The organism is Streptomyces sp. McG3, assembly GCF_018619185.1.
Classification (GTDB): domain Bacteria; phylum Actinomycetota; class Actinomycetes; order Streptomycetales; family Streptomycetaceae; genus Streptomyces.
In genome coordinates this window covers 1-48,318 of record NZ_JAAXYC010000023.1, presented here as the reverse complement: position 1 = coordinate 48,318, position 48,318 = coordinate 1, and the positions used below count along the sequence as shown (strand labels likewise).

General features: G+C 72.2%; 35 protein-coding genes and 2 pseudogenes. 10 read left to right on the top strand and 27 right to left on the bottom strand.

Annotated features, from left to right (window positions below; genetic code table 11):
- Positions 1-35: 35 nt before the first annotated feature.
- Complete coding sequence (locus HET64_RS06420) at positions 36-833, bottom strand: SDR family NAD(P)-dependent oxidoreductase (RefSeq protein WP_215103065.1); 798 nt, start codon at positions 831-833, stop codon at positions 36-38.
- A gap of 59 nt (positions 834-892) precedes the next feature.
- On the opposite strand from HET64_RS06420, the gene HET64_RS06415 reads away from it, so the two are divergent.
- Entirely contained in the window at positions 893-1,267 is a 375-nt protein-coding gene (locus HET64_RS06415) for a MerR family transcriptional regulator (RefSeq protein WP_215103070.1), read from the top strand.
- 13 nt (positions 1,268-1,280) lie between these two features.
- Here the strand turns inward: HET64_RS06415 and HET64_RS06410 are convergent, their stop codons facing one another.
- Positions 1,281-2,651, bottom strand: coding sequence for an MFS transporter (locus tag HET64_RS06410; protein WP_215103064.1), 1,371 nt, complete (start codon positions 2,649-2,651; stop codon positions 1,281-1,283).
- 31 nt (positions 2,652-2,682) lie between these two features.
- Positions 2,683-4,023, bottom strand: a complete 1,341-nt coding sequence (locus tag HET64_RS06405) for an FAD-binding oxidoreductase (RefSeq protein ID WP_308369849.1) — start codon at positions 4,021-4,023, stop codon at positions 2,683-2,685.
- Positions 4,024-4,190: 167 nt separating this feature from the next.
- On the opposite strand from HET64_RS06405, the gene HET64_RS06400 reads away from it, so the two are divergent.
- On the top strand, positions 4,191-5,336 hold the full coding sequence (locus HET64_RS06400; RefSeq protein WP_215103062.1) for a helix-turn-helix transcriptional regulator: 1,146 nt from the start codon (positions 4,191-4,193) through the stop codon (positions 5,334-5,336).
- A gap of 251 nt (positions 5,337-5,587) precedes the next feature.
- Here HET64_RS06400 and HET64_RS38795 read toward each other — a convergent pair whose 3' ends face one another.
- A complete protein-coding gene (locus tag HET64_RS38795; RefSeq protein WP_251144874.1) occupies positions 5,588-5,986 on the bottom strand; it encodes a hypothetical protein in 399 nt (132 codons plus the stop codon).
- 74 nt (positions 5,987-6,060) lie between these two features.
- On the opposite strand from HET64_RS38795, the gene HET64_RS06390 reads away from it, so the two are divergent.
- Positions 6,061-6,624, top strand: a complete 564-nt coding sequence (locus tag HET64_RS06390; RefSeq protein ID WP_215103061.1) for a TetR/AcrR family transcriptional regulator — start codon at positions 6,061-6,063, stop codon at positions 6,622-6,624.
- Positions 6,625-6,643: 19 nt separating this feature from the next.
- Here HET64_RS06390 and HET64_RS06385 read toward each other — a convergent pair whose 3' ends face one another.
- Together HET64_RS06385 and HET64_RS06380 are read right to left on the bottom strand one after the other, a co-directional pair.
- Positions 6,644-7,279, bottom strand: coding sequence for a maleylpyruvate isomerase N-terminal domain-containing protein (locus tag HET64_RS06385; RefSeq protein WP_215103060.1), 636 nt, complete (start codon positions 7,277-7,279; stop codon positions 6,644-6,646).
- Positions 7,276-8,160: an NAD(P)-dependent oxidoreductase gene (locus tag HET64_RS06380; RefSeq protein ID WP_215103059.1), complete on the bottom strand. Its 885-nt coding sequence runs from the start codon at positions 8,158-8,160 to the stop codon at positions 7,276-7,278. Before HET64_RS06380 ends, HET64_RS06385 begins: the two co-directional genes overlap by 4 nt.
- 136 nt (positions 8,161-8,296) lie before the next feature.
- Between HET64_RS06380 and HET64_RS06375 the strand changes: the two genes are divergently transcribed.
- Positions 8,297-9,286: a GlxA family transcriptional regulator gene (locus HET64_RS06375; RefSeq protein WP_215103058.1), complete on the top strand. Its 990-nt coding sequence runs from the start codon at positions 8,297-8,299 to the stop codon at positions 9,284-9,286.
- Between the two features lie 51 nt (positions 9,287-9,337).
- Here HET64_RS06375 and HET64_RS06370 read toward each other — a convergent pair whose 3' ends face one another.
- The 5 genes from HET64_RS06370 to HET64_RS06350 form a co-directional block, all read right to left on the bottom strand.
- Positions 9,338-10,222: an NPP1 family protein gene (locus HET64_RS06370; protein WP_215103057.1), complete on the bottom strand. Its 885-nt coding sequence runs from the start codon at positions 10,220-10,222 to the stop codon at positions 9,338-9,340.
- Between the two features lie 139 nt (positions 10,223-10,361).
- Positions 10,362-11,024, bottom strand: coding sequence for a class I SAM-dependent methyltransferase (locus HET64_RS06365; RefSeq protein ID WP_251144873.1), 663 nt, complete (start codon positions 11,022-11,024; stop codon positions 10,362-10,364).
- A gap of 83 nt (positions 11,025-11,107) precedes the next feature.
- On the bottom strand, positions 11,108-15,559 hold the full coding sequence (locus HET64_RS06360; protein WP_308369845.1) for a trypsin-like peptidase domain-containing protein: 4,452 nt from the start codon (positions 15,557-15,559) through the stop codon (positions 11,108-11,110).
- A gap of 1 nt (position 15,560) precedes the next feature.
- A complete protein-coding gene (locus HET64_RS06355) occupies positions 15,561-15,935 on the bottom strand; it encodes a CU044_2847 family protein (RefSeq protein ID WP_215103055.1) in 375 nt (124 codons plus the stop codon).
- Between the two features lie 102 nt (positions 15,936-16,037).
- Positions 16,038-18,620 (bottom strand): bifunctional FO biosynthesis protein CofGH, encoded by a 2,583-nt coding sequence (locus HET64_RS06350; protein ID WP_215103054.1) that lies wholly within the window; start codon positions 18,618-18,620, stop codon positions 16,038-16,040.
- 160 nt (positions 18,621-18,780) lie between these two features.
- Here HET64_RS06350 and HET64_RS06345 point away from each other — a divergent pair, with 160 nt between their 5' ends.
- Positions 18,781-19,482 (top strand): HAD family hydrolase, encoded by a 702-nt coding sequence (locus HET64_RS06345; protein ID WP_215103053.1) that lies wholly within the window; start codon positions 18,781-18,783, stop codon positions 19,480-19,482.
- Positions 19,483-19,596: 114 nt separating this feature from the next.
- Here HET64_RS06345 and HET64_RS06340 read toward each other — a convergent pair whose 3' ends face one another.
- From HET64_RS06340 to HET64_RS06330, 3 genes are all read right to left on the bottom strand, one after another.
- Positions 19,597-23,085, bottom strand: coding sequence for a hypothetical protein (locus HET64_RS06340; RefSeq protein WP_215103052.1), 3,489 nt, complete (start codon positions 23,083-23,085; stop codon positions 19,597-19,599).
- Positions 23,086-23,297: 212 nt separating this feature from the next.
- Complete coding sequence (locus tag HET64_RS06335; RefSeq protein ID WP_215103051.1) at positions 23,298-24,782, bottom strand: penicillin-binding protein 2; 1,485 nt, start codon at positions 24,780-24,782, stop codon at positions 23,298-23,300.
- 157 nt (positions 24,783-24,939) lie between these two features.
- The gene (locus tag HET64_RS06330) at positions 24,940-25,785 is read right to left on the bottom strand and encodes an LLM class F420-dependent oxidoreductase (protein WP_215103050.1); all 846 of its coding nucleotides are present in this window, start codon (positions 25,783-25,785) and stop codon (positions 24,940-24,942) included.
- A 120-nt stretch (positions 25,786-25,905) separates the two neighbouring features.
- On the opposite strand from HET64_RS06330, the gene HET64_RS06325 reads away from it, so the two are divergent.
- Positions 25,906-26,382: a sel1 repeat family protein gene (locus HET64_RS06325; RefSeq protein ID WP_215103049.1), complete on the top strand. Its 477-nt coding sequence runs from the start codon at positions 25,906-25,908 to the stop codon at positions 26,380-26,382.
- Positions 26,383-26,459: 77 nt separating this feature from the next.
- Here HET64_RS06325 and HET64_RS06320 read toward each other — a convergent pair whose 3' ends face one another.
- Entirely contained in the window at positions 26,460-29,543 is a 3,084-nt protein-coding gene (locus tag HET64_RS06320) for a GNAT family N-acetyltransferase (RefSeq protein ID WP_215103067.1), read from the bottom strand.
- 126 nt (positions 29,544-29,669) lie between these two features.
- Here HET64_RS06320 and HET64_RS06315 point away from each other — a divergent pair, with 126 nt between their 5' ends.
- Complete coding sequence (locus tag HET64_RS06315) at positions 29,670-30,398, top strand: siderophore-interacting protein (protein ID WP_215103048.1); 729 nt, start codon at positions 29,670-29,672, stop codon at positions 30,396-30,398.
- On the opposite strand, the gene HET64_RS06310 is transcribed toward HET64_RS06315, so the two are convergent.
- The 7 genes from HET64_RS06310 to HET64_RS06280 form a co-directional block, all read right to left on the bottom strand.
- The gene (locus HET64_RS06310; protein ID WP_251144871.1) at positions 30,383-30,832 is read right to left on the bottom strand and encodes a DUF6463 family protein; all 450 of its coding nucleotides are present in this window, start codon (positions 30,830-30,832) and stop codon (positions 30,383-30,385) included. The two genes, HET64_RS06315 and HET64_RS06310, sit on opposite strands and share 16 nt — an antisense overlap.
- A gap of 36 nt (positions 30,833-30,868) precedes the next feature.
- Positions 30,869-32,455 (bottom strand): APC family permease, encoded by a 1,587-nt coding sequence (locus tag HET64_RS06305; protein ID WP_215103047.1) that lies wholly within the window; start codon positions 32,453-32,455, stop codon positions 30,869-30,871.
- 227 nt (positions 32,456-32,682) lie between these two features.
- Entirely contained in the window at positions 32,683-34,146 is a 1,464-nt protein-coding gene (locus tag HET64_RS06300) for an aldehyde dehydrogenase family protein (RefSeq protein ID WP_215103046.1), read from the bottom strand.
- Positions 34,143-35,882 (bottom strand): amidohydrolase family protein, encoded by a 1,740-nt coding sequence (locus HET64_RS06295; RefSeq protein WP_215103045.1) that lies wholly within the window; start codon positions 35,880-35,882, stop codon positions 34,143-34,145. Before HET64_RS06295 ends, HET64_RS06300 begins: the two co-directional genes overlap by 4 nt.
- A 301-nt stretch (positions 35,883-36,183) precedes the next feature.
- A complete protein-coding gene (locus HET64_RS06290; RefSeq protein WP_050358781.1) occupies positions 36,184-37,305 on the bottom strand; it encodes an LLM class flavin-dependent oxidoreductase in 1,122 nt (373 codons plus the stop codon).
- A 98-nt stretch (positions 37,306-37,403) separates the two neighbouring features.
- On the bottom strand, positions 37,404-38,189 hold the full coding sequence (locus HET64_RS06285; protein ID WP_215103044.1) for an SDR family NAD(P)-dependent oxidoreductase: 786 nt from the start codon (positions 38,187-38,189) through the stop codon (positions 37,404-37,406).
- Between the two features lie 11 nt (positions 38,190-38,200).
- Positions 38,201-39,145, bottom strand: a complete 945-nt coding sequence (locus HET64_RS06280) for a TIGR03619 family F420-dependent LLM class oxidoreductase (RefSeq protein WP_215103043.1) — start codon at positions 39,143-39,145, stop codon at positions 38,201-38,203.
- Between the two features lie 258 nt (positions 39,146-39,403).
- Here HET64_RS06280 and HET64_RS06275 point away from each other — a divergent pair, with 258 nt between their 5' ends.
- Positions 39,404-39,808 carry a VOC family protein gene (locus HET64_RS06275; protein ID WP_215103042.1) on the top strand — a complete coding sequence of 135 codons (405 nt, stop codon included), beginning with the start codon at positions 39,404-39,406 and terminating at the stop codon, positions 39,806-39,808.
- A 79-nt stretch (positions 39,809-39,887) separates the two neighbouring features.
- Positions 39,888-40,730 carry an aldo/keto reductase gene (locus tag HET64_RS06270; protein WP_215103066.1) on the top strand — a complete coding sequence of 281 codons (843 nt, stop codon included), beginning with the start codon at positions 39,888-39,890 and terminating at the stop codon, positions 40,728-40,730.
- A 167-nt stretch (positions 40,731-40,897) separates the two neighbouring features.
- Here the strand turns inward: HET64_RS06270 and HET64_RS40000 are convergent.
- Together HET64_RS40000 and HET64_RS39995 are read right to left on the bottom strand one after the other, a co-directional pair.
- Positions 40,898-40,951 (bottom strand): annotated as a pseudogene (locus HET64_RS40000) (hypothetical protein); the annotation flags it as partial.
- Positions 40,952-41,072: 121 nt separating this feature from the next.
- Positions 41,073-41,168 (bottom strand): annotated as a pseudogene (locus HET64_RS39995) (hypothetical protein); the annotation flags it as partial.
- A 319-nt stretch (positions 41,169-41,487) separates the two neighbouring features.
- Here HET64_RS39995 and HET64_RS06260 point away from each other — a divergent pair.
- Complete coding sequence (locus HET64_RS06260; RefSeq protein WP_215103040.1) at positions 41,488-45,369, top strand: DNRLRE domain-containing protein; 3,882 nt, start codon at positions 41,488-41,490, stop codon at positions 45,367-45,369.
- Between the two features lie 69 nt (positions 45,370-45,438).
- Here HET64_RS06260 and HET64_RS06255 read toward each other — a convergent pair whose 3' ends face one another.
- The 3 genes from HET64_RS06255 to HET64_RS06245 all read right to left on the bottom strand — a co-directional run bounded on the left by HET64_RS06255 (position 45,439) and on the right by HET64_RS06245 (position 48,138).
- Complete coding sequence (locus HET64_RS06255; protein WP_215103039.1) at positions 45,439-46,044, bottom strand: hypothetical protein; 606 nt, start codon at positions 46,042-46,044, stop codon at positions 45,439-45,441.
- A gap of 224 nt (positions 46,045-46,268) precedes the next feature.
- Positions 46,269-47,165 carry an MOSC domain-containing protein gene (locus HET64_RS06250; protein WP_215103038.1) on the bottom strand — a complete coding sequence of 299 codons (897 nt, stop codon included), beginning with the start codon at positions 47,163-47,165 and terminating at the stop codon, positions 46,269-46,271.
- Positions 47,166-47,307: 142 nt separating this feature from the next.
- On the bottom strand, positions 47,308-48,138 hold the full coding sequence (locus tag HET64_RS06245; protein WP_215103037.1) for a M23 family metallopeptidase: 831 nt from the start codon (positions 48,136-48,138) through the stop codon (positions 47,308-47,310).
- Between the last annotated feature and the right edge of the window lie 180 nt (positions 48,139-48,318).

The window sequence follows — 48,318 nt, the reverse complement described above, 5'->3', positions numbered from 1 at the left end:
TGACGGACCCGGCCCCGCCTGCCGGCCCGGGTCCGTCAGGCGCCGAGGCCCTGGCCGAACCCGCCGTCCACGGTCAGTTCCACCCCGGTGGTGAAGGTGGCCTCGACCGCCAGGTACAGCGCGGCGGCGGCGACCTCTTCCACGGTGCCTCCCCGGCCCATCGGCGTGGAGGCGTTGCCCTGTTCGACGAACTCGGCGCGCTGCTCCTCGGTCAGTTCGGCCACGCCCATGGTGGGGGTGAGGATGAATCCGGGGGCGATCGCGTTGACGCGGATCCCCCGGGGAAGCAGCTCGGCGGCGAGCACCTTCGAGAAGGCGGCGACGGCTTCCTTCGCCGCGGAGTAGGCGCTGAGACCGGGGAATATCTGGTCGTTGGAGACGGTGGTGAACACGATCGAACCGCCCTCGGCCATCAGCGGCGCCAGCCGCTGGACGGTGAAGAAGGCCCCCTTGGCGTTCACGTCGAAGATGCGGTCCCACGACTCCTCCGTGACCTCTTCGAGCGTCTGGAACTCGGCGATGCCCTGATTCACGAACAGGTAGTCGATGGAGCCGAGGCGGTCGGCGACCTGGTCCCGGAGGGCGTCGATCGCGCCGGCGTCGGTGACGTCGGAGCGCACCGGGTGGGCCAGCGGGGTGCCGAGCGCCGCCTGGGCCTCGGCCAGCCGCCGGTCGTCGCGCCCGGTGTACATCACTTCCGCGCCGCGGTCGGTCAGCGCCCGGACGATGGCCCGGCCCATGCCGATGGTGCCGCCGGTGACGACCGCCTTCCGGCCGGCCAGGGCCTTCGGGTCGGTGGTGGGACGGTGCAGGGTCTTGCGGTTCGTTGCCATGCCGGTGAAGCTAGACCTTGACATTGATGTCAGAGTCAAACTTCTGTGCCGGGAGTCACATGTTCATCGGCGAGCTGTCGAAGCGCACCGGCGTCAGTACCAGGAGCCTGCGGTACTACGAGCAGCAGGGGTTGCTGCGACCGCTGCGACGGGCCAGCGGCTACCGCGAGTTCAGCGAGCCCGACGTCGCCGCCGTACGCCGGATCCGGATCCTGCTCGCGGCCGGGCTGAACACCGAGCTGATCCGGGAAGTGCTGCCCTGCATGGCCGAGGAGGGCGCCATCCTGGCGCCGACCTGCGAGGAGATGGCCCAGGACCTCAAGCACGAGCGCGAGCGCATGGGCCGCTCCATCGAACAGCTCCAGGCCGCCCACGCCATGCTCGGCTCGATCATCCACGCGGGCGAGGCGGTCACCGCCGGCCGACGCGCCTGAGTCACCGCCTGACTCACCCGTGCCCGGACGACCGGGACCCCGTACGCCCGGCCGGGGCGACCGCCACCAACGCGGCGATTAGCGGGAAGAGCGCCACCACGCCGAGGGCCGTGGAGAGCGGCATCGACTTCGCCAGCGCGCCCGCGGTGGCGCTGCCGATGCCGCCGCCGACGAAGAACGTGAGGTTGAGCAGCCCCATCGCACCTCCGCGCCGGGCCGGTTCGATGTGCCCCGACATCAGCGCGGTGGTGAAGACCTGCGTGACGGAGAACGCGGAGAAGCCGAGCGAGGCGCCGAGGATCAGCAGCACGCCGGAGCCGGTCAGCGCGCCGGCGAGGGCCGCGGCGAAGGCGATCGAGACTCCGGCGAGGAGCCGGTTGCCGTGGTCGCCCGCGGTGAGCCGGCCGGCCATCCTGGAGAGCACCGCGCCGACGACCGCGCCGGGCAGCAGCCGGACGCCGACGGACAGGACGCTCCAGCCGTGGTCGCGGACGAGGAGCTGCGGTACGGCGTACATCGCGGCGAACAGGCCCCCGTACACGCCGATGCCGATGACGGCGGCTTTCAGGAACACGCGGTCGGTGACGAGCGCGCGCGGCACGAAGGAGGTGTCGCTGCCGCGGATGCGCCGGGTGAGTCCGGCGGCCGACAGGACCAGGACGGCGGCGGTGGCGATCACCAGGGGGGAGCCCAGCGCGAGCGCGGAGGACTGGATCAGCACGAGGAACGACATGGCGGTGAGCGTCAGCAGAGCGGCGCCCGGCAGGTCCATCGGGCGGCCGGAGTTCTTGCGCGCCGGCGCCCCGGCCAGGCACAGCGGAACGATGAGCAGGGAGAGCGCGGGCAGGACCAGAGCGATGCGCCAGGTCACCCACTCGGTGAGGACACCGCCCGCCAGGGTGGCGCCGGCCGAGAAGATCGCCATCGTCGCCCCGAATCCGGCGAAGACCTGCGGCCGCCGGTCCGGCGGCACCGAGGCGGTGAGCGCCATGGCACAGGCAGCCATGGCGCCGGAACCGGCGGCCTGGACGAAGCGCCCGGCCACCAGGACGCCGAGGTCGGTCGCGACGAGGCAGACGACGGCGCCGACCGCGAGGGCCAGCGAGCCGAGCAGCAGGGCGGCGCGCACGCCGCGGGTATCGGCGAGGCGGCCGAACAGCGCGGTGCCGACGCCGAGGGCGAGCGCGTGGGCCGTGAGGACCCAGGCCGTGGCGGTGGACGAGGCGTCGAGCGAGGACGCCACGTCGGGCAAAGCGACGCCGGCGGCGGTGACGCCGAAGACGACGGGGCCGAACAACGCCCCGTAACGCAGCCCGTCCGAGCGTGCTCCCGGGGAGGAGGCGGTGCCGGTCGACGCGGTCGACGCGGCCTCGTGCGTGGTCACGATGGACTCCAGAGGATGACGGCCGACTCGTTCACGGGCGCGGCGCGATGTTGTGGTTGAGCCGGAAGAGGTTGTCGGGGTCGACCGCGGCCTTGATCCGGGCCAGCCGGCCAAAGGTCTCCGCGTCGTAGCACTCCGCCGCCGAGTCGGCCGTGTCCGCCCCCGCGAGGAAGTTCAGATAGCGGCGGCCCGTGCTCCAGGGCTCCATCGCCCCGAGGACCACGTCCGGCGATCCGGGCGGAGAGAGGGTGGACAGCGTGTACGCGCCCTCGCGGACGCCGACCGCGTTGGGCACCTCGGCGGGCCGGGAGAGCGCGCCGCCGAGGTGACGCACCTCGACCATCAGGTCGCCGCACGACGAGCCGGCCCCGGCCGCCCGCAGCAGCGCCTCCATGGCGTCGCGGCCCAACTCCCGCAGCACGATGTTGCGTTCGTGGTACGGGAGCGGATGCGTCGGGTCCTGGTGGATGTCGGCCACCGAGGTGTACGGCATCTCGGCGACCGAGTCCACCAGCGGTGTACCGCACTCGCGCAGCGGACGGACGAGCCGCTCCCCCTCATCGGCCCGGCCGGTGAACGCGATCCGCACATGCGCCGCGAACGTCCCGCGGAGGAACTCCGGCACGTCCGGCACGTCCGGCAGCCGCAGCAACGACACGGAGGAGGTCATCCCCTCGGGCACGGTCGCGGTCCACTGCCGCCAGGTGTGCAGGACCCGCGCCGCCTGCCCGCCGGGGAAGTGGATCCCACCGCCGTAGAGCCGGCGCACCGGCATCAGGCCGAACCGGAGCCCGGTGACGATGCCGAAGTTCCCCTTGCCGCCGCGCAGCGCCCAGAAGAGGTCCGGGTGCCGGTCACGGGTGACCTGTCGGACGCTGCCGTCGGCGGTGACGACCTCGATACGGGTCACGTGGTCGGCGGCGAACCCGAACTGCCGTCCCAGCGGCCCGAGTCCACCGCCCAGCGTGTAACCCACGACGCCGACCAGCGGGGACGACCCGTTGAGCGGCGCCAGGCCGTGCGGCCCGCAGGCGGCTATCACCTGGTGCCACTGGGCTCCGGCCTCCACGTACGCCGTACGGGTGAGGGGGTCGACGGCGACCGCGTTCATCCGGCGGGTGGACACGAGGACACCTCCGCGCGCGGACGCCGCGATGCCGTGACCGGTCGCCTGAACGGCGATCGGGAGCGCCTCCCCGGCGGCGAAGGACACCGCGGCGGACACGTCCCCGGCCGACTGGGCGGCGACGATCAGGCCGGGCCGGTGCTGCCCGATCCGGTTGAAGCCCGCGAGTTCCCGTGCGTACCCCGCGTCCTCGGGGGTGAAGACCTCGCCCTTGAGCCGGGCGACGAGCCCGTCCAGGGAGCTCACGGCGATTCCCGGATGTTCGGGTCGTTCGGGTAGTCCGGCCACGATCACGTCCTTCCTCTCGTGCCGAGCGGCGGCGGTAGGAGGAGGAGTCTTCTCGCCCGGGAGGGCCTCTCCCATCCCCTTCTTGAGGGGTTGGAAGGTTCCGGCGGAACTGGCACATTCATGGGATGCCCGGTTCGACGATCTCCCGCACCCCGGCCTCCCGTACGTCGGTCGGCCGGGCGGAACTGCTCTTCCGGACCGCGAGGGCCGCCGACGCCCTCGGCCTGTTCGCCGAGGCCTCGGCCCACCTGCGACGGCTCATGCCGTACGACGCGGCGGTATGGCGCGTCACCGACCCGGTGACCGGCATGATGACGGCGCCCATCCGCGCGGAGAACCTGGACGAGGACGGCTGCGCCGTCTACTGGGAGTCCGAACTGTTCACCGAGAACGTCAACCTCTTCCGCGACCTGGCACGGGCCCCCGTGCCGGTCGCCGGACTCCGGCAGACCACCGGTGACCTGCCCGCGCGCAGCACGCTCTACGAGGCCTTCATGCGCCCGCGGGGATTCCACGACGAATTGCGAGCGGTCCTGCGCGTGGGGGGCCGTCCCCAGGGTCACATCAGCCTGTTCCGGGCCGAGGGGCGCCCGGCCTTCGACGACGCCGAGACCCGGCTGATCGCCTCCGTCGTCACTCCGCTCGCCAAGCAGTTGCGCTCGTTCGCCGAGCCCGCCCCGCAGCCGCAGCCGGGCGGCCCGCACGGCCCCGGACTCCTCCTCTTCGACGCGAACGGCACACTGCTGTCGTTCAACGACGACGCCCTGGCCTACCTCGACACCCTCCCCGAAGGCCCTGCCGTGCCCTCGCCCCAGGGCATCCGGGTGCCGGCCTGGGTCCAGGCGACCGCGATGAAGGCCCGCGCCGTCGCACAGGAGCGGGACCGCGGCCAGGCCCGTGCCCGGGTACGGAACCGGGCCGGCCGCTGGCTGGTCTGTCACGCCTCCTGCCTGCGGGAGGCGGGCGGCGGACCGGGTGCCTCCGCCGTCGTGATCGAGCCCGCGAAGACTTCGGAGATCGTGCCCCTGATCGTGGACGCGTACGAGCTCACCGACCGGGAGACCGAGGTCACCCAGTACATCGCCCGCGGTCTCCCGACCGGCGAGATCGCCGCACAGCTGCGCCTCTCCCCGCACACCGTCCGGGACCACATCAAGGCGGTCTTCGAAAAGGCCGGGGTCTCCAGCCGTGGCGAACTGGTGGGCAAGCTGTTCACCGAGCACTACGCGCCCCTGGCCGAGAAGAACATGACCCGGGTCGGTGCGGACTGACGACGGACGGCCCCGCGCCGGTCATCGGTCACCGGCGTCCGGCGGCCGCTGCCCCCGGCTGTGCGCGACGAGCAGCACGTCCCGCGGAGACAGGACGGCCTGCGTCAGCGCGAACCGTACGGCGACCTCGCCGGCCGCCCGATCGGAGCATCTGATCGCGTCAGCCACTGCATCGAGGTCGCCGGCGGCCACCCCGGCCTGATCCCCGTGCGCGACGGCAAGGTTCCCGTCGGCCCCGTGCTCCTCGTCCGTCAGTCCCCGGCCCGCGCCCCGGCCCACGCGCGGGCGGCCGTCACGTCCTGCGTGGCCATCGTCGGGCAGCCCCACAGCTGTTCGGCGCTGTGGATCGATGCCGCGCGCTCCGCCGGGAGGTCCGCCGGCGCCACGAAGGCGAGGCCGCGGCAGAGCTCCGTGAGGCCGGGCCGGATCAGCTTGAGGGTCCGGACGCGTTCGGCGGTGGAGGTACCGGATGCCGCCGGAGCGGGAGTGCTCCCCTGTGGCGGTGCGGGCATCAGGAGGATCGCCGCGAACGGCTCGGCACGCTCGGTGAGAGCGCGCAGTTCGTCGAGGACCAGCGCTTGCGCCTGGTCCATGGGCAGCCCCGAGGCGTCGATCTCCCGTGGCTCCCGTGCTGCTCCCCGTAGGTCCATCAGCCGACCCTAGCAGCATTAGCGACCAATGGTCACTAATATGGCCCCACCCCTCCCTGCGTACGCTTGCCCCGATGAACAGCACCGGAAGGAACGGGCCCGGGCGGCCGCCGCGGCTGAGCCGGGAGCGGATCGCCGATGCCGCCCTGCAAGGGGACGTGACGACGCTCACCATGCGGGAGCTCGCGACGAGGCTCGGGGTCGCGCACTCGTCGCTGTACCGGTGGGTGCCCGATCGCGACGGCGTACTGGACCTCGTCAGCGAGGTCATGGTCGGCCGGGTGCTCCCCGAGGACGAGCCCGACGCCGCGACCTGGCTCGACTGGCTGGAGCGGCTCGCGTGGGCGATGCACGACGAGTTCCTGGCTGTGCCCGGATACGCGGCGCACGTGGCCCGCCCGCACCGCCACCACCTCGCATCCTTCGAGCGGCTGCACGGCAAGGCCGTCGCGGCGTTCCGCGCGGGCGGCGCGGACACCCGGCAGGCCGAACAGAACTGGTCCGTCTTCGGCCTGGGCGTGGTCCGTTGGCTGGCGGCGGCGGGCAGCGCCCCGGCGGAGCCGCCGTTCGGCCTCTACCTCGGCACGCTGCTGCGCGGCCTGCCCCGCCACGACGAGGGACACCGCCCCGGCGCATGACCTCCGCCCGGGACCCGTGTCAGCGCACGGTGCCGTCCCACTGCCACTCCACGCGCCGGGGCAGCCCGGGGAGCGCGGCCCGGCCCGTGCACCACAACAGCGTGTCGGACGGGCGGTGTCCGGAAGGCGCGCCGGGGAAGAGACGGGCCAGGACGGCGGCGCTCGTGGGGTCGGGCAGGTCCCACGGGACACCGAGGGCGCGGGTGATGTCGTGGGTGTGGAGGGTCAGTTCGGTGATCGCCATGGCGGCGAAGCCGCCGGCGTCGGAGTGACCCCAGGGGTGCCAGGCCCGTACGTCCGGCGCCGTGCCGCGGACGGTGGAGGCGGCGAGGGCCGAGGCGATGCGGAGGCCGTCCAGGCAGTCGGCGACGGGTGCCTCGGGGTCGAGGGAGGCGAAGAGCGTGATGTAGCGGTCGGTGGGGCGGGCGATGAGCAGGCCCGCGTAACCGGTCAGGCCGAGGGCCAGGTGGTCCAGGGTCTGGCGGCAGCTCCAGTCGAGGCCGCGGGCGGGGCGCGACCAGTCCCGCCCCGCCGCCTCCCCCAGGGCGGTCAGGCTGTCGTCGGTGGCGGTCGCGAGCAGGTCCGCCCAGCGCGGGGCACCAACCGGGCGCGCCGCCGGGGCCGGAGGGGTGACGGCCGCCCGGGTCACCGTCACGCGCCGGCCGCCCTCTTCGTCAGGACCTCGATGACGCTCGCGTAGCTGTCGGAGCCGTGGCCCGCGTCCCGGGCGCGTTCCATGGTGGCCTTGAGGAGTTCGGGCAGGGCGTTGTCGAGGCCCCGGGCCGCCGCGGCGTGCAGGAGGTGGTCGATGGCCGCGATCTGTACGTCGACGGTGGCGTCGTCGCCCGGGTAGCGGCCGGCGTCGACCTGGCCGGCGTAGGTGGTGAGGAACCCGGTCACGGCGCCCAGCCAGCGGATCGCGACCGGGGTGAAGGCCGTGGCCTCGATCTTCTCCGCGCCGACCAGGGCGGTGCCGTGCAGCCAGCCGGTCATGGTGGACCACATCAGGCCGAGCAGCGCGGCGTCGTAGAGGGAGGCCAGACCCGGCTCGGCGCCCAGGTGCAGGGGGTCGCCCAGGGCCGCCAGGGTCGGGCGGTGGGTCTCGAAGGCGGTCGGCGAGCCGCCGTAGAGGAACATCATCTCGGGGCTGCCGACCCCCGGCGGAGTGGTCATGATCGCGCCGTCGAGGTAGTCGGCGGAGTGCGAGCGGGCCCACGCGGCGGCTTCCCGGGCCTGCTCGGGCGACCCGGAGGTGAGGTTGACCAGGGATTTGCCCGCCAGGTCACCCGCGACGGGGTCGAGGGTGGCGTGCAGCGCGTCGTAGTCCAGTACGCACACGATGATCAGCGGGCTCGCCGCGACGGCCTCCTCGGGCGTCGCGGCGAGCTCGGCACCGCGCTCGGCCAACGCCCGCGCCCTGTGCGCCGAACGGTTCCACACCGTGGTCGGGTGCCCCCGCTCCAGCAGGGTGGCTGCCAGCGCCGATCCCATCTGACCCAGCCCGATGACCGTCACGGCCGAACGCTCGGTACCCATGTTCCGACAACTCCCTGTACGTCTGCCCACGCCTGGGCCGGTTGATCACGTACGCACCACGCTCGCAGCAGGAGAAGGGCGGGAGAAGTGACACCAGTGACGGCGACCACCAAATTCCTGCCATACGCTGCACCGTATGAGCGCTGGTTCCGTCGCCGTGGTCGTGACCGAGGAGATCCGCCTTCCCTCCTGGGACCTGTACGAACTGAGCATTCCCTGCACGGTGTTCGGGAAGCCGCAGCCCGACCTGGCGGACCCCTGGTACGACCTGCGGCTGTGCGGCACGCGGGAGGCCGGCGCGGACACTCCGGCGACCGGGGCCGGACTCTCCCTGCACACCCGCTACGGCCTGGCCGACCTCGCGGGCGCCGACACCGTCATCGTGCCCTCGGTGCCCGACCCCTGTGTCGACGAGGGCCGGCCGCTGGACCCGGCACTGATCGCGGCTCTCCGCCTCGCCCACGACGCCGGTGCCCGCATGGTCTCCCTGTGCACGGGCGCCTTCGCCCTCGCCGAGGCGGGCATCCTCGACGGCCGGCGCGCCACCGCCCACTGGATGCACACGGCCCAACTGGCCGACCGCTACCCGAAGGTGCGGGTCGACGACTCGGTGCTGTACGTGGACGACGGCGACGTCCTCACCAGCGCCGGGCTGACCGCGGGACTCGACCTCTGCCTCCACCTCGTACGCCGCGACCTCGGCGCCCACGTGGCCAACCAGCTGGCCCGCCGGATGGTGGTGCCGGCCCACCGCCCCGGCGGCCAGGCTCAGTTCATCGACCAGCCCGTGCCCGCCACCGACGACCGGGGCCTGGCGCCCGTGCTGGACTGGGCCCGGGCGCACCTCGACCAGCCGCTGACGGTGGAGGACCTGGCCCAGCGGGCCGCGATGAGCCCGCGCACCCTCTACCGGCGGCTCCAGGCGGCCACCGGGGTGACCCCGTTGCAGTGGCTGCTGAATCAGCGGCTGCGACGGGCCCAGAGCCTGCTGGAGTCGACGGACCTGCCGATCGCCAGGATCGGGGAGCTGAGCGGCCTCGGCACCGCGAACAACCTCCGGCACCACTTCGTCAGACAGATCGGGGTGTCGCCGAGCGACTACCGCCGCGCCTTTCCCCTGGCGTGACGGACGCCCTCGCCGCCCGGGATCCGGGCCCCGGGCGGCGGGGGGCGCCTCTCAGGCCCAGGGGTCGAAGGGGATCCCGGCGGGCTTGGAGTTGTTGAGCAGATTGCGGAAGCGGTCGTCCTTGTCGGTGACCTTGATGGTCGCGGAGCCGAAGTCGGCGTTCATGAGCCGGTCGCGCAACTCCGTGCTGGGGAAGCCGTTCCAGTCGACGACCGGCGGGTATCGCCAGGTGCCGTAGTGGTTCTCGGGCGGCTCGTCGTTGCCGTTGGCGAGGCGGAAGAAGTGCGTGCTCGGCCCGTCCTTGTGGTAGACGGCCTTGGGATGCGAGCCGTCGAACCGCACCTGCGAGCGCGGATAGGTCTTCACCGTGCTGTGCTGCGTCGTCGAGACGTAGTCCACCTGGTCGGAGCCCTGGTTGACCCAGGAGATCACATGCTCGAAGTCGTGACGGTGCCCGCCGAGTCCGCTGCCGTGGACGGCCTGGTCCTTCTCGAAGTAGGTCGCGTAGACGATGCCGCACCAGCCGTTGTTGCACTTCGACCGGGCATACGTCTGCGAGTTGTCCAGGTCCCCCCGGTCCCGGCAGCTGCCGTTGATCGCGCCGGTCGTCTTCAGCCCGGGCGCGAGGGTGCCGTCCGGACCGATGGCGGGGGTGGCGTAGCAGCCGTCGCCGTCGTAGTCGAAGGCGGGCGAGAACGCCTGCTCGTAACCGCCCGCGTTCTGGGGGAGGCTGCCCGGCGGATCGGCGTGGGCGGCGGAGGCGGTGCCCAGCACGAGGAGACCGGCGGCGGCGAGGACGGCGGCGGTGCGGGTGGTGCGCTTGCGGACGGCACCTGTGGCGCCGAACCGGTGGCGAAGGGGAAGCGGAACGCTCGCACCGGCGGGGTCGGCACCGCTGTTCCCGGCGGGCGTTGGGGGTATCGGCGGAGTTCGCATGGTTTCTCGCTCCTGACTCATCGGGCACATCAGCACGTGGCGACGGGGTCGGCCTCCGCAAGAGTTGCCCGGGTCATGACAGAAGGAAACGGAAGGCCGGCCCCCACCCGCGTCACGGGCGGCGCGACGCCGGGCCGTGCTACGCCTGACGGGCTTCCGGCTTGTGGGCCATAAAGCCGGCGACCGGCCGCTTCGCGCCCTCCTCGGGCTCCTGAAGGGTCCGCCCCGTGATGACGAACCCGGCCCGCTCCAGCAGTTCGGCGATCCGGTCCCCCGGCAGCCGGTAGCTGTCGAAGGGGACGGCGGGGCCTCCGTAGCCGTACGTCAGCTGCCGGTGCCCGTCGTCGCCGACCCGGGTGACGATCAGCAGGTGCCCGCCGGGCGCCAGCGTCCGGTGGAACTCGGCGAACGCGCCGGGGAGCGACTCCGGCGGCAGGTGGTGCGTGGAGTAGAACGCCAGGATGCCGCCCAGTTCGCCGTCCCCCGTCTCCAGCGCGGTCATCGAGCCGACCTCGAAGCGCAGTTCCGGATGGGCCGCGCGGGCCAGCCCGACCATCCTCGGCGAGAGATCGATCCCGAACGCGGAGACCCCCAGCCCGGTCAGGTACGCGGTCACCTTGCCCGGCCCGCAGCCCACGTCCGCCGTCGGCCCGAGGCCGGACGACGTGACGAGCTCGGCGAAGGCGGCCAGCACGGCGCGCGACAGCGGGTCCAGCTCACTCGGGTCCTTGACGGTCCGGGCGTAGTCGGCGGCGACGGCGTCGTACGACTGCCGGATCGTGTCCAGGTGCGGGGGTTCCATCACCCCGTGACGTTATGCCGACCCCAGGACGGACGGCTATGGGTGTGACCGAGCTGTGTGGATCTCCCGGAGTACAGGTCGGCTCAGGCCGGGCAGATCCCTTCGGGCAGGCCCGAGGGCAGACCGGAGCGCTCCTCCGCCGTGAGGTCGCGGCCGACGACGGCGCACAGGTGCCGCTTCCAGAGCTCGGGGTCGAGATGGATCAGGTCCAGACGGCCGCGGTCTCCGTTGCCTCCCCCGAAGCTGCCTCCGGAGAGCGTACGCAGCAGAGTCCTGCCGTCCTTGGTGGCCGCCAGGAAGTGCTGGTGCGCCGCGAAGTCGTACGTCTGGTAGGCGTTGGAGTCCGCGAGCTGCTGGAAGCGCACCGAGCCGCCGTTCGCGACGAAGAACTCACCGCCGGCCCCGGTGAAGCCGAAGACGAATCCGTCCCCGGTGAAGCGTTCGTCGGAGCCCAGTGGCCCGAGCGGTCCGACGAGTCTGGCCGGCCGTTCTCCGGTCGCCGTCGACCACATCTCCATCATGCCGCCGGGCGACTTGGCGGCCGCGTAGCTACCGCTGCTGTCGCGGACCGCCCGTTCGATCCTCGGGCCCAGGCGGACGCGCAGATCCTTGTTCTCCTTGCCGGTACGCAGATGAACGGCGTGCAGGACCGGGGCGCGGGCGACCATGACCTGCACATAGCCCTTCTCCGCATGGGGGTTCACCGCGAAGCCCGAGTCCACGGCCTCCGGGCGGCCGGAGCCGAACAGCGGCGGGTTCTTCTTCGTGAGGCCCAGCAAACGGGCGTCGATGACGGGGGACAGGCGGCGGCCGGTCCTGGCGTCCCAGTGCTCGATCCGGCTGCCGGAGAGGGTCACGAGTTCGTCGCCGCCCCGGAGAAAGGTCAGCGTCAGCGCTTCCGGGGCCCCGCCCCGGTCCTCCGGGGGCGCGTGTGTGCTGACCTCCGCCACCTGGCGCAGCGACGGAATCTCCCGGATCTGGACCCGGTCGCGGTCGACCACGTCCGCCACGAGCGTTCCGGCGTCGTTCACCAGCAGGTCATGCTCCACGGCCCGGTCGACCACCACGGCAGACGTGGGCCGTTTCACCTCGGTGGTGATCCGGCCGGTCGCCGCGTCGACGAGCGCCAGCGTCTCGCCCTCGTCGGGCTCGTCCAACTCCCTGATCTGGGCCACCAGGGACTTGCCGCCGTCGACCAGGCGCGGAGAGCCGACGATGATGTCGGAGCCGTCGACTCCGCGCGGGATCAGCGGCTGGGCCGTCACGTGGTTGTCACCGTAGGAGACCACCGGAACGACCGGGTGGCTCGCGTCCTGGAGGAGACGGCCGACGACCAGGTCTGGCGGCGCCACCTCGGCCCGCGTCACGCGGCTGCCACGTCGCGTGCCGACGATCATCCACAACCCATGGTGGTTCGCTACGAAACGATCGCCCTTCTCGTCGACGGCGATGCTTCCGCAGTCGCTGTTGTACCCGGTGTCGTGCGTGTAGCTGTTCAGTGGCCGCCCGTCCTTCACCCGCAGAGCACGGTAGACGGCGAGGTCGTCGTCGCCCTTCTTCACCTGACGGCAGAAGACCAGAACGCCGCCGTCACCGGACAGCGCCGTCGCCGAGCCGTACATCGCACTGTCGTCGACGCCGTCCGCCAGCTCACGGACCTTTCCCGTACGGACGTCCACCACGTCCATCACGAGGTCGCTGCCACCCGCCACGGACCGGCTGACCACCAGGGTGTTCTCGTCGGGTCCGAACCACACGGACTCGCTCCTCGCGACCGGCCCGCCCGGCACGTCCTGGCGGCGCCCCGTCGCCAGATCCCACAGCGTCAGCCGACCGTCCACCATCGTGACCAGGCTTCCGGCGTCCGGCGAGAGAGCCATCAGTCTCTCCTCCACGCCCACCCAGCCCAGGGTGTCGGCCATCTTCTCGAACTCCGGTCCTCGCAAACCGGGTTGCGGCCGGAGCAGGTCCTCCGGACGGCCGGCGGCGAGGTCGACCTCGTACCGGACCAACGTGCCCGCCGCCGAGACATGAGCGACCTGCCGGCCGTCCCGGCTGACCAGCGGGTGGAAGGCCATCTCGTCGAGGTCCAGGTGGAGCCGCTGGACGCGTCCTTCGGCCTGGCGGACGAACAGGGTGGCGCGCCCGTTCTCGGTCGCCACGAGCGTCACCGCGCCGTCCACGCTCATCGCCACGTCCCGGATGCTTCCCTCCGCCCCGCTCAGGACCCACGCGGCGTTCTTGACCTGGTCGTACCTGCGGAGCACGGCGTTGCGGGCCTCGTTCGTGGGCGCGATGCCGTACGCGCCCATGGCGATCAGCGCGGCCTGTCCCGGATCCTGTTCGGCGACCTCGGCGGAGTAGTTGGCCAGCAGACGCGACCGCCCGTCCTGCTGACGCTGCGTGCTGACGCGCTCCTGGTAGACGAGGAAGGTGCCGAGTCCGACGATCAGCGCGAACACCACAGCGGCCGCCGTCCCGGCCGCGCGGCCGCGAGCGCGCCGCAGACGTCGACGGCGGCGCGCCCGCTCCAGGAAGTCACGCTCGGGCGCGTCGAGTTCCGGCTCCCGGTCCTTCACCCAAGCCTGGATGGAGGCGAGTTGAAGGCCTCCCGGCAGCAGGGCGGCCGGCCTGCCCTGCTTCGTCCAACGCTCGCGGTCATGGTTCAGCTCCGCGCGGCCCGTCAGGAACCGCTCGTCCTCCCGCACCTGATCCCTCAGCGCGGGCCACACCTCGATCAGCTTCTCGTGGGCCAGCTCGGCGGTCTCCGGCTCTCCGTCGCCTCCGCGCAGCACGAGCAGCCGGAACGGCTGAGCGCCGAACGACTTGGCGAGCTCCCATCCGGCCTCGCCCGCCCCGCCCCGCGTGAGCCTGCGGCGCAGTGGCGTCCCGCTCCCGGGCAGCACTCTCACCAGGCCCCTGAGGAGCCTGGCGGCGGCCATCCGCTCACTCTCGCCGACGTACTGCCTCCATGCCTTCTCGCAGTGCTCTTCCAACGCGCCCTCGACCCCGTGCAGCGCCACGTACGTCGACGTGCGCAGCCGGCCGGCGGACCGCTCGTCCCACAGCCGTTTCAGCAGGAAGCCGAGGAGCGGCAGATTCTCCGGCTCCCGGCACGCGTCGTCCAGAATGCGGTCGGCCAGCCCCGGGTCGTACTCCACCGCCGGAGCCTTCTCCACCGGTCTGTTGATCACGTCCCGGAGCTGGCTCCGTGACATCGGCGTCAGCGGAAGCAGGCGGCTGCCGCCCACCAGGGGGCCGAGGCGGGGATGTCTGAGCGCCGCGTCCATGAAGTCGGACCGGAGTGTGACGAGCAGCAGGGATCCGGCCGTCGGATCGCTTTCCGGGAAGAGAAGTCCGGCGACTTCGTCGAACTCCTCCTCGTCGAGTTTCAGGAGTGCCTCGGCCTGGTCGAGGACGACGAGGCATCTGCCGTCCGAAGCGCCTCGCAGGCGGTTCAGCGTCTGCACCAGGCCTCGGTCCGCCAGCCACTCCTCCACCTGGTCGACGCTCTCCGCCCGCCGGTCCCCGTACCGTCCGGTGCGTACGGCTTCGTAGAGGTCGACGGCCAGTCGGGAGAGCAGGGGGCCATCGGCGCCGGCGTTCACCACGATCGCGTCGGGGCCGAGCCGGTCGTCGTCCTCCGCCTCGCCGCTCTCGCGCCGCATCCGGGGAACCACTCCGGCCAGCGCCAGCGAGGACTTGCCGCAGCCCGACGGTCCGAAGAGCGTGACAGCCCCGTGTTTCTCCAGCGCGGCGACCACGTCCTCGATGTCGCTGTCGCGGCCGAAGAAGATGTCCTCGTGGCGCTCCTGGAAGGTGTCGATGCCCCGGAACGGATGCGCGGCCAGCGCGCGATCGAGATCGGGCAGCTTCCGCAGCGCCGCTTTCACGCTGATCGCGAAGGACTGCTGGGTGGCGTCGCGGTTCCGCTGGGCCGCGACGACGATGCCGACCGCCGCGCCGCGCCGCTCGTCCCAGACAGGGCTGCCGCTGTAGCCGCGGGTGATGTGGGTCGTCCGGCTGTCGGCGCGGGAGAGCTGGATCCAGTCGCCCGACGACTTCCCGCTGAGCTCTCCCCGGTGCCAGATCACACCCAGTTCGTCGTCCGGGAATCCCACGACGCGCACCGGCCGGTGCGACACCGCGTCGGAGGCTGCCACCGGCAGCGGACGAGTGCCGGGCACCGCATCGCGCAACCGCAGCACCGCCACGTCCCCGCAGTGCTTGGGCTCCTCCGGTATCCACTGCTCGACCTCGGCGACGAAGTGCCGCTCACCGGGCCCGTCGGCGAGCGGGAATTCGATCAGCACCTCGGCGCCGACGGCGACATCGAGGTCCCGTCCCCTCGCCAGCGCGTCGAACACGACATGAGCACAGGTCAGCACGCGGTCCGGGGTGACGAGGAAGCCGCCTCCGGCGATCGCGCCGTTGCCTCCTCTGACCCGGACGACCGCCGCGTTCAACGCCTCGTCGGCGCTCGGCGCCTCTTCCTCCGGCCCCATGGAGTCCGCGTCCCCCCGTAAGCCGGTCACGTCAGCCCTCGTCCGGTGCGGGCTCGTTCGGCTCGACCGCGTCGCCCTTGTGCCACGCCAGGCTCACCGAGAAGTTCGCCGCCGTCGAGGTGCTGGCGATGACCACGTCCGCCTCGGCCGACAGCGACACACCGAACTCCAGGGTGATCTCGTCCGGCGCGTTGGCCATTCCCCGGAACCTGCCGACGAAGCTCTCCGCCACCGGCCGCACCGTATCCAGCATCTGCCCGAACGACCGCTCCGCACGGGCTACGGAGCGGTCTCCGCGGCCGACCCGCACCAGGGAATCGTCCACCTCACGGATCTGCACACGGATCGCCTCGTCGCTGCCGTCCTCCAACGGCACCTCGACCGTGCGGACAGGACTTTCGCTCACTGCGACCTCCAGCGTTCGGGAGGGGCGATCATAACGAAGGCAACTGTCCGCACGGTCGGGGTGGTTGGGGTTCGGCGCGGCGGCCGCGCCTCTCCCCCGCTCTCAGCTGGGCAGCACCGGCAGCAGTTCCGGCAGATGCCCGTCCGAGGCCGTCGCCGCCGCCACGCGTTCGGCCGGGACCTCCCCGTACAGGGTCGTGCGGGGGCGGGACGGGCGGCCCGCGAGTTCGGCGATGGCCTCCAGGCCCTGGATCGAGCGGTACGAGCCGTAACTCGACCCCGCCATACGGGAGATGGTCTCCTCCATCAGCGTGCCACCCAGGTCGTTCGCGCCCGAGCGGAGCATCTCCGCCGCGCCCTCCGTGCCGAGCTTCACCCAGCTCGTCTGGATGTTGGTGATGTGCGGGTGGAGCAGGAGTCGCGCCATCGCGGTGACCGCGCGGTTGTCACGGTCGGTCGGGCCGGGGCGGGCGATGCCGGCCAGGTAGACCGGGGCGTTGGTGTGGATGAAGGGGAGGGTGACGAACTCCGTCAGCCCGCCCGTCTCCTGCTGGAGCCGCGAGAGGGTACGGAAGTGGCCGAGCCAGTGGCGGGGCTGGTCCACGTGCCCGTACATCATCGTCGAGGACGAGCGCAGGCCCACCTCGTGGGCGGTCCTGATGACCTCCAGCCAGGTGGCCGTGGGCAGCTTCCCCTTGGTGAGGACCCAGCGGACCTCGTCGTCCAGGATCTCCGCCGCCGTGCCGGGGATCGAGTCCAGCCCGGCCTCCTTGGCGGCGGTCAGCCAGTCGCGGATCGACAGGCCGGTGCGGGTCGCCCCGTTGACGACCTCCATGGGCGAGAACGCGTGCACGTGCATGCCGGGGACGCGTTCCTTCACCGCACGCGCGATGTCGAAGTACGCCGTGCCGGGCAGGTCCGGGTGGATGCCGCCCTGCATGCAGACCTCGACCGCGCCGACGTCCCACGCCTGCGCCGCCCGGTCCGCGACCTGGTCCAGGGAGAGCGTGTACGCGTCGGCGTCGGTGCGGCGCTGGGCGAAGGCGCAGAAGCGGCAGCCGGTGTAGCAGACGTTGGTGAAGTTGATGTTCCGCGTGACGATGTACGTGACGTCGTCGCCGACCACGTCCCTGCGCAGCGCGTCCGCGATCCGGCACAGCTCGTCCAGCGCCGGGCCGTCCGCGTGGAGCAGGGCGAGCGCCTGGTCGTCGGTGAGCTTCGTCGGGTCGTCGGCGGCCCGGCTCAGCGCCTGGCGTACGTCGGCGTCGATGCGGGACGGGACCATGCCGGGGGCCGCCGCCTCGCGGAGCGCCTCCCAGTCCCCGTACACCTCGTCGAAGTCGTCGCGGCGGTCGCCCGTGCGGCCCTCGGTGTCGATGGTGGTGTGGAGGTCGGTGCGGCCGAAGGAGCTGAAGCCCTCGTCCGGTTCCTGCCAGGGCAGGCCGACGGGGATCGCGTCCTCGCGGGCCAGGCCCGTCTCCGGGTCGGCCAGGGCGCGGACGTGCGGGAGGAGGCGGGGGTCGAGCCAGGGCTCGCCGCGCTGGATGAACTCGGGGTAGATGGTGAGGCGTTCGCGGAGTGTGAAACCCGAGTCGGCTGTCTTTGCGGCCAGTTCGTCGATGTGCGGCCAGGGGCGCTCGGGATTCACGTGGTCGGGGGTCAGCGGCGAGACCCCGCCCCAGTCGTCGATGCCCGCGCCGATGAGCAGCGCGTACTCGGCGTCCACCAGGTTCGGCGGGGCCTGGATCCGGGCGGACGGGCCGAGGATGTGCCGGGCCACCGCGATGGCGGCGGCCAGCTCCTCCAGCTCCGCGTCGGGCATCCCGCGCATCGCCGTGTCCGGCTTGGCGCGGAAGTTCTGCACGATGACTTCCTGGATGCCGTGGTAGGCGCGGGCGGTCTTGCGCAGCTCGAAGAGGGAGTCGGCGCGCTCCTCGTAGGACTCGCCGATCCCGATCAGGACGCCGGTGGTGAAGGGGACGTTGGAGCGCCCCGCGTCTTCGAGCACCCGCAGCCGTACGGCCGGTTCCTTGTCCGGGGAGCCGTGGTGCGGGCCGCCCGGCTCGGACCACAGGCGGGTCGCCGTCGTCTCCAGCATCATCCCCATCGAGGGGGCCACGGGCTTGAGGCGCTGGAGGTCGGTCCAGGTCATCACCCCGGGGTTGAGGTGGGGCAGCAGGCCCGTCTCCTCCAGGACCCGGATGGCCATCGCCCGTACGTACGCGAGGGTGTCGTCGTACCCCTCCGCCTCCAGCCACTCCCGTGCCTCGGGCCACCGGTCCTCGGGGCGGTCACCCAGCGTGAACAGCGCTTCCTTGCAGCCCATCGCCGCACCCTCGCGGGCGATGGCCAGCACCTCGTCGGGCGACAGGAACATGCCGTGGCCGGCCCTGCGGAGCTTGCCGGGGACGGTGACGAAGGTGCAGTAGTGGCACTTGTCACGGCAGAGGCGGGTGAGCGGGATGAAGACCTTGCGCGAGTACGTGATCACGCCCGGCCGGCCCGCCGCCTCCAGGCCCGCGTCCCGTACGCGGGCGGCGGAGGCCGCCAGATCCGTCAGGTCGTCGCCGCGCGCCCGGAGCAGGACGGCGGCCTCGGTCACGTCGAGGGCGACTCCGTCACGGGCGCGCTTGAGCGCGCGCCGCATGGCGTTGGAGGTGGGGCGTCCGCTCTGAGCATCGGTCATGAACCGAGCATACGAGCGAGGCGCGCGCGCCGGACCAGGGCATCGGGGGTCGCTTGTCGGGGAATCGCCGGTCGCGACAGGCTCATGGTCACTCGTGCGTGCCGACTCACCCGGATGAGACCCCGCCGACGGCGTCCTCGCGCTTAGTGTCGGAACGGTGATGGAAACGATCGTCCTCGACATCGGCGAAACCCTCGTACGCGACGACCGGCACTGGGCGTCCTGGGCCAACTGGCTCGGCGTACCACCGCACACGCTCAGTGCGCTGGTGGGCGCGGCCGTCGCCCAGGGCCGCGAGGCCACGGACGCGCTGCGCGTCCTGCGCCCCGATATGGACGTCGAGGAGGCCTACCGCGCGCGGGCCGCCGCCGGGCGCGGAGAGCACCTCGACGAGTCGGACCTCTACCAGGACGTCCGGCCCGCGCTGGGCGAGCTGCGGGCCGCGGGCGTCCGGGTCGTGGTGGCGGGGAACGGCACGGTCCGGGCCGGGGAGCTGCTGCGGGGCCTGGACCTGCCCGTCGACTTGGTGGCCACCTCGGACGAGTGGGGCGCCCGGAAGCCGGACCCGGAGTTCTTCGCGCGGGTGGCGGAGGTGGCGGGGGCCGCCCCGGAGGCGACGCTGTACGTGGGCGATCACCCGGCGGAGGACCTGTTCCCGGCCGCGGCGGCGGGGATGCGGACGGCGCACCTGCGGCGGGGGCCGTACGGGCACTGGTGGGCGGAGCACCCGGACGTGGTGGAGACGGCGGACTTCCGCATCGACGCGCTGACGGAGCTGGTGGGCCTGGCGCTCCCTGCGGACCCGGCCGGGGAGAAGGAGCCGCGGGCGGAGCGGCCGAGGACACTGCGGGCGGTGCGCTAGAGGGGCTGCCTCGCCGATCGCCCCGGGGGCCGGCGTGCGCGCGGTGGCCGGCCCGGAAACCACCGGCGGCCTCCCACCGGGTGTCCGGTGGGAGGCCGCTGGAGGTCGATACGCCTAGGCGACCGCCTTCGTCGCCTTGCTGACCGCCGCCCCACTGGCGTGGCCGGTGAGGTGCGCGGTGACCTTCACCGTGATCGTCCGGCCCCGCTGGGCCGCCTTGAGCGGCAGCGTGGCGGCGGTGGCCCCGGAGATGGCCGCACCGTTGGCGTACCACTGGTAGGCCCAGGACGACGGCTTGGGCGCCCACGCGCCGCGGCCGACGGTGAGCGTGGACCCCACCTTGGGCGTCCCGGAGATCACCGGCGCGACCGTCGCCTTCGGGGCGTCGCCCTTGACGACCGTGACCGCCGCGCTCGTCGCGCCGCCGTCGGCGTGCCCCGTCAGCCGGGCGGTGACGGTGACGGTGATCTTCTTGCCGAGCTGCGACGCCGGCACGGTGTACGTGGCGGCCGTCGCACCGGAGATCGCCACACCGGCCGACTTCCACTGGTAGGCGTACGAGGAGGGCTTGGGCGCCCAGGCGCCGCGGCCGACCCCGAGCGTCGCGCCGACCTCGGGCGCCCCGGAGACGACCGGCGCGACCGTGGCCTTCGGGGCGTCACCCCTGGCGACCGTGACGGCCGCCGAGGTCCCCTGGGCGTCCGGGTCGCCGGTGCGGCGGGCGGTGACGGTGACGGTGATCTTCTTGCCGAGCTGCGTCGCCGGTACCGCGTACGTGGCGGCCGTCGCACCGGAGATCGCCGCACCGTCCGCCTTCCACTGGTACGCGTACGAGGTGGGCGTCACCGTCCAGGAACCGGTGCTCGCGCTCAGCGTCGCGCCGACCTCGGCCTCCCCGGTGATCACCGGCGGCCGGGTGGACGCCAGCCGCGCGGGCGTGACGGTGAACGAACCCCGCGGGTGGGCGACGGCGTTGTGCGTGACGACGGTGACGTTCCAGACGCCGGACGCGACGCCCGTCAGGTCGAGGACCGCCGTGAGCGTCCTGCGGTCGGCGGAGACGGCGGTGGTCGTCGACTCCACCTCCTTGCCGCCGAGGCTGAGGCGGACGATGTCGTCCTTGTGCAGCGCCGTGCCCGTGAGCGTCACCGTGGCCTTGCCGCCGGCAGCGGCGGTGGTCGGGCTGACCGTGCCGATGGTGACCGTCTCCGCACCGCAGCGGATGCCGGAGCAGACGGCCTCCGCCGAGTACGAGGTCTTCGCGGCGGTCTCCGGCAGCGACAGGACCAGGGTGCTCGGGGTGGGGTCCTTGGAGTAGGGCTCGTCGACGCCGCACCGGTAGCCGGTGGGGATGTACCGGACGCAGCCGTTGTTGAGGCCGGCGTCGTAGAGCGAGGGCACCGCCGTCTCCTCGGCGCCGTCCGTGTCGCTGATCTTCATGTCGAAGCGGTCGCGGTAGGCGGTCGGCAGCGACGCGCAGAAGGTGCTGTGCGCCTCGTCGAGGGTGCCGGTGACGGGGCCGTACCCGTAACTGACGTTGGGTACCGCGACGCACCCTTCGGCGGGGCCGGCCGCGGTGGCGACGCGCACGGCGTCGAACCGGTAGTCGGGCGCGGCCTTCAGCCCGGCGCGCACGGTGACCAGGACCTGGTAGCTGGTGGAACCGGTGACCGCGCACGCCTGGTTCCGGTTGCACAGGGCCTCGCCGTTCGCGCCGTAAGCCACCACGTTCGCGGTTCCCAGGGCGTCGCGCACGTCCACGTGCACGGTGTCCTCGGCGTCGGTGGTGGTGATCTGGCGGCAGCGCAGCTCACCGGGTGCGCCCATCGCACCGCCGGAGGAGGGGCCGCCGGCCCGGACCACCGGGTTGGGCGTGCAGCCCTTCGCGGTGGCGGTGACGTCCCTGCGGGTCAGCGTGTAGGTGGTCGTGCTGTCCCGGCCCGTGAACAGCACGGTGTACGCGGCGCCGGGCTTCAGCTCGCAGGTCGTCCAGGTGCTGGTCGAGGGGTAGACCGAGCAGGCCTCGACGCCCTTCTCGTCCAGCACCGTGAACTCGGCGGTCAACGTCTGCCCCGGTGCGGCCCGGAGCTGGATGTTCTCCCGCCCGCTGTGCGCGTCGGCGGGGATGCTGAGGCACTGCGAGAAGACTCCGTCGCCGGTGGTGATCCGGGCGGCGGGGCTCTGTGCGGTGAAGTCGCCGGCCGGGAAGGCCGGGCAGCCGGAGGCGACGTCGGTGCGGTGCAGCGCCAGGGCGTAGGCGCCGGTCGCCGGGTCGTCGTCGTCGGTGGAGATGTGCAGCCGGAACGGCGCCTTGCCGTCCAGCTCGCAGGTGCCGGACGTGAGGGCGGTCCCCGCGCACTGGTACGCGCCGTCTGCGTCGTACACCGTCGTCTCGGGGTGCGGGCCCGGCCCGCCGAGGGACTTCAGGGCGGCCATCCGGGCCCCGGTGGGAAGGTCCAGGGAGACGCAGTCGATCTCCCCCGCCGAGGCGAACCCTGACCGGTGCAGACCCATTCCGGCGGGTACGCAGCCGGCGTCCGAGGCGCGGTCGATGATGAGGGTGGCCTGGTCGGTGTAGACCGTGTAGTCACCGGCCGCGGGCAGATCGCACCCGTCCCAGGTGGTGCAGACGGTCTTGCCGGCGCGGTCGTAGACCGTGAGCTTGGTACGGGAGGTGCCGACCGCGTAGACCTCGTGGGGGCCGGCGTGGGCCGCGGTGAACGTCTTGCAGCCGGTGGCCGGAGTCACGGTGGTGGGCGCGGAGTTGTAGGCGTTGACCGGGATGCGGGCGCAGCCGGCCGGGTCGGAGATGCGGCGGACCTTCAGCCTGTACTCGGCCGGGAAGCCGCCCTCCGCCTCGACGACGTGGGACAGGACGCGGTAGGGGCCGTCGCCCGGGAGCACGCAGCCCTCGTTGTCGTCCTCGTTGAAGTGCGGGCAGATCCGGGCACCGGTCTCGTCGGTGATCCAGGAGAGGCCGTAGCCGTAGGTGGTGGTGGTGATCTCGTGGGTGAGCCGCTCGCCCGGCTTCCCCTCGATCCGCACGCACTGCACGGCCGTCGGGCCCGCGGTCATGGCCACGAGGGGCGGGGTGTCCCAGCCGGTGGGGATCGGGGCGGCGCAGCCCTCGTCCGTGCCGATCGGGACCAGCCCGAAGGTGAACTTGCTGGTGTCCGCCCAGTCGTTGACCAGCCGCAGCGTGTACGTGCCGGTGCGATCGAGACGGCACCAGCCCTCGCCCCACTGCGGGTCGTAGCAGTCGACCTGCTCCTCGCCGTCGTAGACCGTGGTGTGCACGTTGTGGCTTCCGGTGCCCGACTCCAGGAGGCGGTGCAGGCCCGGCTCCGCGACGGTGAAGGTGAAGCAGGCGGTCCCGTCGGCGGGGAGGGTGAGCGTGTTCCCCTCGGGCGCGGCCTCGCCGTACGCGGAGAGCGGGAAGGACGGGCAGTCCTCGGCGGCGGCGGCCGGGGCGGCGGTCGTGGCGGTGGCGGTGCTCGCCCGCGCCGCCCCCACCGGGGCCACCAGCGTGACCAGAACGGTGAGCGTGAGCAGAAGTGCGGTGTACGCCGCGGATCTCGCGGCCGTACACAGACGTGGTGGCATGGGTCCGTTCCCCCCGGAGCGGTGAAGGATGTGCTCCGGGTCTCCGCGGACAGCTCGTTCGGCGGGCCGCTGAGCACAGCGATATGTGCCCGCCCTGTGAAGGGGCGGGCACATGATGATCGCACAGCTGAGCGACCGGACGACATGTCAATTCGGCGCCGCCGCGGCGGTCCCCGATCCGGCCCGGTCCGAACGAGCGGCCCGGAGGGTTCTCAGTCCCCCAGCACCGCCTGCATCACGCTCTTCGCGATCGGGGCGCCGAGTCGGCCACCTGAGATGTCGGAGCGGGAGATGTCCATGTCCGTCGGGTCGATGAACACGGCGACCGCGACCGAACGGCCGTCGTCCTTCTTGCCGTAGCTGACGAACCAGCCGTACGGGACCTCGTCGCGGACGTTCACGCCGCGCTGGGCGGTGCCCGTCTTGCCGCCGACCGTCACACCGTCGATCAGGGCACGCTGGGCGCTGCCCTCCTTCGCGGTGTGCTCCATCATCTCCTGGACCTTCTTCGCCGTCTCGGACGAGACGGCCTGGCTCATCTCCATCGGCTCGTTCTTCTCCAGCGTGGAGAGGTCCGGGCCGCGCAGCTCGTCGACGATGTAGGGCTGCATCAGCTTGCCGTCGTTGGCGAGGGCCGCCGTGACCATCGCCATCTGCATCGGGGTGCTGGTGAGGCTGCCCTGGCCCATGCCGGTGAGGGCCGTGCCGGGCTTGTCGAGCTTCGGCGGGTAGAGGCTCTTCGTGGCGAGCATGTCGCCGAACTCCTCCGCGTACACGTCCTCGTTGAAGCCGAACTTCTCCGCCGTCTCCCGCATCCGGTCCTCACCCAGTTCGGACGCCGCGTCGAGGAAGACGTTGTTGCAGGAGTACTGCATGGCGGTCTTCATCGACGCCTTGTTGCACACCGCGTCGCCCGCCTCGCTGCCGATCTTGTTGGTGGAGAGCGGCAGGGGATACGGCGAGACCGCGTCCGTCCGGGCGTCCACGTCCGTGACCACACCGTGCTCCAGCGCCGCCGCGGCCGTGAGGATCTTGAAGGTGGAGCCGGGCGGGTAGGTCTCGCGCAGCGGGCGGTTGGCCAGCGGCTTGCCCTTCTTCTTCTCCAGTGCCGTGAAGCGGTCGCTCTCCTTGAAGGAGATACCGGCGAAGGTCTCGGGGTCGTACGAGGGGGTGGAGACCAGGGACAGCACCTTTCCGGTGCGCGGGTCCAGGGCGACCACCGCGCCCCGGGCGCCCAGGTCCGTCAGGCCCTTGTAGGCCGCCTTCTGCGCCTTGGCGTCGATCGTGGTGATCACGTCGCCGCCGCGCCGGGGCTGCCCCGTCAGGATGTCCTTGGCGTGCCGGAAGGCGAACCGGTCGTCCTGACCGCTGAGGACGCTGTCGTAGGTCCGCTCCAGCAGCGAGGTGCCCCGGGACTGGGAGGCGTACCCGGTGACGGGCGCGTACATCGCGCCGTCCTTGTTGGTCCGGAGGAACGCGTAGTCCCGGCTCTCGGTCTCCTTCGATCCGGTGATCGCCTTGCCGCCGACGATGATGTCGCCGCGCGGGGTGGCGAACCGTTCGAACCGCACGCGGGCGTTGTTCTCGTGCTGGGCCAGCTCCTGGCGGTCGACGTGCTGGAGCCAGTTCGCCCGCAGCAGCAGGGCCAGCACCAGCAGCCCACAGAAGATGGCTATGTGCCGCAACGGCCTGTTCATTCCACTCCCCACCCGGTCGGGCTCCGGTCCGCACGGCGGGGCGTCCGCCGGCCGGGCCCGCGTATGCGTTCCCCGATGAACAAGGATGCCCTGTGGGCGCGACCGGTTGCACCGGCGGCCCCGGGCAACCCCTCCTCGGCGGTACGCGGCGTAGCCGTCAGAGGTACGCGGCGTAGTCGTCCAGCGTCCGCAGGACCTCCGCCTCGCCCGCAGGGGGCAGCTGGAGAACGACCTCCTCGATGCCCAGCTCCGCGTAGTGGGCGAGCTTCCCCGGGCTGGGCAGCACCGCGTACGGCACCACCTTCGGGCCCTTCGGGTCGCGCCCGGCCGCTTCCCAGGCCGTCCGCAGCCTCGGCAGGGACTCGGTGAGGCCCCCGCCGCCGATGGGCAGCCAGCCGTCCGCGTACTCCGCGATGTGCGCGAACAGCTTCGGGCCCGCCCCGCCGCCGATCAGGGTGCGCGGGCCGTTGACCGGGCCGCGGGGCCGCTGGGCCGGCTTGGGGTGCGCCTCGCTCGCCCGTACGGAGCCGAACCCGCCCTCGTACCCGGTCGGCTCGTCCGCCCACAGGGCCCGCATCAGGGCCATCCGGTCCCGCCCCAGCTCCCGGCGCGTCGACCACTCGACCCCGTGGTCGGCCGCCTCCTCGACGTTCCAGCCGTAGCCGATGCCAAGGGTGAACCGGCCGCCGGAGAGGTGGTCCAGGGTGGCCGCCTGCTTGGCCAGGTCGATCGGGTCGTGCTGGGCGACCAGGGTGATGCCGGTGCCCAGGGCGAGACGCTCGGTGACGGCGGCGGCCTGGCCGAGGGCGACGAACGGGTCCAGGGTGCGGCCGTACTCCCGGGGCAGCTCACCGCCCATCGGGTACGGCGTGCTGCGGATCACCGGGATGTGCGTGTGCTCGGGCAGGTACAGCCCGCCGAACCCCCGCTGTTCCAGCTCGCGGGCGAGCCTGACCGGGGTCACCGTCTCGTCGGTGAGGAAGATCGTTGTGGAGATCCGCATCGAGAACACCTCCGTCGTCCGTCAGCGCGTCATGCGTGCGAAGGGCCAAGGTATGCCGTACGACAAGGAAATCCGAGACCGTCGTCCGTGTGCGTCGGGAGCGGACGGAGAGGAGTTGCGATGGGGCCGGGACCGGGTCCGGGGCTGGGGTACTTCCTGTTGCCGGCGGGCGGAGCGCTGAGCCTGACGGGGGTCGTCACCGGCAACGGCACGCTGATCAGCCTGAGCTGGATCATGTGGGTGCTCGGGATCCTGCTGGTGTTCCGGAGCCGTTCCCGCCGCCCCGTCGATCCGGCCGCGCTCGCGGCGGCGGCCGCCGCCGGGGACGCCCGGGCCGTGCGGGCGCTGCGGGGGCTCGCCCTGACCGCGCGGGCCGAGGGGCGTCCCGACACGGCCGAACGGCTGCTGCGGCAGGCGGTGAAGGCCGGTGATGTGGAGTCGATGTGGGAGCTGGGCCGCCTGGTCGAGCACCGCGAGGGACTGGCGGCGGCGGAGCCGTGGTTCCGGATGGCGGCGGAGGCCGGGCACGCGGTGGCCAAGCGGCTGTTCCGGCCGGGCGGAGCGCTGCACCCGGACGGGGCGGACCCGGCGCCGTAGGTGGAGGGATCAGCCGTAGGTGGAGGGATCACGAGCGTTGTCGACGCTCGTGATCCCTCCACCTGAGCCCCTCCGCGCTACGCGAGTCGCAGCGCGGCCTCCCTCGTCAGGAACGCGAGCCGGGCCGTCTTCTCCGGCTTCACGATCTCCGGGCCCAGCTCGAATCCGGCCCGGACCATCCGGGCGAGGGCCTTCTCGTTGCGGGCGTCGGGCTCGACGACGACCCGCAGGCGGGCCGGGTCGCCGAAGACGAAGCCGATGAACGCGGTGAGGAGGGCGTCCGTGTACCCGGTCACCGCTCCCTCGCCCTCGGCGGGCGCGATCAGCAGGTGGATGCCGAAGTCGCCGGGCCGTACGTCGTAGCACTCGCCGACCGGGTCGGCGTCCGGCTCGTACGTCTGGAACAGCGCCGCCGGGACCCCGTCGCGCAGGGCGAGGTAGGCGTGGTGCGTGGCGAGCGAGTCGACGAACTCGTAGATCTCCCGCACCTGCTCGCGGGTGTGGCCGCCCATGCCCCAGAAGCGGGCCCGCTCCTCGGTGACCCAGCCGTGCAGCAGGTCGAGGTCGGCCGCGGGGTCGACGGGGACCAGGCGGACCGTCCCGAAGCCCTCGACCTTCTGTTCGTGGACGGCCGCGCGGAGGGCGGGAGCGGTGGGGTCGGCGGTGACGGGGGCGGTCATGGCGGGGTTCTCCTCCGGGTGGCGGGTCGTCGGGTGCAGCAGGTTCCAGTCCGTGACGACCGGGATGAGCGCGCCCCGCGCCCACCGGGCCGTCTGGTCGCGGTGGTGGGCGGATCCGGGGACTCCGGACGCGCCGAACGGGACGACCCACCGGCTGTCCTCGCGGCGGGCCAGGTCCCAGACGTAGCGGGCGGCCGGGCCCCGGGCGAACAGGTCGGTGACGCCGGGGACGGCGGAGGTGGACAGCACGCAGTCGTGGTCGCCCGCGAGCCCCGGCCGGGCCTCCTCGTCGTCGGGCGTGAGGTCGGGCAGGGCCTGCCAGGGGGACAGCCGGTGCAGTTCGCCCCACGGGCCGGGCGGAGTCTCCTCGGCCGCCGCGGCAACGGCCTCGGCCGAGGCCGCGACCAGCGCCAACCGGTCCTCGTACGGCAGGAGTCCGACGGTGAGCAGGCTCTCCAGGGCGTAGCCGATGCGGGGGACGGCGGCGAGCCAGGGGCGGAAGAGCGCCGGGTGGGCGGCCGAGCGCCACGGGTCGTCCGCACCCGTGACGCCCTTCAGGGCGGGGTGGCCGGCCAGCCGGTGGACGACGTCGGTGCGGAGGCGGGCGTAGAGGGCCGCGTCGGTGCTGTCCGCGTCCATGTGGCGGTCCCAGCGCAGCAGCCGGTCCCGGAGGCGCTCGGCGGCCGGGCCGAGGCCGGGGGCCCAGGCGAGCAGGGACAACAGGGGGCGGGACGAGGCGAGGCGGGTGTCGGTGTGGACGGCGGCCAGGGCGGCGGGCGTCCAGTCCGTGCGCGCGCCGAGCAGTTCCCGGATGCGGCGGGCCCGGTGCGGGGGCGCGAACTCCACCCCGAGCGGGGCGGCGAGGCCGCGCTCATTGGCCATCACCGCGATCCCGCCGGGGCCGCCCGCCTCGGCACGGGGCAGGGGGACGGCCTCGCCCTCGCGCCAGCCGTACGCGGGGTCCTCGGCCGGGACCACCCGCAGCCGGTTGACGTACGGGCGCACCGGGACGTGTCCGGCGACCCGGTGCAGGGCGCCCCCGGCGGTGTCGGCGGCCAGGACCACGTTGACGGGTTCGACCCAGCGGTCGAGGGCGGCGTCGAGGTCGGCGACCGTACGGGCCCGGAGCAGTGCGGGCAGCACGTCGAAGCCCAGCTCGCCGGTGACGCGGGGCGGGTGGCGGAGGCTGACGGAGAAGCCCTCTGCGGAGGCGTCGAAGCAGGGGCCCGCGCCCGGGTCACCGTCGGGGCCCGCGCCCGGGTCATCGTCCGGGGCCGCGCCCGGGTCGCCGCCCAGGTCACCGTCCGGGGCCGCGCCCGGGACACCGCCCGGGACACCGTCCGGGTCACCGCCCAGAGCCGCGCCCGGGTCACCGTCCGGGGCCGCGCCCGGGACACCGTCCGGGTCACCGTCCGGGGCCGCGCCCGGGACACCGTCCGGGTCACCGTCCGGGGCCGCGCCCGGGACACCGTCCGGGTCACCGTCAGGGCCCCCTATGATCACCGGCCCTCGGTCCGTCTCGATCACCTCGACCGTCTCCGGGTCCGCCCCCGCCACCTCGATCGTCTCGGTGTGGGCGTGGGCCCGGCGCCAGCCGTCCGGGCCGAGCGCCTCCACCCCGCCGTCCGGGGTGCGGCGCAACCGCTCCCGGTAGAGGTCCTGGTAGTCGGCCATGGCGTTGGTGATCGCCCAGGCGACGCCGCCGGTGTGCCCGAAGTGGGCGATCCCGGGGACGCCGGGGACCGCGAGCCCGACGACGTCGAACTCGGGGCAGGCGAGCCGGATCTGCTGGTAGACGCCGGGGGCCTCGATGAAGCGGTGCGGGTCGCCCGCGAGGAGCGGGGCGCCGCCGGCGGTGCGGGCGCCGGTGAGCAGCCAGCCGTTGCTGCCGGCGGTGCCGGGGCCGTCGGTCGCGAAGAGGGTCATCCGGTCGTCGCCGAGCCGGCGGGCGACCTCTTCGCGCCAGAGTTTGGTCGGGAAGCCGGCGAACAGGATGTGTGTGGAGAGCCAGACGCCGAGCGGGGTCCAGGGCTCCCAGCGGCCCGGGGCGAGGCCCACCGCGGCGAACTCGGGTGCGTGGGCGGCCCCTTCGGCGAGGCCGTCGTTGACGCCGTCGACGTACGCCCCCACCCAGGCGGCGGTCTCCGGCGCGAGGCGGTCGAAGCAGCGGCGGGCGGTGTCGGCGAGCCGGGCCCGCCGGACGAACCGGTCCCAGCCGACGGCTTCCGCACCGAGACCGCAGGCGCTGGTACCGAGCAACCGGTGCCGCTCGGTCTCCAGTTGCCAGGCCCGGTCGAGAGCGGTGGCGTACCCCTGGGCGCGGGCCAGCGCAAGGGCGTCGGGGGCCCGCAGGTGCGGTATCCCCCAGTCGTCGCGGAAGATCTCGAAGTCCCCGGGGGACGCTTGCGCGCCGCCCCGGGACGCCTCGGAACCGCCGTGCGCGCCCGCGCCCGGTCTCTCGCTGTCGACGCCGGTCGTCATCGTTTCGCCCATCCCCTGCATCCGGTGGTTTTCAGCCACTCCCCAGCCTCCGGGATTTAGGTTAGCCTAACCTAAAGTGACCTTTTGGGCAGTGGGCCGGGGCACCGGGGCGAGGCAGGAGACACCGTGGGGCATGGCTGGGAAGGCGTCGTTCTCAAACTGTTCAGGGGGCGTGACTTCACGTTCACGGTGACCGGCACGGAGCAGGTCACGGACCGCTTCCACCGGGTCCACGTGACCGACGGCGGACTGCTCGCCGCGACGGGCGGGGCGCACCCGACGATGTGGGTGCGGCTGTGGTTCGAGAAGGACGGCAAACCCCATCAGCGCGCCTACACCCTGGTCGACCCCGACCCGGAGGCGGGCACGTTCAGTCTGGAATTCGCCCTGCACGAGGGCCCTGCCTGCGACTGGGCGAAGACCGTCGGGATCGGCGAAACGGTCGACGCGACACTCCAGGGCACCGGCTTCACCCTGCCCGACCCGGCGCCCTCGCGGCTCTTCGTGATCGGTGACGCGGCGGCGCTGCCGGCGATCAACTCCCTGCTGGAAGCGGTCCCGTCGACGCCGGCGACGATCTGGTTCGAGACCGCGCACGAGGAGGACCGGAAACTGCCGTTCCGCCTCGACGGGGCCCACCACACCCTGCACCACGTGGAGCGCCGCGAGGCGGGCGCGCTCCTCGTCTCCGAGGTGAAGGCGGCCCTGCCGGAGCTGCTGGGCGAGGACCGCACGGACGTGTACGTCTGGGTCGCCTGCGACACGGCGACCACCCGGACCCTGTCGGCGTACCTCCGCAAGGAGCTGGGCCTGCCCAAGGACCGGGTGAGCGCGCTGGGTTACTGGCGGCCGTAGGGGCCCGGCCGCTGCGGCGCCGGGGCGGTCCCGGGGGTTCCGGCCGCTCCGGCGCCCGCCGTGCGCACCTGTGCGCCCCCGGACCGCAGCGACCTGCGCAGCAGGACGCCGCCGATCCCCACCAGGCTCGGAAACCCGCTCTTCGGCATGGCCACCGTGCCCACCACGCCGACGGCGGCCAGGGCGATGCCCGCCGCGCGCTGGGCCGGGACGTCGTCGTGCTCCTCCGCCGAGCGGAGCAGCCGGCCGCCCAGCCACAGGGTGGGGGCGGCGGCCATGAACCAGAAGGCGGCGGCACGGTCGCCCCGGTCGGGCACGGAGCCGACCACGTCCCGCCCGAGGTCGGCGAGCACGTCGCGGTAGATCACCGCGCCGATGGCGCCGTGGGCGATCCCGACCGCCTGGAGCCATCGCCCCGTCGAACCTCGTGTCATGGCCTCATCGTACGAGGCGTCGCGCGGGCCGGGGGATCAGTCCTCGACCACGAGGGCCGGGGTCTCCTTCGTCAGGACCTCGCCCCGGAAGAACGCCGGGCTGCGGCGCTCCATCGCGACCATCAGCACGACGCCGAGGAGCAGCAGCCCCACCCCGATGACGAACACCGATCCGACGCCGAGGACCGAGGATCCGGAGCCGTACGCCGGGTCCCACATGTCGTAGAGGGTCTTGGCGAAGACGGCGGCGAGCAGGGTTCCGCCGAGCAGCGGGAAGAGGCCCTTGAAGACCAGGTCCCGGGCGGAGCGGGTCAGTTCGGCGCGGAAGTACCAGGCGCAGGCGAAGGCGGTCAGCGCGTAGTAGAAGCAGATCATGAGGCCGAGCGCGTAGATGGTGTCGACCAGGACGTGCTCGCTGACCAGGGTCATCACGGTGTAGAAGACGCCGGTGCCGATGCCCGCCGTGACCGTCGCCCGGCCGGGGGTCTTGAAGCGGGGGTGGACCTTGGCGTACGAGGCGGGCATCGCCTCGTACGCGGACATCGCGAGCACCGTGCGGGCCACCGGGATGAACGTGGTCTGGAGGCTGGCGGCGGCCGAGGCGAGGACCGCGAGGAAGAGCAGGACGCCCAGGCCGGGGCCCATCACCGGTCCGGCGAGGGCGGCGAAGACGTTGTCGGAGGTGTCCGGGTTGGCGAGGCCGAGCCCGGAGGTGCCGGAACCGACGGCCATCTGCGCGGCGATGCCGGTGGCGAGGTAGGAGCCGACCAGGACGACCATCGCGATGAGGGCCGCGCGGCCGGGGGTCTTCTCGCTGCCGGTGGTCTCCTCGTTGGCGGTCAGACAGGCGTCCCAGCCCCAGAACATGAAGATCGAGAGGGACAGCCCGGCGGTGAAGGCCGCGAAGGACCGGACGGCGAAGGGGTTCAGCCAGGACCAGGAGAAGTCGAGCGAGGAGGCGAAGTCCGGCCCCCCGCTGCCCGCCTTGCTCAGGGCCATCGCCACGAACACGGCGAGGACCACCAACTGGAGCCCGACCAGGGCGTACTGGATGCCCTTGGTGGCGGTCATGCCCCGGTAGCTGATGGCGGTGGCGACGGCGATGAGGACCAGGCAGGTGAGGATGTGGACCGGCTTGCTGTCGTCCAGGGCGGCGACCGACGCACTGCCGGTGATCTCCCCCGCGAGCAGCCAGAAGTACGAGGTGGCGACGCCCGCCAGGTTGGACAGCACGATGATCGTCGCGATCACCAGGCCCCAGCCGCACATCCAGCCGACGCGCGGGCCGAACGCCTTCACCGTCCAGGTGAAGGAGGTGCCGCAGTCCGGCATCGCCCGGTTCAGCTCGCGGTAGGCGAAGGCCACGAGCAGCATCGGCAGGAACCCGGCCAGGAAGACGGCGGGCATCTGCACGCCGACCTCTCCGGCGGTGGAGCCGAGGGTGGAGGTCAGGCAGTAGACGGGGGCGACGGTGGAGACGCCGATGACGGCGCTGCCCATGAGGCCGACGGAGTTCCCGCCGAGCCCCTTGCCCCGTACGCCACCGCGGCCGTCACCGCCGTCGGCCGGGGCGCTTCCCCGTACCGTGTCTCCGGCCCGTGGCCGCGCGTCCAGCTGACTCATGGGAAGGACGCTATGCGCTGCGATATCCACATCCGGAGCGTGAGACTCCAACGTCTCACCCTTGGATGTGACAGCCAACTCCCCAGAAACGCTTCACCAATTCAAGGTCACATTCACGTGAAGCCTTGCAATGCATGCCACTCGACCGGACGTGACGACGTACGGTAATCGCAGCACTGTCCGTTTTGTGCCGATTCAAAATTTTCCCGCGCCCCGTGGAGGCGCCCTCAGCCGGGCCAGACGATCGCCTGCGTCTCGCTGTAGGCGTGCAGCGCGTACGAGCCCACGTCCCGCCCCACCCCGCTCTTCTTGAACCCTCCGAACGGGGCCTCCATGTTCCGCCCGACCGTGTTGACGCCGACCCCGCCCGCGCGCAGCCGGCGGGCGATCCGGAAGGCGCGGGCCACGTCGCCGGACCACACGTAGTCGATGAGGCCGTAGTCGCTGTCGTTGGCCAGGGCGACGCCCTCCTCCTCGTCGTCGAAGGGGACGACCACCACGACCGGCCCGAAGATCTCCTCGCGGACCACCCGCATGTCCGGGGTGCAGTCGGCCAGCAGCGTGGGCGCCACGTAGAAGCCCCGGTCCAGGTGGCCGGGCCGGACGCCGCCCGTGACGACCCGCGCGCCCTCCTTCCGGCCCAGCTCCACGTACGCCTCTACGCGGTCGCGGTGGGCCGCGGAGATGACCGGGCCGACGACGGTGGCCCGGTCGCGGGGATCGCCGACGGTGAGCCGGTTCGCGTACGCGGTGAGCGCGGCGGTCAGCTCGTCCTGCCGGGACCGGTGGACCAGGACGCGGGTCGGAGCCGTACAGATCTGTCCGCTGTAGAAGGAGAACGTCGTGCCGATGCCCGCGACGGCGGAGTCCAGATCGGCGTCGTCGAGGACGAGAGCCGCCCCCTTGCCGCCCAGCTCCATCAGCTGCCGCTTCATCCCGCGCCCGCACACCTCCGCGATGCGCTGCCCCACGGCGGTGGACCCGGTGAAACTGACCATGTCGACGTCGGGTGAGTCGACGGAGGCCTCCCCCGCCTCCGCGCCCGACCCGGTGACGACGTTCACCACCCCCGGCGGAACACCCGCCTCCGCGAGGGCGGCGGCCATCCGGTAGACGGAGAGCGGGTCCTGCGGGGCGGGCTTCACCAGGACCGTGTTGCCCATCGCGAGCGCGGGCGCGATCTTGCCCGCCGGGTTGGCCCAGGGGTTGTTGTACGAGGTGATGCACGTGATCACGCCGACCGGCTGGCGGACTGCCAGCGCCCCGAAGACCCCGGCCCGCCCCATCGGCCCGGCCTCGTTGATCTGGGGTGCGACGGCCTCCTCGACGGGCTCCAGGGCCCCGCGCGCGTACCGCCGGAAGCGGGCGATGCCCACCCCCACCTGCATGGACCGGGCAGTGGAGGCGGTGGCGCCGCTCTCCGCCCGCGCGACCTCGGCGTGGGCGAGGAAGTCCCGCCGGACGATGTCGGCGGCCCGGTCGAGGATCGCGGCGCGCTCCTCGGGCCGGGTCCGCGACCAGGGCCCGAAGGCGTCGCGCGCTGCCGCGGCGGCCTCGTACACCTGGGCGCGGCTCGCCTCGGGGGCGAGGCCGACGACCTCCTCGGTGGCGGGGTCGATCACCTCGTAATGGCCGCCGGCGGGCTCGACCCACTCGCCGCCGACGAACAACCGCTCAGGCACGTGGTTCACGCCGTACTCACCGTCCGGGTGTCACGGCCCGAGCGCAGCACCGTCCCCGGCACCGCCCCCGTCACCTTGTCGTCGCGCAGGGTCTCGACCCCGTTGACGCGCACGGAGACGATCCCGATGGCCTTGGAGTCCAGGCGCGGGCTGTCCCCGGGCAGGTCGTGGACGAGGGTGGCGGGCCCGGCGTCGATCCGCTCGGGGTCGAAGAGGACGAGGTCGGCGTGGAAGCCCTCCTCGATCCGGCCGCGCCCACGCAGCCCGAAGAGCCGCGCCGGGTCGTCGGTGAGCATCTTGACGGCGGCTGTCAGGGAGACGAGTTTCCGCCCGCGCAGACAGTCGCCGAGGAAACGCGTGGTGTACGGGGCTCCGCACATCCGGTCCAGGTGCGCGCCCGCGTCGGAGCCGCCGAGCAAGACGTCCTCGTGCTCCCAGGTCCGCTGCCGCAGCGCCCAGGAGTCCGGGTCGTTGTCGGTCGGCATCGGCCACAGGACCGTGCGCAGATCGTCGGCGGCACAGATCTCGACCAGGCAGTGGAAGGCGTCCTGGCCGCGCTCGGCGGCGATGTCGTTGACGACGCGGCCGCTGAGCCCCTCGTTGGCGGCGCTGTAGGTGTCCCCGATGACGTACCGGCCGAAGTTCGCGAGCCGGCGGAAGACCCCGGCCTCCTTGCTGTCGGCGCGGCGCAGCATCTCGGCGCGGGTGCCGGCGTCCCGGAGGCGTTCGATGCGCTCGGGGACGGGAAGGGCGAGGATCTCGCCCCAGCCGGGGATGAGGTTGAGGGCGCAGAAGGTGCCGAGCGACATGTTCATCGGCGTCAGGATGGGCATCGTGAGGGCCACGATCCGCCCGCCGGCGCGGCGGGCACGCTCACTCGGAACCAACTGGCGCGGTACGCGTTCGGGGACGGCGGCGTCGATGGTGAGGACGTTCCAGTTGAGCGGGCGGCCGGCGGCGGCGGTCATGTCGACGAAGAGGTCGATCTCCTCGTCGGAGAACTGGTCCAGGCACCCGGCGACGATCGCCTCCAGCTGGGTCCCCTCGTGCTCGCCGACCGCGCGGGAGAGGGCGAGCAGCTCCTCGGGCCGGGCGTGCCGGGAGGCGACGGGCTCGCCGTCGCCGTCGGAGTGGGTGGAGGACTGGGTGGTGGAGAGCCCCCAGGCCCCGGCGTCCATCGCGTCGTGGAACAGCGCGAGCATGGCGTCCAGCTGCGCGGGCGTGGGCTGCCCGCCGACCGCGTCCGCGCCCATGACGTGCCGGCGCAGGGCGCAGTGCCCGACCATGAACCCGGCGTTGACGGCGATGCGCCCTTCGAGGGCGTCGAGGTACTCGCGGAAGGTGGACCAGGTCCAGTCGACGCCGTCCTCCAGCGCGGCCAGCGCCATGCCCTCGACCCGGGACATCATCCGCCGGGTGTAGTCGGCGTCCTCGGGCCGGTCGGGGTGGAGCGGGGCGAGGGTGAACCCGCAGTTGCCGCCCGCGACGGTGGTGACGCCGTGGTTCATGGAGGGGGTGGCGTAGGGGTCCCAGAAGAGCTGGGCGTCGTAGTGGGTGTGCGGGTCGACGAAGCCGGGGGCGAGGACGAGCCCGTCGGCGTCCTCGCTGGTGACGGCCTCTTCGGTGAGGGTCCCCGGCTCGGCGACGACGGCGATCCGGCCGTCGCGGATGCCGACGTCGGCGGTGCGGGCGGGGCCGCCGGTGCCGTCCACGACGGTCGCGCGGCGGATGAGGTGGTCGAGCATGACGGTTCCCTTCTCGGGGTTCCTTCTCCGGCTCGGTGGGACAGCCGGGGTGCGCACGCTTCTGGCCGCGGTACGCACCCCGGCTCATCAGGGCGACGGTCCGGGAAGACGCCGCCCGGCTTGTCCGCGGGGGCTCCGCCCCCGCACCCCCGCGCCTCAATCGCCGGAGCGGCTTGGTCGTCCGGCCGCTAGGCGCGATCCGGCCCTGGGGGCACGATCCAGCCCCGCCGACGTTTGAGGCGAGTCTCCTCAGCCTCTCCGGCGCTTGAGGAGCGGGGTCCGGGGCAGCGCCCCGAGAGGGTCAGCCCGCGGCCCGGAACCGCGAGGTCCGATGCACGGGATCCGTATCGATCTGCGGAATCACGTGCTCCCCGATCAACCGGATCGTGTTCATCGTGTCCTCGGGACTGATCCCGATCGGCAGCCCGAAGCTCAACTGGTCCGCCCCCGCCCGATCCCACCGCCGGCACTGCTTCAGCACCTCGTCGGGATCCCCGCAGATCATCAGCTCCTCCGCGATGAGCAGCTCGACGATCTCCTCGGTGTACTCCGGCAGCAGTTGCGGCCACTCCGGAATCCCCTCCGGCCGGGGGAACGTGTCGTGGTAGCGGAACAGCAGCGACTGGAGGTAGTTGAGCCCACCGCCGACCGCGATCTCCACCGCCTTGGCGTGCGTCTCGGCGCAGATCGCGGTGGACGTCACCATCACGTTGTCGTTGACGAACGCGCCCACCGGCTCGGCGTCCTTGACCGCGTTCTTGTAGGACTCGACGACCCACTCCATGTCGGAGACCTTCTGCACGCTGAAGCCCAGCACGCCGAGCCCCTTCTTGCCCGCCATGGCGTACGAGGACGGCGACCCGGCCGCGTACCACATGGCCGGGTGGGACTTCCCGTACGGCTTCGGCAGGATCTTGCGCGGCGGCAGGGACCAGTGCTTGCCCTGGAAGCCGACGTACTCGTCCTGGAGCCACATCTTGGGGAACTCGGCGATCGTCTCCTCCCACAGCTCCTTCGTGTGGTTCATGTCGGTGATACCCGGCATGAACCCGAGGATCTCGTGGCTGCCCGCACCCCGACCGGTGCCGAACTCGAAGCGCCCCTCGGAGAGATGGTCGAGCATCGCGACCTTCTCGGCGACCTTCACCGGATGGTTGACGGGGGCGAGCGGGTTGAAGATGCCGGAGCCGAGGTGGATGCGCTCGGTGGCGTGCGCGAGATAGCCGAGGTACACGTCGTTGGCGGAGAGGTGCGAGTACTCCTCCAGGAAGTGGTGCTCGGAGGCCCAGGCGTACTTGAAGCCGGACTTGTCCGCCTGGATGACGTACTCGGTCTCCTCGATCAGCGCCTTGTGCTCTGCCTCGGGGTCCACCTTGGCACGCGCGGCGGGCACGTACCCCTGAACAAAGAGCCCGAATTCCACGGAGGTTCACCGTCCTCGAGTATTTCTGACGCACCGTCAGATTGTGATGCGACCGACTGTTCCACCGCCACCGCGACCCGTCAATACCTGACGCTTCGTCAGAACGGGCTGACCCCCGCCAGCCACCCCCCGTCCACGACGAACGGCTGCCCGGTGACGTACGAGGAATCCGGGCCGGTCAGGAACAGCACCAGCGCGGCGACCTCCTCGGGCCGGCCGATCCGCCCCATCGGCACGAGCTTGCGGTAGTACGCGTCCAGGGCCGCGCTCGACGTCGACAGGTCGGCGTCCGCGTCCAGCAGCGCCGGGTTGCTCATCGCGGTGTCGACGGCCCCCGGGCAGACGGCGTTGACCCGGATGCCCTTCCCCGCCAGCTCCATGGCGGCGACCTTGGTCAGCCCCAGCACCGCGTGCTTGGTAGCGGCGTACGCGCCGACCAGGGGCATGCCGGTCAGGCCGGTGTACGAGGAGGTGTTCACGATCGTCCCGCCGCCCGCGGCCTCGATCTCGGGTGCGACGGCGCGTATCCCGAGGAACGCGCCCGTCATATTGACCCGCACCACCTGCTCGAACTCGGCCAGCGGGGTGTTGACCAGCTCGTTGAAGCGCAGGATGCCCGCGTTGTTGACGAGCCCGTCGATCTTCCCGAAGGCGTCCTTGGTGGCGGCGACGGCCGCGGCCCAGTCCGCCTCGTTCCCGACGTCCAGCGTGACGAACCGGGCGACCGACTCCCCCAGCTCCCTCGCCAGCGCCTCCCCCTGCTCGACCAGCACATCGGCGACGACGACCCGCGCACCCTCCTCGACGAAGAGCCGCGCCTCCTGCTCGCCCTGCCCGCGCGCCGCCCCGGTGACCAGGACGACCCGCCCGTCCAGCTTGCCCATGTCCGTCTCCTTCACGTACCGAGGTGGGGGGCCACGTCCGCACCGAACGCCGCCATCTGATCGGTCAGTTCGTCCACGCTCCGGCTCCGGAAGCGCACCTGGATCTGGTGCACGCCGATCGCCGCGTACTCCCGCAGCGACTCCGCGAGGGCCTCCGGCTCACCCGTGAGCGTCCGCCGTCCCACGGACCACCCGGGCTCACCCACGTACACCGGCTCGGTGATCGCACCGACGACGATCGGCGCCTCGATGCCCGCCTCCTCCCGCAGGGCGTGCACCCGGGCGATCGTCGCGGGCAGCCGGTCCCGGGCATCGCCCTGCGGAAGCCACCCGTCCCCGCGCACGGCGGCCCGGCGGGTGGCGGCGGGCGAGGAGCCGCCCACCCAGATCGGCACCCGTTCCTGGACCGGCCGGGGCAGCTGCCCGAGCCCGCCGAACGAGAACCGCTCCCCCGCGAACTCCGGGTACTCCTCGGGCCCGAGCGCGGCCCGCAGCGCGTCGATCGACTCGTCCAGGACGCCCCCACGCCCGTCGAAGTCCGCCCCGACCGCCTCGAACTCCTCCCGTACGTGGCCGGCCCCGACCCCGAGGATCAGCCGGCCACCGCTGAGGTGGTCGAGGGTGGCGTACTGCTTGGCGGTGACGAGCGGGTGGCGCAGTCCGACGACGGCGACATGGCTCATCAGGAGGACGCGCCCGGTGACTCCGGCGAGAAAGGCGAGCGTGGCGACGGGGTCGTACCAGACGGTGCTCATGCCGTCCGCCAGCCGCCGCGGGATGGCGACGTGATCGCAGCCGGCGATGTAGGCGAAACCGCCGTGATCGGCGGCGCGGGCGATGCGGACGAGATCGGCGGGGGTCGCCGCCGCCTCCCAGGGTTCCGCGTAGATGACGCTCTGCGACTGGACCGGCAGCTGCATCCCGTACGACAGCGGCCCGCTGGGCAGTATCGGCACGGCGGCCTCCTTCCCCTCCGGCCCGGGGCGGTCCGCCCCGGGTGACGGCCGCCATCGTCATACCTGACGGACCATCAGACAAGAGGCGGGAGCACATCGGGGCGCACCGGCGACGGGCACCGATGAGTTTCACGGCCGCCGGCGGTCAGCAGTGGTAAGCAGGACAGATCGGCCGACCGGGGTCGGTCCGGCCGGCCCACGGCCCACGACGGCCCACGGACCACGGCACGCACGATGGGCAGAGCGAGGAGAACGACCATGACGGCTTCCACCGACGACAGCACCGACACCACCAGCACCGAGGGCATCACGGGCCTCGGCGTCATCATCGGCAGCACCGACTCCGCCGCCCTGATCGCCTGGTACCGCGCCGCACTGGAGCCCCTGGGCGCCCGCTGGGCGGAGCACTTCCTGATCGTCGGCCCCGGGGCGATCATCGGATTCGACGAGCGGGACGACGTGGCGGACAAGGCCGCCGAACCGGGCCGGCAGCTGATCAACCTCACCGTGCGCGACATCCGGGCGGCGGAGAAACACCTCAACACGCTCGGGGTGACCTGGGTACGGCCGGTCGAGGACACCGGGGACGGCTGGTTCTTCTCCACGATCGTGGACCCGGTGGGCAACTACCTCCAGCTCCTCCAGGGCCCGGGAACACCCTGAATCCCCTCCTCCGCACGACACGGGCGGCTACGTTGGCGAAGCCATCCGAAACAAGGGGATTCCAGCGGACATGCCGAACATGCCATCGCCGACGACGTTCCGTATCGGCGGAGACCTGACCGTGGGACGGCTGGGGTTCGGTGCGATGCACCTGCCCACCGAACGGCCCGAGGACCGCGAGGCGGCCATCGCCGTGGCCCGCCGGGCCGTCGAGCTGGGCATCACGCTGATCGACACGGCCCACATGTACGGGACCGGGGCCAACGAGGAGCTGCTGGCGGAGGCGCTCCACCCCTACCCGGACGACCTCCTGATCACGACGAAGGTCGGCGTCGTCCGGTTGGCCGGGACGGGTGACTGGGCCCTGAACGGCCGCCCGGAGTCGCTGCGCGCGGAGGTGGACCACGCCCTGCGCCGGCTCCGCGTCGACCGGATCGAACTGCTCCAGCTCCACCGCATCGACCCGGAGACCCCGCTCGCCGACCAGCTCGGCGCCCTGCGGGACCTGCGCGAGGCGGGGAAGGTGGGCCGGATCGGCCTCTCCGAGGTGTCGGCCGCCGAGCTGGCCGAGGCCAGGGAGATCGTCGACATCGCGAGCGTGCAGAACCGCTACAACCTCACCGACCGCGAACACGAGCCGGTCCTCGCGGCGTGCGAGGCGGCGGGCATCGCCTTCCTGCCGTGGCGGACGGTGGCCTGGGGCAAGGCGGGCGACCGCGCGGAGGTGGCGGCCGCGGCCGCCGAACTGGGCGTCACGGCCACCCAGGTCTGCCTGGCCTGGCTGCTGGACCACTCCCCGGCGATGCTCCCGATCCCGGGCACGTCCAGCGTCGCCCACCTGGAGGAGAACACGGCGGCGGCGGCCATCGCGCTCACGCCGGAGCTGCGGGCGCGGCTGGACGCAATCGGGGAGGGTGCGTAGCCACCACGACGGCGACTTCGAGACCGTCGCCCGCACCACCGGACGGCCCACCAGGACGCTGGAACCGAGGTAGCCGCCGGCCTCCGGCAGTACCCGGCGGACCAGTCCGGCTCGTCCCGGACGACCCCCTCCGGGTCGGCGCCGGCAGCTTCGGCGAACTCCGGGAAGTCCGGGTTCGCGAGCTGAAGATTCCCGTGGACCCTGTGGACGGCGCCCGGCACGACCCGCACATCGCGGGGCGTCGGTCAGCTCCTGGTAGTGGACCGGGTCGAGGTCCTGGTCGTCGTCCGCGCCGAGATCGAGCGCCGGCAGCGGGCGCGGGGGCGAGCGCATGGTGACGCCATCGGCGAGGAACACCACGCTCAGCTCCTCGTCCCGCGCCGCCGCGACAAGAGCCTCGTCATTCGTGACCCCGTCCCACCGCCGGTCGTCGATCAAGAGGCGCGCTGCCGAACCCCGTCACCGGTCGCCTCCGGGGAGGCGGCCGGAACAGCCCTGCCGAGAAGACGCCCGGAACAGCCGTGCCCGACGTCTGCTTCTCTCCGCTACCTGACCCTTTGGGTCAACTGATCCTCACCTTCGCACCCTCTCCGCAACTCTCGCGCAGAGGCGGCACGAATATCCGTACAACCCCCGCCCCCGGCACGGGGAACGGGCCGGATCTCGACCGATCCTCCAGACAACCGTGGTGATCATCTCAAATAAGTCAGTCGCCAACTCCCCGGTCGGCCCTTACCCCGCGCCTACGCTCCTGCCGGTGATCACGCCGACCGGTGTGATCGGGAAGGACTCCGAGTTGTCCACGCACATACCGGGACGCACACCCCGGTCCAAACACAGACGCACGCATGTCGCCGCCATGGCGGCCCTGTTGCTCGCCGCCGACGCGCTGCTGATGTCCGGTCAGGCCGGCGCGGCCGTCGAGGCCGAACCCGCTGCCGCCACCGCGGACGCCGTCGCGCAGCCGAGTGCCGCCGAGATCTACGCGTCGGACCTGGCCTGGGCCCAGAAGCACAGCAAGGGCGGTATCCCCTGGGCGCTGGCCGAGGCGGAGAAGTCGGGCAGGACGACCCTGGTCCCGGACGAGACCACGCCGACCAATCTCACCTACGCCCACCCGGACGGGACGCTGACCTCCGAGGTCAGCGCCGGTCCTGAGCGCATGCTGCAAGACGGCGCGTGGGTCGATGTCGACGCCACGCTGACCACCACCGAGACCGGTGGCATCGAGGCCAAGGCGCACCCCGAGGGCCTGACCCTCGCCTCCGGGAGCGGCACGCCCGCCCGGTCGCTGCGGGCGGCAAACGACGCCGCGGGCCGTGACCTGGTCACCCTGGGCAGCGCTGCCGAGCAGGTGACGCTCCAGTGGAAGGGCGGTCTGCCCGAGCCCGTGCTCGACGGCACCACCGCCACGTACGAGGACGCGCTGCCCGGCGCCGACGTGATCGTCAGGGCCACCCGCACCGGCTTCGAGCAGTACGTGAAGCTCCGGTCGAAGCCCGCGGCCGACGACTACACGTACACGCTGCCGCTGAAGGCGAAGGGGCTCAAGGCCACCGCGCAGAAGGACGGTTCGGTCCTGTTCACCGACGCCGGTACCGGCGCCGAGAAGGCCACCATGCCCGCCCCGATGATGTGGGACGCGAGCGTGGGCAAGATCTCCGGCAAGCACGACAACCGCGCCAGGGTCGGCATGAAGGTCGTCGACCACGGCGGCGGCGACATCGACCTGGAGGTCACCCCGGACGCGGAGTTCCTCGCGGACCCCGGCACCGAGTACCCGGTGACCGTGGACCCGTCGACCTCCGCTCTGGGCAACACCTTCGACACCTATGTGCAGCAGGGTGAGACCACCGACCTCGGCGCGGAGACGGAACTCGACTTCGGCAACCCGGGCACCACCAACCCGGACGGCACCCCGCGCACCGCGCGCACACTGATGACGTGGAACACCGAGCCGTTCGCCGACGCGCTCGTCTCGTCCGCCGGCGTGCAGCTGTACAACTTCCACTCCGGCGCCACCGACTGCAAGCCGCAGAGCTGGACCGTGTGGAACACCGGCGCGGGCTCCTCCGCCTCGCGGTGGACCAAACAGCCCGAGTGGATGCAGCAGTACGCCTCCTCCACCCAGACCGCCGGCTACCCGACCGGCTGCGCCGACACCGCCGACGGCTGGATCAAGGCCGACGTCACCGACCTGGTCAAGGTGTGGGCCTCGGGGAAGCAGACCCGCGGCCACATGGGCGTACGCGCGACGACGGACGACACCAAGGGCTGGAAGCGGGTCAACTCCCGTAACGCGACGGCGAATCAGCCCAAGCTCACGGTGAACTACAACTTCCGTCCCGGTGACGGCACCGCCCAGCAGGCCGGTGCGCCGTTCAAGTCGTACGCCGGCGTGTGGGCGGTCAACTCCACCACCCCCACACTGCGGGACAAGTTCGCCGACGCCGACGGCGACAAGGTCAACGGCACCTTCCAGGTCTACGACGCCGCCACGAACAAGCCCATCACCACCCCCGCCGGCGACGGAGCGATCGTCTCCGCCGACGTCGATCCGGGTGAGTGGGCGTCCGTGAAGGTCCCCGCCGGTCAGCTCGTCGACGGCAGGACCTACAAGTTCCGCACCAACTCCTACGACAACAGCCACTACAACCTCAACTGGTCGCCGTGGCGCGAGTTCGTCGTCGACACCACCGCGCCCGGTGAGCCCAAGAGCATGACGTCGGCCACCTACCCGGAGAACTGGGGCGGCGGAGGCAAGGGCATCGCGGGCACGTTCGACGTCAACACCGGCGTCGCCGACGCCCGCGACGTCCAGTGGCGACTCGACCCGTACGAGGACGACGCCGCGGACTTCGGCTGGGCCACCGTGGCCACCAGCCTGCCGAAGGCCTTGGCGGCGGCGGAGGCGACCGCGTCGTACAGCGCCGCGCCCGCCGCGGACGGCAACCACGCCATGCAGGTCCGCTCCGTGGACCGCGCCGACAACGTGGGCCCGGTCAAGGACTACGGCTTCACCGCGGGCAGCCGGGACTACAACCGCGCCCAGAAGGTCGATATCGAGCTGCCGCAGCCGGACACCACGGCGACGGCCCCGGATCACATCAACACCCCCGTGGAAGCGGCGGTCGCGTCGTCCAGGGCCAGGAAGGGGGCGGCCCGCACCTTCACGAACAAGGAGCAGGGCGGCTCCATGACGGTGGAGGTCACACCTCTGGCCGGGCGTTCCGAGGCGTGGCGCGAGACCGTGGCCGCCGATGGCGACCGCGGTACGGCCCGGGCCAGGGCGATGTCGGGTCCGGTCATCAAGGACAAGGCGTTCTGCGATCCGGACAAGGCGAACCAGAAGTCCTTGTTCACCCGGGACGCCGCCTGCCTGATCGAGCAGTGGAAACTGTCGGCGGTCGACCCCACCTCCGGTGGGCTCCAGAAGTTCCAGCAGAACATCGAGGTCATGCTCCAGGTCCAGGTGGACCGGACGAGCGACAGCGGCCTCGTGGAGACGTACGTCCAGATGAAGCCGCTCGACAAGCCGCTCGACGACGGCTACCTGCCGTTCTTCGGCGGGGACTCCATCAAGTTGATCGCCACCAAGGCCCGTTGCGGCGTGGGCACCGGCGGATGTGTGGAGGAGGACACGTCCTTCAGCTGGGCGGGCGACAACGAACCCATCTGGGACGGGAACAACGACACCAGCGTCGTCTCCGGGAACGTGACGCACAAGTGGAACGGGTCACTCCAGGACGCATCCGGCAAGCGGGACATCGACCTGTCGAAGAAGTTCCCCGTGGACGTGTACGGGATCTTCACCAGTGAGCAGGAGGTCGTGGACCCCGGCAAGGGCGGCACCTGGGACAGCGTCGAGATCACCTCGACCGCGGTCGGCGTACGGTGCGACAAGGTGTACGCGACGCACGGCTGCGTGCTCCCCGACTACGCACCCGGCTACAAGTTCAACGCGGCCAACTACCCGGCCGCCGCCGCGCACGCCTGGCTGATCCAGAACAAGGCCAAGTATCAGGGCCTCGGCGCGAGTCCGCAGAACCCCCTGCACTACATCCCCGGCCCCAAGTCGGGCGAGACGACCCCGTCACGCCCGGCCAACGGGTACAACAAGGATCACTCCCGGGAGAAGGTGATGTGCCCGAAGTCCGGTTCGAAGCGGACCGACGGATGGGTGCCGAAGAAGCGCTTCCTCAATCACCCGAACACCTTCCTGCACCACGAGCTGATCGCCACGGGAAGGCCGGACTCGATCTCCTGCGACGAGTATCCGTTCGCCGCGACGTACGAGTCCCCCGGTATGCCGGCGTCGGTCGGCGGGAAGATGCCGGCCGGGGCGAACGGCGGTGGCGAGTGCGTCCAGACCGCGGCGGTGAAGGCGGACAACGGCTCCGAGCACCTGGTCGACGACACCCGCTACGACCCTCCCACCTGGGATGAGACCTGCGGACGCTCCTCCATGTCCAACGCGGTCAACGGCGGTTCGATGGACCGGATGTCGGTCGGCCTGAACCCGTTCCTGTCGAAGATGCGCATGCTCGACAAGGACGCGTTCTGGGTCGACCCGGGCAACGAATGGTTCGTCGGATGCGACACGTCCAAGGCCGAAGTCACGTGCAAGATGCAGAAGTGATTCCACGCGCGGCGTGAACGGGCGGGGGCGGCGTCGGTCGCCCCCGCCCAGCACGTGCTACCCCTGCTCCTACCCGTGCAGCGGACGCCACTCCGCTTCGTCGAGCGACACCCGCTCCGGGTCCTCCCACAGCAGACAGCCGAGCGCGATGCCGGGCTGGTGATCCGGGGTGACCAGAGGACCGGTCCCCGACTCAAGAGCCTCCGCCACAGCCCCGAGGTACGCGGCGACGGAACCGAACTCGGGAGAGACCGACCCCACCGGCGCCGCCCCCTCGTCGGGAAAGCGCCTCACCTGCCCCGTAGCGGCGTCGACGGCGAATCCGGTCTCGGCATCGCCCGGCGCGGCCCACGGAGCCCAGTCCGGCCGCGGCACACCCCGCAGGGCAACAGCCGGCACGCCGAGCATCCGCTCCGAGGAGAGCCATTCACACCCTCCCGGCAGCCACGCCGCAGGATTCACCTCGCCCTCGTCATCCCCCTCGACCTCATACCCCTCCGTCCCGTCATGGACGGTGAGCAGGAACCGGAGGTCGTCGTGGACGGGCACGTACTCGCCGGCCCGGTCGATATCGGGACCTGCGGCCGGCGCCCTCAAGGAGCGGTGAGAGCCGGGCGCGTTCTCCGCGAGCCAGCGCTCGACCCGGTCCCACGCCTGCGCGATTTCTCTACTCATGATCAGCAGCCTACTGACGCGGGTCACCGCGGCCGCCGGGCCGCCGCATCACAGGAGCTTTCCCCGCATGCGCCTCCGCACGTGGACTCCCGCTCCGCCCTGACCGTTGACGCCCGGTCGCCGGTCCGTCCCGAGAAGCCTTCAGTCATCCGTGCCGCTCTTGGTGTACACGAGCTCGGCCGGCCCCTGGTCATGCGGTTCGGCGGTGGTTTTCGAGGCAGGCGTCAGGCCTCCGCGTCGCCCCACTCCTCGACGGCCACTTCGTCGCCCACCGACAGCTTCCCCGGCCGCACCACGGAGAACTTCGCGCCGAACACCACCCCGCCGCCCGCCGCCCGCCGGTAGCCCGCGAGGGTCCGCAGCGGCTCCGGGCCGCCCCGGGCCCCGGCCTCCTGGTCGACGAGGGTGACCGCGCAGCGGACGGCGAGCTTGGTGTAACCCAGGTCGGCCGCGCCGATGGTCATGCGGCGGATCCGGTCCTCGGCGTGGGGTTCCGCCGCCCAGTCCTCGCCATGGCGTCCCTCGGGATGGCTGTCGATGACGATGTTCGGGCGGAAGCGGTCCATGGCCAGAGGCGGGGCGCCGCGCTCGGCCATCCGCGCGTGCAGGTGGGCGAGCGAAGCGCGGGAGAGCAGATGGACGGCGCTGCTGTCCGCGTATCCCGACGTGCCCGGGGTCAGGCCGTCGGTCTTGCGGTCGTGCTCCGGCGGCACGCGGACCAGCCGGCTCGGGACGCCCAGGAAGTCCGAGAGCCAGGCCGCGGCCTCCTCGCCCTGGTCGATGCCCTGGAACGTCGCGCCGAAGAGGTCGACCTCGCGGCGGGGCGCGGACGTGGTGACGTCGAGGTGCAGCTCGTCGTCACCACCGCGAACGTCGGCCCCGCCCTCGCCGCTCTCCCGCCCCGCCGATCCGAGCGTGAGCCTGCTGCCGTCGGCGCTGATCGTGGGCCGGACGAGGGCGAGGCGGGGGTCGCGGCGTTGGGTGCGGTAGACCCCGTCGACGCTGACGACCATGAAGCTGCGGTCGTGCGCGAGACCCGCCGGCGTGAGGTGCGTACTGTCCACGGACGTTCCCGCGCACCCCTTGACGGGGTACGTGAACAGATCGACGACGGTCGCCATACGGCCCGCTCCTTCGTGAGGTCCCCTGCCCCCGGAACTTCCGCCGTCGGGCCCGTACAGCCAGGGTGCCAGGCCGCACGGATCTTGCTCGACGGCTTTCACGCCAAACCGTGGCGCGCCACACCGCGGGCCCCGCCCCGGCTCAGCAGTCCGGGATCACCGCCCCGTTGTTGTCGCGGGCCTCGTCGTTGCCCCAGCGGGAGAGGTAGTAGGCGGAGACGTACGCGTTGCGGCCGTTCTTGCCCGCGTACACCGTGTCCAGGTCGGTGCGCAGCCACCAGTGGTTGAACTGGGTGGCCGTGCCGACCCGCGCGCCCCACACCTTGCAGTACACGTAGTTCGTACCGGCGTTCAGGACGCCCTGGGCGTCGGCCGTGTTGGCGGCGGCGTAGCCGGTGGCGTTGGCGAAGGTGTCGACCCAGTGCTTGCCGCCGCTGCCACCGCAACCGTTGTCGCTGGTCAGGTACTTGTTGTAGTACGAGCCGGGGTACGGGGCGAGTGACTGGCCGTTGATCACGATGTTCTGGCCGACGCCGTTGTAGAGCTGCTCGTAGTGGATGTGGGCGCCGGAGCTGTTCCCCGTGGAGCCGGTGGTGCCGATCTGCTGGCCCTGGGCGACCTGGGCCCCGTTGGCGACGGAGAACGCGGCGAGGTGGAAGTAGTACGTCTTCCAGCCGCCACCGTGCTCGACCGCGATGTAGTTGCCCGCGCCGCTCGGCTGGGAGTAGCGGTAGGCGGTTCCGGCGGCCGAGGCGAGGACCGGGGAGCCCGCGGTGGCCCCGCCGTCCGTGCGGACGAAGTCGAGAGCCTGTCTGACCTCGGCGGAGTGATGGCTGTACGTCCATTGCTGGCCGCAGCCGTAGGGCGCCTTGAAGTTGGGGGCGGCCGCGGCGGGGCTCGCGGTGGCGGTCACGGTGAGCAGGCCTCCGAGGAGCGCCAGCAGGGCCAGCAGACTGGTGCGGGTCGAGCGCATGGGTGAGGGAACCTCCGGGTCGACAACCGGGCAGTGGGGTGCGAGGCGCGGAACGCGAAGTGCGAAGTGCCTTTCTGTCTAGGCGAGTTGACCGGAGCCCAGGGTGCCGCAACTTCCGGCGCGGGGACAGACCTCGCGGGGCGCTTCCGGGGCCCGGGGGACTCCCCAGGGGCCCCGCCC

What these genes read in the sequence shown, in the direction of transcription:
- HET64_RS06420 (WP_215103065.1), bottom strand. Translation starts at nt 833, where the DNA reads ATGGCAACGAACCGCAAGACCCTGCACCGTCCCACCACCGACCCGAAG.
- HET64_RS06415 (WP_215103070.1), top strand. Translation starts at nt 893, where the DNA reads ATGTTCATCGGCGAGCTGTCGAAGCGCACCGGCGTCAGTACCAGGAGC.
- HET64_RS06400 (WP_215103062.1), top strand. Translation starts at nt 4,191, where the DNA reads ATGCCCGGTTCGACGATCTCCCGCACCCCGGCCTCCCGTACGTCGGTC.
- HET64_RS38795 (WP_251144874.1), bottom strand. Translation starts at nt 5,986, where the DNA reads ATGGACCTACGGGGAGCAGCACGGGAGCCACGGGAGATCGACGCCTCG.
- HET64_RS06390 (WP_215103061.1), top strand. Translation starts at nt 6,061, where the DNA reads ATGAACAGCACCGGAAGGAACGGGCCCGGGCGGCCGCCGCGGCTGAGC.
- HET64_RS06380 (WP_215103059.1), bottom strand. Translation starts at nt 8,160, where the DNA reads ATGGGTACCGAGCGTTCGGCCGTGACGGTCATCGGGCTGGGTCAGATG.
- HET64_RS06375 (WP_215103058.1), top strand. Translation starts at nt 8,297, where the DNA reads ATGAGCGCTGGTTCCGTCGCCGTGGTCGTGACCGAGGAGATCCGCCTT.
- HET64_RS06370 (WP_215103057.1), bottom strand. Translation starts at nt 10,222, where the DNA reads ATGCGAACTCCGCCGATACCCCCAACGCCCGCCGGGAACAGCGGTGCC.
- HET64_RS06365 (WP_251144873.1), bottom strand. Translation starts at nt 11,024, where the DNA reads ATGGAACCCCCGCACCTGGACACGATCCGGCAGTCGTACGACGCCGTC.
- HET64_RS06350 (WP_215103054.1), bottom strand. Translation starts at nt 18,620, where the DNA reads ATGACCGATGCTCAGAGCGGACGCCCCACCTCCAACGCCATGCGGCGC.
- HET64_RS06345 (WP_215103053.1), top strand. Translation starts at nt 18,781, where the DNA reads ATGGAAACGATCGTCCTCGACATCGGCGAAACCCTCGTACGCGACGAC.
- HET64_RS06340 (WP_215103052.1), bottom strand. Translation starts at nt 23,085, where the DNA reads ATGCCACCACGTCTGTGTACGGCCGCGAGATCCGCGGCGTACACCGCA.
- HET64_RS06335 (WP_215103051.1), bottom strand. Translation starts at nt 24,782, where the DNA reads ATGAACAGGCCGTTGCGGCACATAGCCATCTTCTGTGGGCTGCTGGTG.
- HET64_RS06330 (WP_215103050.1), bottom strand. Translation starts at nt 25,785, where the DNA reads ATGCGGATCTCCACAACGATCTTCCTCACCGACGAGACGGTGACCCCG.
- HET64_RS06325 (WP_215103049.1), top strand. Translation starts at nt 25,906, where the DNA reads ATGGGGCCGGGACCGGGTCCGGGGCTGGGGTACTTCCTGTTGCCGGCG.
- HET64_RS06320 (WP_215103067.1), bottom strand. Translation starts at nt 29,543, where the DNA reads ATGACGACCGGCGTCGACAGCGAGAGACCGGGCGCGGGCGCGCACGGC.
- HET64_RS06310 (WP_251144871.1), bottom strand. Translation starts at nt 30,832, where the DNA reads ATGACACGAGGTTCGACGGGGCGATGGCTCCAGGCGGTCGGGATCGCC.
- HET64_RS06305 (WP_215103047.1), bottom strand. Translation starts at nt 32,455, where the DNA reads ATGAGTCAGCTGGACGCGCGGCCACGGGCCGGAGACACGGTACGGGGA.
- HET64_RS06295 (WP_215103045.1), bottom strand. Translation starts at nt 35,882, where the DNA reads ATGCTCGACCACCTCATCCGCCGCGCGACCGTCGTGGACGGCACCGGC.
- HET64_RS06285 (WP_215103044.1), bottom strand. Translation starts at nt 38,189, where the DNA reads ATGGGCAAGCTGGACGGGCGGGTCGTCCTGGTCACCGGGGCGGCGCGC.
- HET64_RS06275 (WP_215103042.1), top strand. Translation starts at nt 39,404, where the DNA reads ATGACGGCTTCCACCGACGACAGCACCGACACCACCAGCACCGAGGGC.
- HET64_RS06270 (WP_215103066.1), top strand. Translation starts at nt 39,888, where the DNA reads ATGCCATCGCCGACGACGTTCCGTATCGGCGGAGACCTGACCGTGGGA.
- HET64_RS06255 (WP_215103039.1), bottom strand. Translation starts at nt 46,044, where the DNA reads ATGAGTAGAGAAATCGCGCAGGCGTGGGACCGGGTCGAGCGCTGGCTC.
- HET64_RS06250 (WP_215103038.1), bottom strand. Translation starts at nt 47,165, where the DNA reads ATGGCGACCGTCGTCGATCTGTTCACGTACCCCGTCAAGGGGTGCGCG.
- HET64_RS06245 (WP_215103037.1), bottom strand. Translation starts at nt 48,138, where the DNA reads ATGCGCTCGACCCGCACCAGTCTGCTGGCCCTGCTGGCGCTCCTCGGA.